This window comes from Drouetiella sp. (genome assembly GCF_059504425.1).
In genome coordinates, this window is the sequence record NZ_JCACIN010000013.1 from 1 (window position 1) to 57,671 (window position 57,671).

The following is a 57,671-nucleotide window of genomic DNA, read 5'->3' on the forward strand; positions in this document are numbered from 1 at the left end:
GCGTTGATGCTGCCTTTAAAGAGTGTCCTAACGTATGTGCGTAGCGCTATACCTCCCTAAACCAGCTACAGAGTCACCAATTTATCCCGATTTAAACGAATTTGTGGGCACATCGAACTTCAGAAGGGGCTTGGCATTGCCAAGCCCGTACCGGGATCTGTCGTGGTTCCAATTCAAATTGGTATTAATCTCGTCAAGGGTCAATTCCTCGCCCCTTGGGGCGTAAGCATAAGCAAAAAAAGTTGGCTGTGCATACTCCGTCTGCTTGCAGAGGAGTTCTTGATTACAACTTCAACCCTGCTAGGGCTGGTGACCGTTCCGGTGATCTTTACCCGCGTCGATTCGTTTCAGAAGTTTGTTTTCGGTCGCTTGCTGAAAGGTGCAAACCCGCGTCAGCAGGAAGATGTGAGAGGGCATGGATTGAAAGCACTATTCCTCATTCTCCTGCTCTGCCTGACTGACGCGCCGGAGCTTGATCACGTCACTCATCTTGCGGATTTGTGTAAATGTCCGCTCTAACTGAGCGTGATCGAGAATATCAATACCAAGACTAATGGTGGCAGTCTGTGCGGGGAAGGTTTTGACCTGGGCACTGCGAACGTTGATATTGTAGTCGCTGAGCCGAGACAAAATATCCTTAAGGACACCCACGCGATCGATCACCTCAATCTGCACCTGGACGGGGTAGGTCTGCGGACGGCGATCGCGGCTGTCGGCATCATTCCAGCTCACCGGGATCAGGCGATCGCCCGGTATGCTGTCGGTGTTGTGGCAGCCCTGACGGTGAATCGAGATACCTCGACTACCCAGCGTCACCACGCCAATAATGGCTTCACCCGGAACTGGGTTACAGCATCCAGCTAGATTATGCAGCAGCCCCTCGACCCCGGCGATCGGCGAGCCTTTAGTGCGCACCGAGGAATGACTGACAGAGGAATGGTTAACCGAGGGATGCAAAGGGAGCAGCAGCGTTTCATGGGTGGCCGGAGCGATCGGCTGCTTGGCTTTAACCGCCTCTCGGATGCGATTGACAACTAGATTCAGGGTAATTTCGCCATAGCCTAATGCCGCAATCAGGTCGTCAGGAGAAGCATAGTTGCAGCGTTCCGCTACGGTCTGCATCGGGTCAGACTTAAGCAGCGCATCTAAGCCGCTTTTGCCCAACTCTTTTTCCAGCATTTCTCGCCCCCGCAGCATATTCTCATCGCGGTTCGATCGCTTGTACCATTGCCGAATCCGGTTGCGCGCGCCCGTTGTCACCGCAAAGTTCAGCCAGTCCAAGCTCGGATGGGCGTTTTTCTGCGTAATGATTTCTACAATATCGCCGTTCTTCAAACGAGTATCTAGTGTCACCATGCGCTCGTTCACCCTGGCTCCGGCACAGCGGTTTCCCACCTCGGTATGGATGCGGTAGGCAAAATCTACCGGAGTTGCACCTTGGTTCAACCCCACCACATCGCCACCCGGCGTAAACACATAGACATCATCTGCAAACAGATTGTCTTTAACGCTTTCTAGATATTCTTGGGCATCCTTTAGGTCACTCTGCCATTCCAACAGCTGCCGCAGCCAGGTAAACTTTTCGTCATCAGTCGAGAGCTTAGCGTTGGAATTGCCCGACTCTTTATACTTCCAGTGGGCAGCAATGCCATATTCGGCAATGTGGTGCATTTCTAGGGTGCGAATCTGTACCTCGATCGGTCTGCCCGTTGTACCAATCACGACCGTATGTAGCGATTGATAGCGATTGGGTTTGGGCAACCCAATGTAATCTTTGAAGCGACCAGGAATGGGGCGAAAAGCATCATGCACTACGGCTAGGGCACGATAGCATTCATCATTGGTCTGAACAATGACGCGAATTGCCGCGATGTCGTAGATTTCTTGGAACTGCTTTTGCTGCCGCTGCATCTTGTGATAGATGCCGTAGAGATGCTTGGGGCGACCGCTGATTTCTGAGCAGTGAATGCCGAGCTGCTGGAGGCGATCGCGTAGGGTATCCGCCACCTGCGTTAGCCGGGTTTCGCGATCGATCCGCTTATCGGCAACCAGCTCCTGCATCTCCCGGTAGGCTTCTGGCTCCAGATATTTGAAAGCAATGTCTTCTAGCTCCCACTTAAAGCGACCAATCCCTAGACGATTTGCCAGCGGCGCAAAAATCTCGCGGGTTTCTAGGGCAATGCGGCGGCGCTTGTCATCTGGCAGATGCTCCAGAGTGCGCATATTGTGGAGGCGATCGGCAAGCTTGACCACAATCACCCGAATATCCTGCGCCATTGCCAAAAACATCCGGCGAAAGTTTTCAGCCTGCCGCTCGGTTTTGCTGGAAAAATTAAATTTAGAGAGCTTGGTCACGCCTTCTACTAGCAGCCGGACTTCTACCCCAAAGCGGCTTTCTATTTCTTCGCCCGTCACATCCGTATCTTCAATAATGTCATGCAGGAAACCCGCCGCAATCATGGCACCGCTGCCGCCCAGATCGCGCAATAGCCCAGCAACCGCTACCGGATGAGCAATGTAGGGTTCTCCAGAGGCGCGTTTCTGCCCTTGATGCAGGCAGTAGGCAAACTCAAAGGCCTGACAGAGCAGCGTTGTTTCCGAGGCTAAAGGACTGCCATCACAGGTGAGAGGCGATCGCTGCTCAATAATACATCCCTGAAGCCACTCAGGTAGGGTAATGTCGGTGGGAAGATCTGCTGCTACGTTCATGCTGGACAGCCTAGAGCGGGTGCTGATGATTATGTGCGAGAAGGGGCTAAAGTCGCTTATCTCCGTATTATAAGGATCTGTTGCATTATGTTACGCATGAACTTCTTAATCCCGACGTAATTTAGAAATAATTTTTAGACAATCTTCAGGATTTGTCTATTAGAGCTAATGTCTATTAGAGCTTTTATTAGAGCTAGGACTTACGCATTTTTGTTGTGTGTGGTGGGCGCAGCCCACCACACACAACAAAAATGCACTACAGCTAGAGGGCTTGCGTAAGGCCTGAGAGCTAATGGTTGAGCCGTGCGTCAGCCTCATCAATTGAGCTGAAGTGCATCTTTGTCGCACGAGTCGGGCAGGGCAACCTGAAGGGCGACAAAGATGCTATGGCGTAGCCACCCGTTCCAAAGAACAGCCACTTCCTGGGTTCGACCTTGCAATATAGCGCTACGCGCTTAGATCCAATGAGTTATTTTTTGAGAGCCGCACTCCGCGCGGCTCTCAAAAAATAACTCGCCCTAACTCAATTACGTAGGGCTATATTGCTCTATGTGCTGGCCAGATTGATCAATTAGCCCATACTCTCTGCCGACCTTGAGCAAAGAGTATAGGCTAAGCCATCACCATGATATCGAGGCTAAGCCATCACCATGATATCGGAGCAGGATAGGTGAAGAGCCGCTCTGACTGAATCCAAAGCTGCCGATCGCTGACAAAGACCTCGTAGGGCAGTCAGTTTGAGAGCAAAGTTGAGATCAGTACGTTATTTAACGGTAAAAACCGGGTTCCGAAATGTAAGAAATCAGCAAAATCTCTCAAATCTTCTGAGGCAATTGCTGTTTAGATTATGACTTTCTTGATGCAAGGCAACCTGACTCATCTTTTGCACCTGACATAAGACTGGACTAGCTTTTGCGCAATGCTTTGAGCAGAGTATGCAAAGAAGCTCTAGAGGGGTTATTGAGATAGGCGGTAAGGCGATCGGCGACTCCAATCCCGTTTATCTCTACATCCGCAGCACCGCTTATGCTCATTACAACATTCACCAGCCGAATGAGCAGTTGCTGACTAGAAATATCTCCGACAAGAACCACTACTGAGCCTCGTTGGCTAAGGCGCAACCCGCCGATCTCATCAGGCTCAAAAGTGCGGCTTAGGGTCAGAGAAACCCGCTTTGCTAAACCATTGTGATCGTACTCTCCGCTCAATCCTACCCTTTCCGGTGGAATGGCTCTAAACAGTGAAGTTGAGGTAGTCTGCCCCATTGTCATTCTGCCAACCTGATTCAAGAAATTCAGCTTTTACCCGCACTCTCTACAAACACTGCACTCACGTCCACTAAGCCTACCTTCACCGTTTGCGGATATCTTGCTAGTAAAAATTTCGATGAAGGTTTTTGAATCTTTCGTAATATAGCTGTGAAGATGTAACCAATTTACCACACAAAAAAGTTTTTGATACCAGTAAAAATACTCACTACGTAAACTTGCTGAGAGCTACATTCGTAAATTCACGCCCCATCACGTCTTTCTGACACCCAAAAGCTTGACCTATTTGCAACTCAGGAGCCTAAGCAAGTCCAAAAAAGCGAGATAAATTAGAAAGTGTTGCCCTAAGCAGTTTGCCGTTCAGTTAAAAAAGATACTGACTACCTCCCAGAATTTAAGTATAGATTCAGAATCATGAGCCAAATTTCTAACTCACGCAAGTCGCAAGAAGCTCATGTCTGTCAAAGAGGCTATTGTAATGTGGAGCTAATGCGGGGCTGATGTAGGCTCACCACTTCTTATAGGGCAAAAATTTACCGTTGAGGGTAACTTTGACGCGATCGCCCCGAGGATCTTCCTCTTTCTCAATGTCTAGAGTGAAATCGATCGCGCTCATGATGCCATCCCCAAATTTTTCTTGAATAATCTCTTTGATAGGCATCCCATACACCTGCATGATCTCGTAAAAGCGGTAGATCAGTGGATCGGTAGGTACGATAGGTCCCAATCCTTTAACCGGATAAGACATCAGCCCTGAAACCCACTCATGACCTAGCCCTAGGGCATCCAGCAGCTTTTCAGCCTCTTCCTTTGAGGCGCTGGCTTGACCGTAAAATAAGGCTGCGATCCAAACTTCATTAAGACCTAGAACGCTCTCTAAGTCTGAAAAGCTCAAGCCTTTAGCCGCCTTAGCGACCAGTAAAGTCTGAGTGAGTTCTGACATAAATCTATGGATGCGATAATTATGAATGGCGGTACAGCAAATTATGAACCATTGCTCAACACAGACAGTATCGTCTTACTCTGTTTTCAGCAAATGCCAGAAATCGGGAAAGTCCGTAGCGACTTTTGAAGTTACTGCAAAGCAGGGCGACCTATCAGCACGGTTTACTGCTAACTGAGTCTACTATGTCTCAGGTAGACTCAAGTTCAGAGATATAGCTGTCGCCAGTTTACTTAGAACCTTCTAACCGCCTTGGCGGTTGCCATATCTACCGCGTCGTAAATTCTCCCACAGATTAAGGCAGATTAAGGAAGCGAATAGGAGTAGTAAATATCCCAGGATTAGACTGAATCTCGCAGTTAACTTGCGTTAGCCTTGAGGGAATTGCCTGAGCGTTAGCCTCTGAGTTTGGGCATTCTGAGAGAGTTACACCAGATCCAAAATTGTGGCTCCATCGTGTAATCTATGCGGAGGTTGGTGCAGAAGTTGATGGGAATCAACTCAGAATTATCTGTGAATTGTCTGTTCATCAGCTGCTCAGCATAAAATAACTCGGTAGAGCACAGAGAAGGCTTTTCTGTTGGGAGTTGAGGAAGTTCCTAAATGCTCGTTTGTCCTCAGTGTCAGTTTGAAAACCCCGATACCCACAAATTTTGTCAAAAATGTGGCGAATCACTGCTTGAGCAAAAGTGTCCTACCTGCAAGGCTACAGCGGTATTTGATGCAGATTATTGTCTGCAGTGCGGTACCGCCATTGGCACCTTTTGGAAAGCGCTGCTTATTTTCACTCAAGAGCATGATGGACAGAATGGCTCCTTACAGCCGCTCAGGTTGGATCGACTCTTAGTCTCAGGGGGTTCCGTAAGCACTGCTGCTGCGGACGAGGTTGCCTCAGCCCATCAGATGAGCTATGTCTTACCCAACGGAAAATACTTAGACATTCAGCAGCGTTACCAGATACTTGCGCCTTTGCCAGAGAAGGTAGACGGCACAGAAGCAGAGATAAAAGTTTTGGACTGTCAGCCTCTACAGGTTTCGCCCTTCAGAGGTCAGGATTGGCATCTGAGCCGATCGCTCCCAGAAATTTCTTCTCCCTTATCCGCTTTAACGGCAATTCCGACGATCGCCCAGCCTTACCTAGAGTTGCAAGAACGCTACCCAGCCTTACCGTTACCCCAATTGCATGATGCTTGGGAGCAGGAAGGTCTTCAAGTTTTACTCTTAGAAGATCGCTCAAGCTTGCCCCTCTTGCTCGACTTCTGGCGAGATGAACAGGTGCTGCCGATACAGCTTTTGCACTGGCTGCATGAAATGATTGAGCTGTGGGCAGCTTTGCAGTCTGGGAACTGTTGTCAGAGCCTTTTGGTGCTAGATAACCTGCGGGTTGATGAGGATTCGCTGCTGTGCTTACAGAGGCTGTACGCCGATCGCCCCGAACAGCCCCCACAGCTACGAGACTTGGGGCGCCTATGGCAAAGCCTCTTCCAGCGATCGCAGCGCACCCAGCGCGGAGACTTGGCACAGCTCTACAGTGATTTAGAGCTAGGGATTGTCAACTCTTTAGAGCAATTGCGATCGCGTATCGGAGAGATCGCGACGACGCTTCAAGTCAATTTTCCCCCAGCTACCGTTTCTTTAAGTCCCCCTGAACCCCTCAATCCCTTTATGATTGACGACGCAACTCTCAATGGCGAAGCGCTGTTTAGTGGCAGCCCAAATGTGGCACGACAAGCTCTTCCGACGAATCTGCCTTCCAAGGAAAGCTCTGAATCTCCGGGTTCAGAATTTTCAGGTTCTGAACCGCATAATCTTGAGGATGATCTTGAGGCTCAACCAACGGTTCCTAATGAGGATGTGCCGGAGGCTGACGACTCTCCCACCATTGTGCTGCCCATGCGACTGGCTAGTTTAGACGATGCAGGTCTGACAGACATTGGTCGGCAGCGTGATCACAACGAGGACTGCTTCAGCATTCAAACTGAAGTTAAAAAAATAGAGAGTTCTAAAGGGCGATCGCTCCAAGCAAAAGGGCTGTACATTCTCTGCGATGGCATGGGCGGACATGCCAGCGGTGAAGTGGCTAGCGCCTTGGCGGTGGAAACGCTTCAGAAATATTTTGCTGAACATTGGCAAGACAAGTTGCCCAGCCAGGAGAGCATCCGCGAAGCTATTCACCAGGCAAATCAGGCAATTTATGATCTGAATCAGCAAAATTCTCGATCGGGCAGTGGACGTATGGGCACAACGCTAGTCTTAGTGCTGGTACAGGATACAGAAGCCGCGATCGCCCATGTGGGAGACAGCCGCCTCTACCGCTTTAGCCGTCGTCAAGGTCTGGAAACGGTCACAGTTGATCATGAGGTAGGGCAAAGAGAAATTCAGCGCGGTGTGGAGCCTGCAATTGCCTATGCGCGACCGGATGCTTACCAACTGACTCAGGCTCTGGGGCCGCGCGACGAAAACTTTGTCATTCCGGATATTCGCTTCCTGGAGCTGAATGAGGATATGTTGCTGTTGCTCTGCTCGGATGGACTGACCGACAACAATCTCTTGGAAACCCATTGGCAGAGCCATGTGGAGCCATTGCTGAGTTCACAGAGCAATTTGGAGCAGGGAGTTCATCAGCTCATTGAGTTGGCAAATCAGCAGAATGGGCATGACAATATCACTGCGATCGCTATTCGAGCTAAAGTCCGCCCTGACCTGCACCAATTTGGTCACTAAGTCTGGTTAGCCACTAGGTCTGGGCTTAATCCAAGCCTTAATCGCTGTCTTCCCAGGTTTCCACATCTAGCAAATCGCTAATCGAGTCCTGCATGGTAAATTCAAAGTCCTCTAACTCCTTCTTCCAATAGCTCCAATCATCCCCATAGAGCAGGGCAATTTTCCAAAGCCTGTCCGTGGGTTTAATTACTTTAGATTGGATGAGCGATCGCACCTGACGCTGGAATTTCTCCATCGGGTGAGCAACCTGTTGGTTCATAGCACCTTCAGCCTTTTTTGAAATGAGTTGGGTTGTAAAAATTTCGTTTAGACGCAGTTTCTACGTGAAGCTCTACGTATCGACGCAGCAGAACTCGCATGAGCCTTCTAATGCTGCAATGTCTATGCCGAAAGAATATCTGCCAGAGAACAATGCTAGCATAAACAACTGGCAGAGTAATGATGTAATCTAATTTGCAGATCATTTACCTGCCAACCATCGCTAAAGCCAACCATCGCTAAAACTGATGGAAGTCACACTAATAGTTAAATCTAATTGATAGAATCTTTAAGGTTCAGATTATATCGACTAAGATAATAACTTTGGGCAAGTTTTTGTAGAGAGGAAGTTAGATGTCGCGATATCGAGGTCCTCGCCTCAGAATTGTGCGCCGCTTGGGTGAATTACCCGGTCTGACGCGCAAGACTGCAAGGCGGGAATATCCCCCTGGTCAACATGGTCAAGCTCGCAAGAAGCGATCAGAGTATGCCGTTCGTCTAGAAGAGAAGCAAAAGCTTCGCTTCAACTACGGCGTATCTGAGAAACAGCTGCTTCGCTACGTGCGCAGAGCAAGGCGGGCGGCAGGTTCTACAGGTCAAGTTTTGCTACAGCTTTTGGAAATGCGGTTGGATAACACCATTTTCCGTATGGGAATGGCTCCTACCATTCCGGGAGCACGTCAGTTGGTCAACCATGGTCACCTTACGGTTAACGGTCGTGTGGTTGATATTCCCAGCTACCAATGCCGTCCGGGAGATGTGATTGGCGTCCGGGATACCGATCGCTCTCGTAAGCTGGTAGAGGCAAATCTGCAATTTCCGGGTTTGGCTCACCTGCCTAGCCATCTGGAATTTGAAAAGAGCAAGCTGACGGGCAAGGTCAATGGCGTAGTTGAGCGCGAGTGGATTGCGTTGCAAGTCAATGAACTGCTGGTGGTTGAGTATTACTCTCGCCAAGCTTAAATCTTTTTGGATGCAAGCCTTCTGGCTTGCAGCTTCTAAATTTACGGTCTTAAATTTACAATCCCAAGTTGCATTTGCGCGGCTGCGATGCGACATCTAAAAATTCATTAAGTTCCTTGAAAATCAAATCAGGGAGCTTATTTTTATGGTTATGGCAACCGTCAAGGCGGTTAGGACAGCGACATTTTGGGTGGCGCGCTTCGTGCGCCACCCAAAATGTCCTAGGCAAACTGGCGAAAGATATACTTCTGGGCGCCCCTCCTATCTAGCCCCCAATCTGAGACATCGTTCTAGCATAAGCTTCACCACTTGCGCCAGATTCTCGCTGCTTATAGTTAATTTCGGGTTTGAGGGCAAGCAGCTCTTGAACTTGGTGACGGATTTCTAGGGTAGATATGCCCGATCGCAGCGCCGTTTTCAGATCGAGTTGTCCAATTTCGTTTAGCAAGCAGGGACGCAGCCAGCCGTCTGCTGAGAGCCTCATGCGATTGCAGCGATCGCAAAAGCACTCAGACATTTGGCTAATAAATCCCAGAGTACCTTTCGCTCCAGGAATTTGAAACACGTCAGCTGGCCCATTGCCGCGCACCTGGGATTCAGTCAGCCCCCACTGGCTGCGAATCTGTTGCCGCAAATCTTCTGAGTCAATCCAGCCCTTGTCGCCAAATAGCTCTGCATTGCCGATTGGCATAAACTCAATGAAGCGCACATGCCACTGGCGATCGATACTGAGCGCCGCCAGATTGAGAATTTCGTGGTCGTTTACGCCAGGGATTACGACTACGTTTAGCTTGAGCGGATCAAAACCGACGCGATGAGCGGCTTGAATGCCTGCCCAGACTTGCTGCCAGCGCGATCGTCCTCGGTTGCCGATGATCCGATCGAAGGTTTCGGGTTCCAGCGAATCCAGGCTGATGTTAATGCGGCGCAGTCCGGCAGTGTAAAGATCCTGCGCTAAGTCTGCCAGCTTAAAGGCGTTAGTGGTCATGGACAGATCCTGCGTTTCGGGAAAGGCAGCGATCGTTCTCACCAAATCTACCACCTTCGGATGCAGCAACGGTTCGCCTCCTGTTAGCCGAAAGCGAGTAAAGCCTGTAGGGATAAATACCTCTCGCAGCAGCAGTAGCAGCTCTTCATGCGTCAACACGTCTTGCTGCTGCAAATACTCTAGCTCTGCGCCTTCGGGCATACAGTACTGACACCGAAAATTGCAGCGATCGATCAAGCTAATCCGAAGATAGTCAACGACAGGGTTCACGGCGGTAAGAATCGAAGATTTGACTTGATCTTAGCGAGATAGCGTGAGATTAGCCCCGAAAGGAATTCGATAGAATAATCTACATGACTCTTCCTTACCCTCTAATGGCGATCCCCAAAGCCTATGACTGCCGTTTCCCAACCCAACATCACCTACCCAGATAGCGACGGTCAGCCTATGTCGGATAACACCAAACAATTCCGATGGATCGTCACCATTAAGGAAAACCTAGAGCTGCTGTTTGCCGATCGCCCCGATGTTTTTGTGGCGGGTGATTTGCTTTGGTACCCGGTTCAAGGCAGTAACACCATCTGCCAAGCGCCCGATGCTATGGTGGTTTTGGGTAGAGGGAAGGGCGATCGCGGTTCCTACAAGCAATGGGAAGAGGGCAATGTTGCCCCCCAAGTCGTTTTTGAAATTCTCTCTCCGGGCAATCGCCTTGCCGAAATGGTGAAAAAGTTTAAGTTCTATGAGCGCTATGGCGTTCAGGAATATTACGTCTATGATCCAGATGATGTTGAGCTAACGGGGTGGTTTCGCCCTGGAACTGAGGCTGGCGGAGATTCAGAAGGGATTGAGTTTGAGGGAATTGAAAACCCGCTGAATTGGGTCAGCCCTCTGCTGAGAATTCGGTTTTTAATTGGACAAGAGGAATTGGAAATCTACCGCCCAGATGGACAAAAATTTCTCACTTTCCTGGAATTGGGTCAGAGAGCTGAGGCAGAACGCCAGAGAGCTGAGGCAGAACGCCAGAGAGCTGAAGCGGCAGAAGCTCTGTTAGAATGGTACCGATCGCAGTTCGGTGAATTACCGTGACGCTTTCCTCAAATCCGTCTCCTCGTGCGGGATATACGCTGCCTGTATTCGCCTGCGCGGCGGCGATCGCTGCCCTCTATCATCTTCACCAAGAGTTACCCATAGGACTGAACAGTGTCTCTATTGATCTCCTAGAGCCATCTGAGACCGTAGACATTGCGATCGAACAAGTTGCCAGACTCAGCCCTAACTCAGCGCTTGCCATTACCCGCAGCGATCCAGGCGACAATCTGGATTTGACGCGACACACCCCCATTTGGGCGTTAGTAGCACTGAATGTGGCTGGGCAAGAGGAGTCGATCGCCATTCAGGGCGGCGAAGGTTTGGGGCAGCATAATGACCAGCCCGCCATCTATGCCTATGCCCGACGGCTATTGCAAGAAAATTTGGGGCGACACCTGCGATCGGGAGAAACCTTGCAGGTGACAATCATTCTGCCCGAAGGGAAGGCTTTAGCAGAGCGCACGTCAAACGCTGCCTTTGGAGTAGTCGAAGGTCTTTCGCTGCTGGGCACTTCAGGCATTGCCCAGCCCCTCAGCGCACCAGGGCAACTGGAGATTTTTCGGCAGGATCTGCAAAACAAAGCAAAGCACGAATGCCTAGTTTTTTGTATTGGCGAGAATGGTCTGGATTTGTCTCGAAAACTGGGCATTCGGCCCGATCGTCTCGTGAAAACGGCAAATTGGCTGGGGCCGCTGCTCGTGGAAGCTGGAATGCAGGGCGTTCCGTCAGTGCTGCTATTTGGCTATCACGGCAAGCTGATTAAGCTAGCGGGTGGCATCTTTCACACCCATCATCATGTTGCAGATGGACGGCAAGAAATCCTGGCGGCGCACTGCGCTAATCTGGGATTACCTACGGCAGAAGTGCAGCTCATCCTGGCTAGCCCGACCACAGAAGCGGCATTGAAACATTTGCGTGAATTGAATAGCGCTTGGGTTGAGTGGGTCTATGGTGCGATCGCTCAGCAAATTGATCAGCGTGCAGCCGCCTACATTAAAGTTCACAGCGATCGCGCAGTCGCAGTAGGTTCGATTCTATTTGACCGCGATCGCCAAATTATTGTTCGTAGTCCAATAGGGGATTCGCTTTTCCCTAAAGTTTGTTAATCTCTCTCCAGGTTTGCTAGTCTAAGTAGAATATCTAAATTTCGTTACATTTGATTGCTTCTTTTAATCTTTTAGCATCCAGATTTTTGATATGTTTATTCATCCCTTTAGAACTCACATCAGGACTCAGCGGTGACTCTCCAAACTGAAACCCCCCCGCAGACTTCATCTACCCCCAGGCTCGATCGCCAGATGATCGTCATCTTGGACTTTGGTTCTCAATATTCTGAGCTGATAGCCCGTCGAATTCGTGAAACCCAGGTTTACTCAGAAGTTCTGTCCTATCGCACGTCGATCGAACAACTGCGGCAATTGAGTCCCAAAGGCATTATTCTTTCGGGTGGCCCTAGCTCTGTCTATGACCCTGGCGCCCCTCAGTGCGATCCGGGAATTTGGAACCTCGGTATCCCCGTGCTAGGCGTTTGCTATGGGATGCAGGTTATGGTGCAGCAGTTGGGTGGCGGCGTAGAACGGGCAGAGCGCGGCGAATATGGAAAGGCTTCACTGCACATCAATGATGCTACTGATCTACTCACGTCTGTAGAGAATGATGCTGTGATGTGGATGAGTCATGGAGACTCTGTGACCCACCTGCCTGAAGGCTTTGAGCTATTGGCTCATACTGACAACACGCCCCAAGCTGCCATTGCCGATCATGCCCGTAAGCTCTACGGCGTTCAGTTTCATCCAGAAGTCGTGCATTCTCTGGGGGGTCAGGCTTTAATTCGCAATTTTGTGTATCACATCTGCGAGTGTGAGCCGACCTGGACAACTGATGCTTTTGTCGAAGAGGCGGTAAGAGAAATCCGGGCGCGGGTGGGCGACAAGCGAGTGCTGCTAGCGCTTTCGGGCGGAGTAGATTCCTCGACGCTAGCTTTTTTGCTGCATCGGGCGATCGGCGACCAGCTAACCTGTATGTTTATCGACCAAGGCTTCATGCGCAAGGGCGAGCCAGAGCGGCTAGTAAAGCTGTTCCGGGAGCAGTTTCACATTCCTGTAGAGTACGTCATGGCGCGCGATCGCTTCCTGGCGCAAGTCGTTGGAGTCACCGATCCTGAAGTGAAGCGGAAGCGCATCGGCCATGAGTTTATCAGCGTCTTTGAGGAAGAATCAAAGCGGTTAGGCCCCTTTGACTATCTGGCACAGGGAACACTCTACCCGGACGTGATTGAATCTGCTGATACCAACGCAGATAGCAAAACGGGCGAACGGGTGGCAGTCAAGATCAAGAGCCATCACAACGTGGGTGGACTGCCTAAAGATCTGCGGTTTAAGCTAATCGAGCCTCTACGCAAGCTGTTTAAAGACGAAGTGCGTAATGTGGGGCGATCGATCGGCTTACCTGACGAGATCGTGCGTCGTCAGCCTTTTCCAGGCCCTGGCTTAGCCATCCGGATCATTGGTGAAATCACGGTCGAGCGCCTCAATATTTTGCGGGATGCTGACCTTATCGTCCGCCAGGAGATCAACCGCAGCGGAATGTATCATGAGCTTTGGCAAGCTTTTGCGGTGCTATTGCCTATTCGCAGTGTTGGGGTAATGGGTGATCAGCGTACCTATGCCTATCCGATCGTCCTGCGGTTTGTAACGAGCGAAGATGGCATGACGGCAGATTGGGCAAGAGTGCCCTACGATTTACTAGAAACTGTGGCGAATCGCATTGTCAACGAGGTGCGTGGCGTGAACCGGGTTGTGTATGACATCACTTCTAAGCCGCCCGGAACGATCGAATGGGAATGAAGAGGCGAGAGATCGTTGCTTAAATCTCTGGTATCGCAACCTCCAAGGCAGTGAGGACAGGGACATTTGGGGTGGGGCACTTTGCGCCCCACCCCAAATGTCTTAAGCAGGCTCACGACAGCTATAGTTAAGAATTTAAGAGTTTTCCACAGGTTTTCCACAGGTCTTCTCTAGACAGGGCAACATCTTGTGAAAAATTTGCCCAAAGCCTGTGGAAAACTTTGGGTCGCCTGTGGAAAGCTCTAGATAGCTTGACTGAATGAGCTAACGTCCCATCTGACGTTTGAGCCGTTCTAGCTCTTCTTCGGTTTCCCATTGCTTAAACTTTTGCTCAAGGGGATCAGCGCTTGAACCATCGAATCGGTAGTTCTGATTCCATCCTGAAGTTTGCCACTTTTGCTCAACTTGCTCAGTTGCCTGAGAAGCGGCTGCTTGAGATGCCGAAGCTTTTGCCGCCTGAGCCTGAGCTTGAGCCTCAACTATCTTCGTTTTAACTTCCTGCTTGCGAGCCTGGATTTGCTGATGTAGTTCTGCCGCCTGTTTAATCCGACCTTTCACGACCTCCATTTGCCCCCATAGCTGGTTGCCTTGACGCAATAAAGCCGCCTCTCGTTCTTCTGCTGGCTTCAGCAAATCTAGCCGCTGTGCTGTTTTGGCTTTTTCAATTCGCACATGCCAACGTTGGACTTCCTGGGCTGTCGCCAGAATCTCGTCTTGAATTTTCTTTTCTCGTAGACGCAAGTCCGCCAACAGACGAATTGTTTCTTCTTCCTGTTCCCTCAGCTTTTCCTCTAGCGCCATTAGCTCCAGATCAGGATTGCTACGAAGAAACTCCTCTAGCCGCATCTCTAAAAATGTGCTGAAATCCTCAAACAACCCCATAGCGGCTACTCCCGTTGAAAAATCTATGTTTTTATCGTACACAAGGGACTAAACTCTATCATTCGATCGTCGGATATGTAGCTGTATTCACGGAAGTTAGGACGGGAGCATTTTTGAGGGCGCGCTCAGCGCGCCCTCAAAAATGCCCTCAGCCCGGTGATTACGGATACATCAGCGATTAAACAACCCTCTTAATAGAGAGCCGATCGCTTTCAGCTTATTCCTGCGTTCAACAGGCGGCTTAGGGGGTGGTGGCTTAAGCTCCTGCTGGCATTTAGCGATGCGTAGATTACACTTTTCCTGAAAATCTGTATCACCCGTCATGGTTTTAGCAAGAGAGTAGGTGTCGATCGCCTCCTCAAACTGCCTTAGCCTTTGTAAATAAGAAGCCCGACGAAAATACAGGTGCGGCTTTTCCTTTGAGTGTTCGATGAAGGGCAGGCTTGCCGCTTTGTCTAAAAGCGTCAGCGCAGTGTGCTGATCACCCTGATGGACAAAATAGTCTGCTTGACCCATGAAACTCCGCACGACTTGGTTGTCTGCACAGCCAGCTAATTCTTCAACTTGTTCATACAACAGCTTTGCTTCTTCCCATAGCCCAACCCGTTTGCACTGATGCGCCAAAGGCAGCAGGTGGTTGGGATCTTGAGTCTGCTGGCAAGCCGGAATTAGATCTTTAAGGACGGCAACAATTTCTTGATCTTTGCCTTGCTCTTTCAGCGCCACCGTCAGCCGATGACAAGCAGCAACGCGAAGTCTGGGGGATAACAACAGATCTTTTGACAATGGGGACAGCAGAAGCTCTGCTCCCTGAAAATCTCTTGCAATTTGCCGATCGCAGCCCGCGAGATACTGCTGCACCGCAACTGGCAGCCACTGTTCATGATAAGGCTGCGAAAACTCTCCTTGCTTTCGTAAAAAGAAAGCGATGCTAGTAATCACAATGTCTCGGCTGTAGAGGGCAATGGCGTGGCGTGGCGCTCTGAGGGGTTCCGGAGCATTCTCAGGTGAAGGACTGGCGGTATAGTCGATCGAGTCGAGCAGGTCAAGACCTCGGATTAAAGGATCAGCGCCAGTCATCCAGCGATCGAGCCAATGTTGATCGGTAAACAGCATATTAGGCTCGTAGCTGTGCTGCTGAGTGGGATTATATTCTGTGGTCAGGGCAGCAATACCCCCTGGTTTCAAGACGCGATGAATCTCCTGAAATACTTTGTGCAGCTCTTGAAAGTTATTGACATGCTCAATAGAGCAGCAGCTCCACACAAAGTCAAAGCTTGCGTCTGGGTACTCTACCTGAGTCATGTCCATATGCTGAACGACTAGCCGATCGCGCTGATAGGGAAACGGGTTAGCTTCATACACTGCATCGGTAGATAGGGCAGCGGTAGACCAGTTCTGGGATTTGTATAGATCTGTGGCAACTACCTTCTGGCAAACGTTAGTAAAGGCGTAAATCAGCGACTCTGTGCCAACACCTAAACCTAAGGCAATTGATTCTCCATTGAGTAGCCCCAACTGCTGTAGCCCAGTATAAACTTGCAGATATTCCCAGGTTTTACGGTTGCGATCTTCTAATGCCAGCAAAGCCTCTGCTGCTTCAAAGTCAGGATGCTGATAGTCAATAATGTCTGCAACCTTGCAAAATTTCATGGTCTTCCGGCGCTTTGCGCTTGGTTAAGGGGGGTTATGCAACTGAAGATTGCTTTAAGTTTGCTCTTCAACCAAGGTTGCTTCCGCTGAATCTACTTCCGCTGAATCTACTTCCGCTGAATCTAATGGTCTCCTAAAACTTTTGCCCCACGTAAATCGATCGCACTTCGCCATTTCGCCGCACGATCGCCTCCTGATTTTTGATGGAAACTAGCGTCCAGCCGCTACCCCCAATCGATTCGCCGATTTGAATTCTCTGGGGCGCACCATCAATTTCAAATAAGGCTGCGGAGCGATCGCCCAATTCCAACACGCCGATCAAAACACGGGTTGCAGCCGATGTGATGTTTGGGGTTGTCGCAGGGGCAGTAGTCACTTGAGGCGCAGTTGGGGAGCCGATTTGAGGAATCTGAGGAAGCGCCTGAGGAAGGGTTTGCGGAACAGCAGGTAGCGCTGGACTGGCGGCAACAGGCGACTGGTAGATGGGAATGTAAACTCGCTCTAGCACTGTAGAGGGGCTAGGGCTGGGGGAAGGAGCAGCAGCGGCGATCGTTGCGGCTTGACGCTGAGCTTTGGCATCTCGCTCTAGGCGATCGAGCGATCGGCTCACGTAGTCCAGAAACTCCTGGTCTTTTTGCGACTGAATCTGAGTTGCCGAAGGCGGCACAACGGTAACGGCAGGAGTCAGGCGATTGCGGAAGTAAAACCACGCCCCACCTACCGCCACCAGTGCAACCACCACTAGGCTCAGCAGCAGCTTGTCGTAGGAGCGATTCTGAGGTGCCTCCTCAACCTCTGCCATCAGCTCTGCTAGGTCGGACAGCTCCTCCTTAGTTTCAGCCTGCTCTAAGAGCGATGGGCGTGGAGAAAGCTTGGGCGATATTACCAGACTTTGCGGCTCAGCAGACTGAAAGGAAGCTGTGTCCGCTTGGAGAGAGGGCGACTGTACAGATGGCTCAGGCAAAAGATCAATATCTCGATCGAGCATCCGATCGACATCGGCAAAGAGCTTATCCATCAGGCGATCGGCTACCGACTCAAAATCGCCTTCATCTTCAGGCATGACGGAATTTAGATCAGAGTTAGCGTCCGGCATCTGGCTTGTTGAAGAGGTGACTTTCGGGGTGTCAAGGACAGGGGCTTGGGAGGAGCTAGTTTGAGACATACGCGATCGCCTGGTCAGTAAGAGGAGTAAGTTCAAACTGATTGTGGCAATCTGCCGCCTCGTTTGGAACTTTAGGGCAGAATCATAACACAACTCTAGAAAATGGAATCCTGAATTTTAGCGTCAAAATTCTGAAGCCGGAATCTAGCTTTTAATCCTCCAATTCCTATCAGGACGTAACCGTTTGCCGAGGGGTTTCAGGACGCGATCGAATCTCCAAATAAAGCAGCAGCGCATTTACATCCGCCGGATTCACGCCTCCAATTCGGGCGGCTTGTCCGATCGTCAAAGGCTGAATCTTAGACAGCTTCTCCCGCGACTCCATGGAAAGAGTGCCGATCGCCATATAGTCCAGGTCAGGGGGCAGCGATCGGTGGGCTTGCCGAATGATCTGATCGATCTGGTTCTGCTGCCGCTGAATATAGCCGGAGTATTTGATGTCAATTTCTGCCCCATCCCGTTCGGCAGGAGTCAGATCAGAATTGCCGAGCTGGTAGCGATCGAGATCGACATAGTGAATGCCGGGACGACGCAGCAAGTCGGCTAGGGTGACAGAACCTTTGATGGCTTGTTGGGTATCCGCGAAAATCTGCTGTCCGATCGGCTCATGCTCTTTAATGCGAGTAGAGTACAGTCGCTCTTTCTCGGCAGTAATGTTTTCCTGCTTGCGGCTAAACATCTGCCAACGGCGATCGTCAATCAGCCCAATTTCGCGCCCCAAAGGCGTGAGGCGCTGGTCGGCATTGTCCGATCGCAGCAGCAGCCGATATTCCGATCGCGAGGTCAGCATGCGGTATGGCTCTCGCAGATCTTTGGTGCAGAGGTCATCTAGCAAGGTGCCAATGTAGCTGTGTTCACGGGGGAAGACGATCATCTCCTGTCCGCGACAGAGCCGAGCCGCGTTGAGTCCGGCAACTAGACCTTGGGCGGCAGCTTCTTCATAGCCCGTAGTGCCGTTAATTTGCCCCGCGCAAAACAGCCCCTCGACTTTTTTGGTCATCATCGTCGGGTAGCACTGGGTTGCCGGGAGGTAGTCATAATCCACGGCGTACGCCGGACGCAGCATCGTGCAGTTTCCCAGACCGGGGAGCGATCGCAATAACTGCACCTGAAGGCTTTCTGGCAGTCCGGTTGAGAAGCCCTGGATGTATAGTTCCGGGATATCTCGTCCTTCGGGTTCAATAAAAATCTGATGAGATTCCTTATCAGCGAACCGAACGATCTTGTCCTCAATGCTGGGGCAGTAGCGCGGACCTTTGGAATCCACCCAGCCGCCGTAGACAGGAGATAGGTGCAGATTTTCGCGAATGAGCCGATGGGTTTCGGGGGTGGTGCGGGTCAGGTGGCAGGGCATTTGCTCCCGCTCAACCCAAACTTCTGGATCAAAGCTGAACCAGCGCACCTCAGCATCTCCCGGCTGAAGCTCCATTTGGCTGTAGTCCACCGATCGCCGATCGACCCTTGCCGGGGTACCTGTTTTCAGCCGTCCTGTCTCAAAGCCCAGTCGATTAAGGGTTTCCGTTAGCCCGATCGCCGCAAATTCCCCGGCGCGTCCGGCTGCCATGGACTTGTTGCCCACCCAAATCACGCCGCCCAGAAAAGTTCCGGTCGTCAGCACTACCGCCTTGCATTCAAACGCCACGCCAAAGTAGGTCTCAACGCCCACAACCTCCTGATTCTTGCCCAGGACTAGATCTGTAACCATGCTCTCGCGCACGAACAGGTTTTCCTGATTTTCGATCAGGGTTTTCATCACCGCCGCATATTCTCGCTTGTCCGTTTGTGCCCGTAGCGCCCAGACTGCTGGCCCTCGCGAGATATTCAGCACCCGTTTTTGCAGATAGGTGCGATCGGCGATTTTGCCGATTTCGCCGCCCAGAGCGTCTACTTCGTGAGTCAACTGCGATTTTGCTGGCCCCCCCACGGCAGGGTTACAGGGCTGCCAAGCGATTTTGTCGAGGTTGAGGGTGAGCAGCAGCGTCCGGCAGCCCAGCCGCGCAGAGGCGAGAGCCGCTTCACAGCCTGCGTGTCCGGCTCCAACGACGATGACATCAAAGGAGTCTTGAAATTCGATAGGGGAGTCGAGAGACATGGAGCGATCGCAAAAGGTATTCCAATTCTAACGGATGCCTACTCTGGAAGAAGCAAGCGACCTCCCCCATGGAACCACTGACCATAGAGCGATAGAATTAGCAAGATGTGAGAAAATCACCTCTGATCAAGTTACCCTCGATCGACAGAACACAGGCGGCGCAATGCGGATCTCTTTAAACTGGCTACAGGAACTGGTAGACTTCACCCTCACTCCTGAGGAGCTGGCAAATACATTGACCATGGCAGGGTTTGAGGTGGAAGAGATTGAAGATCGCCGCACTTGGGCGGATGGCGTAGTGATTGGCAAAGTCCTGACGCGCGAACCTCACCCCAATGCTGATAAGCTCAGCGTCTGCACAGTGGACATTGGGGCGGCAGAACCTTCGACGATCGTCTGTGGAGCCGCAAATGTCCGTGCCGATATCTTTGTGCCTGTGGCGACGTTGGGCACCTACCTGCCCAAAATCGACCTGAAGATTAAGCCCCGTAAGCTGCGAGACGTGCCCTCAGAAGGGATGATTTGTTCCCTGGCTGAAGTAGGCTTGGCCAAGGAATCTGAAGGCATTCATATTTTTTTGCAGCCCGACCTGAAGCCTGGACATGATGCCCGACCCTATTTAGGGCTGGATGATGTCGTGCTGGATCTGACCTCGACGGCAAACCGAGCCGATGCCCTAAGCATGGTGGGTATTGCCCGCGAAGTTGCCGCGCTAACGGGCGGAGCGCTGAAACTGCCAGATGTGCCCGAAATTCCGGTAGCTCAAGGCGACACCCTCACCGTCAAAGTCTCTGAGCCGATCGCCTGTCTGATTTATATGGGTACCGCGATCGCCGGACTCAAAATCGCTCCTTCCCCCCTCTGGCTGCAACGCAAGCTGCTGGCTGCTGGAACCCGACCGATCAACAACGTCGTGGATGTCACTAATTTTGTGCTGCTGGAATGGGGACAGCCGCTTCATGCCTTTGATTACGATCGCCTTTCTGGAGTGGGGACAAGTGGAGTTACAACAGGTGAAAATCTGGCGATCGGCGTGCGTTTTGCCCGTTCCGGCGAAACCTTAACTACCCTCGACAGCCAGGTGAGAACGCTGCAAGACCAGGCATTGCTAATTACCGCCAATGACCATCCCGTAGCCCTAGCAGGTGTTATGGGTGGCGAAGAAACGGAGGTTTCTGCTAGCACGCAAAATATCCTACTGGAAGCCGCGATCTTTGATACCGTGGCAATCCGGCGATCGGCTCGTTCTCAAGGGCTGCGCACTGAAGCTTCTGCCCGCTATGAGCGGGGTGTTAATCCAGCGGCGCTAGAAACGGCAGGTCGGCGAGCGCTCCAGCTAATTACAGAACTGGCAGGCGGTACAGTTGGCATCCAGGCAGTAGACGATGCCCGTCTAGCAAAAGAACCTAGGGCGATCGAGCTGCGATTAGAGCGCGTCAATCAGGTCTTAGGTCTGGTGATTCTCAACCCATCGGTCAAAGCCGACGAGCTAACCGAAGAAGACATTGGCGAATTAACTGCTGCCGACGTAGAACGAACCCTGACAGCATTGGGTTGTCAGCTGGCTCCTGTCCGTGAAGGCGTTTGGACGGTGACGGTTCCACCCTACCGCTACCGCGATCTGGAACGCGAGATTGACCTGATCGAAGAAGTGGCGCGGCTCTACGGCTACAACAATTTTTGCGACACCTTGCCCGATAAGAGTGAAGCAGGATACTTGCCCGATGAGGCGGCGGCTCTGCGCAAAATTCATGCCGCGTTCCGGGCGGCGGGTCTGACGGAAGTGCTGCACTATTCTCTGGTGAAAGCCGAAGCCGACAATCAGGTTTCCCTAGCAAATCCGCTGTTTGTGGAATATTCTGCCCTGCGTACCGAGCTGCTTTCGGCGCTCATTGATGCCTTCCAGTACAACCTGGAGCAGGGCAACGGCGCGCTAAATGCCTTTGAGATCGGGCGAGTATTTTGGCGCGAGGAAGACGGGCTAGACGAAACGGATCTAGTGTCGGGCATTATGGGCGGTGATCCTGTTCAGGAGCGCTGGGTGCAGAGTGGCAAAGAGCAGCCGCTCACCTGGTTTGAAGCAAAGGGCATCCTAGAAAGCGCGTTCAAACGGCTGAAGCTAGATGTGGAATATCAGCCCGATCGCCGCAATGCGCTTCTGCACCCTGGACGCACAGCATCTCTGTGGATTAACGGCAACCGCTTGGGCACATTAGGTCAGCTCCATCCCCAGATTCGCCAAGAGCGCGGCTTACCTGATGCGGTCTATGTGTTTGAGCTAAGTCTGGAAGCCATCGTCAATCACATGGTGCGAGATGAGGTGCTGGTGCCGCTGTTTCATTCCTACTCTACCTATCCGGCTGCCGATCGCGACATTGCCTTCTTTGCGCCCACCCAGTTCTCGGTTGCCGAGATCGAGCGTGCCCTTAAACATGCGGGAGGCAAGCTGCTGGAATCTGTAGCGCTATTTGATGAATATAAGGGTGAAAATGTGCCAGAGGGCAAGCGGAGTCTGGCGTTTCGGTTGGTCTACCGGACGGACGATCGCACCCTGACTGACCAAGATGTTGACCCGATTCAGCAGAAGGTGCGGGAAGTGCTGGAGGAGAAATTCCAGGCGGAGTTGAGAAGCTGAGGCGATTTTATCGCTGTATTTACAGCGGTTAGGGCAGGGACATTTTTGAGCGCGCGCGGAGAGCGCCCTCAAAAATGTCCTAAGCCCGATGATTACGGTTATATATCTTGAATTACTTTAATTTTATAGAGACCTATGCCTAAATATGTGCTTTGGGGTAGTTACTGCAACAATGTTCTAGAAAAACGCGCTCCTTACCGTCAGGCTCACCTCGATCGCCTAACTGAGCTAAAGACAGCAGGTTCTTTGGTGACGATCGGACCAACCCAAGATTTGACTCGCGTGTTTGGTGTATACGAAGCTGCCGATGAAACCGCTGCACGTCAGTTGGTGGAAGCTGACCCCTACTGGCAAAACGGCATCTGGACAGAATACGAAGTCATGGAGTGGATTCAGGCGTTCTAGGATGCTCTGAGGTGGGCAAGCTGCTGAATATCGGCATTGCCGCCGCTGATGATTACGCCAATGCGGCGATCGGGCGCGCTGACAATTCCTTCTAGCAGGGCAGCAGTTGCCAGTGCTCCTGTTGGTTCTACGATCAGCTTCATCCGCTCCCAGAGAAAGAACATCGATCGCAGCAATGCCTGATCCGAAACTGTCACCATGTCTTGCACATAGCGCAAAACCAGCGGCAAAGTTAGCTCGCCGGGACGGAGCGTTCTTGCCCCATCCGCGATCGTTTTAGGGTGGCTCACCGATTGCAGTGTGCGGGTTTGAAACGATCGCGTCATGTCATCTCCGGCTTCCGGCTCTACGCCAATGACGCGGCATCCCGGCGAGAGGGCATCTGCAGCAATAGCACAGCCCGACAGCAAGCCTCCGCCCCCACAGCACACTAGCAGCAGATCGATCGCGCCCACTGCTTGAATCAGCTCTTGAGCAGCTGTACCCTGTCCAGCAATCACGTCTACATGATCAAATGGTGGAATGATGACAGCACCACGCTCTTGGGCAAGCTGCCGACACAAATCCTCTCGTTGGCCGCTGGCGCGATCGTAGAAAATAATTTCAGCCCCGTAGCCCCGCGTTGCCTCCTGCTTCACCAACGGCGCATCTTGAGGCATGACGATCGCCGTAGGAATTCCCAGCAACTTGCCAGAAAGGGCGATCGCCTGGGCATGATTGCCAGAGGAATAGGTGACAACGCCACACTGCCTTTGCGCTGGGGACAGGTTGGATAGAGCGCTGTAGGCTCCCCGAAACTTAAATGATCCGGTTCTCTGAAAGTTCTCGCACTTAAAAAACACCTGGCTGCGGGTGCGATCGTTCACCGTCCGAGAGGTGATCACGGGCGTTAGGTTTGCTTGCCCCTGTAATCGAGCGGCGGCAGCTTCGATATCTCGGTAAGTAACCAAATGAATGCCCAGTAATGAATGCTCAGACCGATCGAGCTTTTTCCCAGAAAGAAGCTTGACCTCACGCTCAGGATTAGCAAGATTAAAAGGATAATGCTGCCGATTTGCTGGGTTACGCCGACTCATCAAAACTTCCAATGCGGCCCTGAAAGTTTCCTGCCCGTTTCTGTGCTCGGAAAGATACCGCATCAACTCAGCAATTGTCAGGGCAGACTTGTCATGGCAGATAGATTTGGTGCCATAAAACTAACCCCCAGCTTTTGCCCTTGTCAATCCCCAAGGCAATCCCATTGCCCATATCTGCCTGAAATATAGATCGCCCTAAATTTTGGGTCGTAACGAAAAACTCATTAAAGCAGCCCAGACTCAATTTGGCTGAGGGGGACAAAACACTCTTTGGGCAATAGGATAGGCTTCTGTCCGAAGATTAGCTTACCGCGATGGTTGTTCCGATCGATCGCAATCCCAATCGGGCGGCGAACCTGTTCGGGATGAACTTCGTAATAGGTTCGGTAAATCTGGCGAGCGGTTTGGAGCAGCGAGGGATCAAGCAGCGATGAAAAATCCATCGGTTCAAGGGGGCTAATCATGGGATGCTCTGACGTTGAGGTGTATACCATTCTTGGAGTCCTACAGGTGTAGCTAGACTTTAATCGATTTATATTTTTGTGACAACAAAAAAACTGTTTTCACATCCAGACAAAACTTCGCTCTTAACTCTTAATCAAACAGTCAGAGAGCAAAATCATTCGAGCGTAAATAATATTCGCAGTGATGATACGTCTGCTGGAGCCTGACCCATTTCTTTTTTTACATTCTGTTACGTTGTTGAAATGAGTAAAATCAACCTTTGCCTCTGTAGCTATAGCTGTCGCCAGTTTGCTTAAAACATTTTTGGTGGGGCGCTGCGCCCCACCAAAAATGTCCCTGTCCTAACCGCCTTGGCGGTGCTATATCCCTAAGTTATTCCCATTTGTTTAAGCTCTCGACCTACGCAGAATTAATTTATCCATAACTTTGATCTGCAACGATCGAACATTCCACTGCCCTCTACTACCGCGATCGTCATGACTCCGCTCAAGCTCACTGCCTCACTGCTCGGACTGGTGCTGTTGGGATTGGCAGCCGCCACAGCCATTACCAATCCTGATCAGACTGCCTACGAAGAATTTGCAGCTCAAAAGCTGGGTGAATATTTGCAGGAAGACACCTGCTCCAAGGCAGGCATTGCCCTCCAAGCCCCCTGCAATTCTCTAGTTAAGTCCAATCAGTCTCAAATTCAGAACCTAGTTTCCGCCAATACTCAGCGCCAAAACTTCCTTTTCCTCAGCATTTACAAGACCGATCTAGTCCCTGGAGAACTCCTGCCCGATTTTTTGGGTGATTCGCTACCCAGCTATCACTTTGAAACGGCAGGGGTGCTGAGCAATTTTCATGTCTATAAGGTGGAAAAGCAGTAGAGCGACCGATAGAGCTATTGTCGATCGCCCATTATCTCGATCGCCCCTACCCCGATCGCCCCTACCCCGATCGCCCCAATTACCAGCAGCGGCATCAGCCAATCTCCCCGCTCTGCGTAAAGCGTACGAGTCTGGCGACGATAGATCGTATGAGCATGGGTTTCATAAGTGCGGAAGCCTGAGAGCCACTGGGTTTTGCCGTGGGGATCAACAATGCCCGAAAAGCCAGTATTGGTGGCTCGTACCGCCCAGCGATCGGTTTCAACAGCGCGCATTACGTCTTGGGCATGGTGCTGTGCCATCATTGCGGCACTGTAGGGATCGTTGTTGGAGGCAGTCAGGATGAACTGCCCGCCTGCGATCGCCTGTTGCCGAAAGATTTCAGGAAAAGCCGATTCATAGCAAATCCCGGCGATCGCCTGTCCAAACGGCGTATCTAAGGTTTGATGAGGATCTCCGGGCAGCATTGAGGCTCCTACGGGCGAGAGCCGACCAATGAAGCCCCCTAACGCCGCCTCAAACGGCACATATTCCCCCAAGGGCACCAGTTTCACCTTGTCATAGCGGCTAAAGATTTCCCCGGCTCCGGTGATGGTAAACAGCGTCTGGGTAATGTTGCTCTGGCGTATGCCAACTGTCCCTACCCAAGCCAGTACGCCCCGCGATCGAATCGCCTGATAGAGCGGATTCTGAGCCTGATTGGGTCGCCCAACCCACAGCCAGGGAAAGCTGCCTTCCGGCGTAAGGACGGCTTCTACGCCTTCATCTACTAGCTTGTTGTAGCCCTGAACATAGCGATCGATCGCCAGTTTTTCACCCTGTTCAAACAGCTTAATCCGCGTTGGCACATTGCCCTGAATGATGCCGACTTTCAGCGAAGCTTCGGGAGAATTGGCGATCGGCTGACGGTATAGCCCCCAGCCTATTAGGTGCAGGCTAACCAGGCTGAGCAGACTTGCCAGCAGCAGAACCCGCGCCTGAAAGATGTTTCTCAGCTTCAGGGAGATCCAGGCTTCGGCGAGGCAAGCATTCACCAGTACGATCGCTGCTGTGACCGCCGACTCTCCCGAAAGCTGTCCTAGATGCAGAATCAGCAGATTGTGAGGGCTTTGCGTGTAGGACAGCGATGTCCAGTACAAGATTCCCTGACTCCAAAACGCTTCTACAGCGCACCATAGGGCAGTGCCAATCAGGATACGACTGAAGGGCGATTGCCTCTTTGTACTCTGCTGGCTCCAACTCAGCCAAAGGCTAACGCCTGCTGCCCAAGTCACGGCGATCGCCGCACCCCAAAGCGTCACGATGATCCAGCAAGCGATCGTAATGGCTATGCTTGCCAGCCAGGGTACGCCCATCCAAGTCAGCGGGTGCAGTCCGGTAATCCAAGACAGTGCCAGCCCATGGTAGCCAATCCCCCAAACCAGAGCATAGCTGCAAGAGCGCCTCAACCTGACCTTTTCAGTTCCCATCACCAATATCCACAAGGGAGCCAACGCTACCCAAGCAAGCATCCATAGATTAGCTGGAGCAGGGGTTAGACCCATGAGGATGCCACTGCTCAGAGCCACTAGAAGCCGCCATTCTGTTGTAAAGCGGCGATATAGAGGGGAAGCATTAGTTTTTTGAGGCTGCGTTGGAATCACTCTGCTGCGTTGAAATCACTATACATTGGAGACATTAGAGCTATGGCAACCGCCGAGGCGGTTAGGACGGAGACGTTTAGGGTAGGGCACTTAGCGCCCCACCCTAAACGTCCTAAGCAAACTAGCGACAGCTATACTTTTCAGGAGTTACTTACAGGTGCGGTCGTTAGGCTTATTCATTCACCATAAAGACAGGATTACGTCATGGGCGATCGCCTGAAAAAGCGGATCAAGGTTAAGAGTTTGACGATCGCCATTCTTCTTACATTATCTCTTGTGGTCACATTAGCTCTGACAGGTTGCATGGGTCAGGAGACTATAGAAAGGGCGATTGTACCTTTACAAACCTGGTCGGCAGCTCGGACTCAGGGCAAGCTCCAGCCTTTTCCGCCCAAGGTGACGCGTCGGTTGCAGCGGTTGCTTGACCAGAGCGTTGGCGATGATGAGCTACCCGGCGTAGTGCTGCATATTGCCACGTCCGACGGCGTATGGATGGGGGCTGCTGGAGTCAGCGATCGCAAGTCAGATATCTCGCTCAAGCCCACCGATCGCTTTCGTATTGGTAACTTGACTGAGCTATTTATTGCAGTCATTTGCCTTCAGCTGACTGCAAGTGACAGCCTGGATCTGGATGGGCAAATTAGCGCCTATTTGCCCAAAGCCGTTATGGCTCAGCTAGAAAACAGCAGGTCTGTCACGGTGCGACAGTTGCTCAACCACACGAGTAGTCTAGCAGAACCCGATCCGCAGGCTTTTAAGCAGGCGGTGCTGACGAATCCCAAGCGTGAGTGGACGGCTCAAAAAGTTCTGGAGTTTCTACCCCAGCGAGAATTGGCAGTCCCTAAAGATGTCTACTTTCATTCTTCTACTAACTATTTGCTGCTGCAAATCATCATAGAGCAGGTGACGGGTCAACCTCTGGCAAAGGTGTTGCGCGATCGCATCTCTAAGCCATTGAAGCTGACCAACACTTTTTTAGAGCGACATGATCCGATTCCGGGCGGATTTGCCCAGGGCTATGACGATTGGGACGGCGATGGCAAGCTAGAGAACGTCACCCAGCCCTTAATTAATATGGGCTTGGGGTTGGGTGACAGCGGCATTGTTTCTAACACGCCCGACCTCACACGCTTTCTTCAGGCGCTCTTTATAGAAAACCCAAGGATAGAGAATTCAGGCTCAAACAATGCCCTGCTTTACCCCAACGCACTGCGGCAAATGTTGACCCTTGAGGATGGCAAGGGCGGCTATGGGTTTGGCATCCGGCATCTGCTGATGTCTTGGGGAGAAGCTTGGGGGCAAACGGGCAACACTACAGGCTTTTCCTCAATTTTGCTCTACCTGCCTGTGCATGATCTGACGATCGCCATTTGGACGAATGAAGGCGGTCGCCAGATCATCAATAGCCCCTATGAGATTGCAGCCGAGAGTCTGGATATTATTCTGTCAGAGGCTCGATAATATCGGCTTCTCCTTCTTCCAGGACATCTTCTTCTGCAAGACCCTCTTCTGCGATTGCTTCTGCATCAGGCTCCCCATTAGGCTCTGTGCTAGACATCAGTTGATTTAGGATCTCGATCGCCGTTCCCTCTGTCCCTTCGACCGCTACGTCCACCGTAGTCTCCTCCCCTGAAGGCGGCACCAAAGCGATGCCAACAATCGCGTCATCTTCATCCAATCGCTGTACCCGCACCCCGGTTGCCGCCCGTGACTGGCAGGAAATCGCGTTGACGGTTTGGCGAATAATGATGCCTCGACTGGTGACGATGATGATTTCGTCATTTTCATTCACGACCTGTAGGGCAGCTAGGCGATCGCCCGGTTTGCGGAATTTAATAGCGCGTAGCCCTAGTCCAGCTCGTCTTTGCAGCCGGAATTGCCCCACCGGAACCCGCTTACCCAAGCCTCCCATGGTGATTACCAACGCCCAAGGGCCTTGGCTCCGTTCATCCACTTCTAGCTCTTCAGAGTCAGCCTCGACCTCGGCATCCTCGCTTTCGGCAATGCTGGCAACCACCTGACTCGGTAGGATGTCCATACTGATCAGCTCATCCCCTTTGCGAAGCGCCATTGATTTCACCCCGCGTGTAGGTCTGCCTAGAGGACGCAACTGCTCATGATTTGAGCGGAAGTGAATCGTCATACCCTGCCGGGTGCCAATCATGACGCTATCCTCTGCCCTTGCCAGACGCACCCAGCGAAGCTGATCTTCTTCCTCTAAGGAAATGGCGATCAGACCGTTGGCGCGAATATGGCTGAAGGCAGAAAGCTCGGTTTTTTTGATAAAGCCTTTCTGCGTCAGCATCACCAGATACTCGTCATCGGTAAACGCCGACACCGGAATGATGGAGGTGATTTTTTCCTGATGGGAAATCGGCAGCATCTGCACGATCGGCGTACCTTTTGCGGTTCGTGAAGCTGTAGGAATCTGGTAGGCTCTGAGGCAGTAGGAAATGCCGCGATCGCTGAAAAACAAGATGCTGTCGTGATCGTTGCAGGTTAAGAAGTGCTGAATCCCGTCATCTTCCTTCATGCGGGTGCCAGCTTTGCCGCGCGTAGCTCGACTCTGGGCTTCAAAGGTGCTGACAGGCATCCGCTTAATGTAGCCCTGCTCAGTCAGCAAGAGGATGGCTTGCTCATTGGCAATCAAGTCCATATCGCCCAGCTCACCATCTGCTGTTTCAATAATGGTGCGGCGTGGGGAAACGTGAGCCGCCCGAATCTCAGTCACCTCCGTGTGAATAATTTGCAGAATTCGCTCTCGCCGCGCCAGGATATCCTGCAAATCGGCAATTCTAAGCTGTAGATCCTCATGCTCCTTCTGGATCTTTTCAGCTTCTAGCGCCGTCAAACGCCGCAACTGCATTTGCAAAATGGCGTCAGCTTGAGTGTCCGACAGGCTGTAGGCTGCCATCAGCTCTTGACGTGCGGTGGCAGTATCTGCCGCATGGCGAATAATGCTAATCAGCTGATCTAGATTGGCTAGTGCTACCAGCAGACCTTGCAGGATGTGATCCCGATCTTCTGCCTTGCGGAGTTCGTACCGGGTGCGCCGAGTAATCGTTTCCACCCGGAAATCTAGGAAAACTTGCAGCGCCTGACGCAGGCTCAGAAGCTGCGGTTCGCTATTCACGAGCGCCAGCATATTCACGCCAAAGTTTGCCTGGACGGGGGTCTGTTTATAGAGATTATTCAACACGACTCTGGCGTAGGCATCGCGCCGCAGTTCGATGACGATGCGCATTCCATCGCGATCGCTCTCGTCCCGAATATCAGAAATACCCTCTAGCCGATGCTCGTTGACCATCTCGGCGATCTTTTCAATCAGCGATGCCTTGTTGGTCTGGTAGGGCAGCTCGGTGATGATGATGGCATCGCGATCGGGACGACCTCGCTGTTCCAGGGTTTCGATCGTCGCCACACCCCGCATGGTGATGGAGCCGCGTCCGGTTGTGTAGGCTTCCCGGATACCGCTGGTGCCTAGGATTTGACCGCCCGTCGGGAAGTCGGGGCCTGGAATGTATTCCATTAGCTCCAAGTCGGTAATCTCAGGGTTTTGGATCAGAGCTAGCAACCCATCCAGCAGCTCGCCTAAGTTGTGGGGGGGAATATTGGTTGCCATGCCCACGGCAATGCCCGACGAGCCGTTCAGCAAAAGCTGCGGAATTCGTGCCGGGAGCACTAAAGGCTCCTGCTGAGAGCCATCAAAGTTGTCGGTAAAGCCTACGGTTTCGGATTCAATATCTCGCAGCAGGGAGTTGACCGTCAGCGCATGGAGGCGACATTCGGTATATCGCATGGCGGCGGGCGGATCGTTGTCGATCGAACCAAAGTTGCCATGCCCCGAAATCAGCGGCATCCGCATAGAGAAGTCTTGCGCCATCCGCACCAGAGCGTCATAGATGGAGGTGTCGCCGTGGGGGTGATACTTACCCAGCACATCCCCCACTACGCGGGCGCACTTACGGAAAGGGCGATCGTGAGTCAACCCCAGCTCATGCATGGCGTACAAAATGCGTCGATGGACAGGCTTCAAGCCATCCCTCGCATCCGGTAGCGCACGCCCCACAATAACGCTCATGGCGTATTCCAGGTAAGATCGGGACATCTCATTCCGCAAATCTGTGGGAACAATCCGCTCTTGAGGGATACTCATAGTAATTTAAGAAACTCCAAAAGTTTGAGCTTTCAGCCGATGGTCTTGCGGAAATAACCCTGTAGGAAAGGCGCTTGGGTAGTTGCTAAATCCCATGACTCAGCCTTAAAGTTACCGCCACGAAGTTGCTTGCTCTTGACTGAAATTTTAACATATTTTTGCCTTCAAAAGGGCTAAAAGTTTGACGCTATACCGCTTCTGGTGTTTGGAATGCTGGGACTGCGATCGTCAAATCTTCACGAAACTTTTATGGTCGAACGATCGCCTTGCAACAAATCTTAAGCGTCAGCTTTGTTATGCTCGTCCTGGTGATGCAGGACGTGTGTTTGTCGTTAGTTGAGGAAAGCTCTTATGTTAGTCGCCTCCATGATAAACTCAGCCCTCTGCTCCATTGAGACTAGCGCTTGGCTTCCCGCAAAAGGATGGGTATCTAGCTGGGTGACACAGCCGTTTCTGGTGCTGCCCTTATTTTTAGTTTTGTTTCAAATACTGAGCTTCATTCCGCGTCGGTATGGTCGCCGCTGGCTGCAATCGCTGGTTTTTGCTTCAGCACTGGTCTACTTGATGGTGTTATTTCCCCCAGCAGTCCGGCTTGCCGAACGGGCTCTGGTGAAGCAAATTCCCCATGACTCTGGCAAGGCTGCTGACGCAGTCGTGGTTTTGGGGCGCGGAGAATCGCTGAATCCTTCGCGGGTTGAGGCGGCGGCTAAGCTCTGGGAAGAGAAAAGAGCGCCGCTGATTTTTGCTAGCGGCATTCAGGATGCGCCTAAAATTGTTGAGCAACTGCATAACAAAGGAATTCCTGAGCAAGATCTGACGGGAGAAGGTTGTTCTCGCACGACCTATGAGAACGCTAAGTTCACGGCAGAAGTGCTGAAGCCGCAGGGCGTCAAGCGAATTTTGCTGGTCACAGATGCGCCCCATATGCTGCGATCGCAGCTCACCTTCCAAAATTTCGGCTTTACCGTCATTCCGGTTCCGAGTTCTGGTTCGCCAGACCTAAGCCGAGGAGACAGAGCCAGACTGGTGATGTATGAGTATGCAGGTTTAGTGAGCTATGGGCTAATGGGCAGATTCTCTCCAAAGGAAGCGCTCAAGATGAGCCTCCTGCCCGTTTTGGAAAGTGTTGAGAAATTAGGAAAGCAATGAGTCGATTTTAGATTTTGGATTTTGGCTGTCGCCAGTTTGCTTAGGACATTTTGGTAGGACGCTTCGCGCCCCACCAAAATGTCCCCGCCCTAACCGCCTTGGCGGTTGCCATAAATCTAGAATCTAGAACGCGCTTGTATCGATCGCTAACTTCTCACCTAGCGCTAGGAACTCTGCCTGAGATTGCAGCGATTCTTGGCGGTGCCACTGGCTGAGGTATAGCTCCTGAGTGCGATCGAGCGCCAATGGCAGATGTAGCCGCTCTCCTAGTTCAATCAATCGCTTGACCCAGTCCAGATGATCCAGGGCATCTAGTTCAGCGTCAGACAAGATTGACCAGAGCGATCGCCAGATCAGCCGCTCCAGGATTTGCTTAATTTGCGGCATTTTAATTTGGCAGTGCAGATGATCGGCTTCGTGGGCGATCGCCTCTAGCTCTGCTAAGTGGCTGTGGCAAAGCTGTGGATCGTTGAACGGAAAATCGCTAGTCTCCCGCTCCAAAATCTGCAAAGAGTCAATGGCGCGGTGGCTGATGGCAATCTCTGCCGCCACCTGTAGTTCCTGGGGCACTTCTAGCCCATCTCGATGAAATGCCATGAGAATGCCGTAGTTATCTCGGTAGACCTGAGTGTAGAGCTGGTCGAGCCGGGTCAGGGTTTCCTGGCTGAGCAGATGCATCATCCGATGGCGCTCCTCAGCAAATAGATCTTGCAGACTGAAAGATTGACTGCCAAAAATCCGGCTCATGGTCAGAATAGTTTGGGCAGCGCTGGCTTGCCCTAAAGCATTAAATACACTTTCTTTGGCTTGGCTATACGCCCGTCTACCCGTAAAAGACTGAACACAGCAGTGAAAGTCCCAGCCGCCTAGATGCAGCACCGCAAATGCCATCTGGCTAGTTTCTCGCGTCATCTCAGAGGTAAGCTGAATCTGACCGATCGCCAAAGTCAGCGCTCCTAGCCTCTGCATCTGATAATCTAATGCGTGAACGCCGTAGCAGTAGACATGCTGATCGCGGGTGCCCAGGAGAGACAGGATGGCATAGTGAGCTGCCACTTGCTCCAGGCTGACTTGGGACGGCAGCACCAGCTGACGATAAACATCTGCACCGTTTTGAAACAACTCCGTCACGTTGCTAGGAGCCAGGGAAAGTCTTTTAATGAAGCCCTTCTCCAGCTGAATGCCCGACACGTCTCCTGCCAGCTCGATCGCCCTTGCCGCATAGCGCAAAATTTGGGTGCCCTCAGGACGAGAGAGTTCGTCAAAGAACCAGCCACAGCTCGTATACATAAGCTGTACATGACGCTGCATTTCTAACAGCCGCAAGGCATCCACCCGTTCGGCAACGCTGAGTCTGTGGGTTTGATGCTGTGATAAAAAACGGCTGGTGACGCTGGGCGTGCGATCGAGGATTACCTGAATATATTCGTCTCGCGCCTTCCAGGGGTCTCGAAACAGCTTCTTGCCGCTTTCTTCATAGACCTTGACGAGCTGCTCCCGCAGCCAGTCTAGGCTTTCCCGGAGCGGCTTTCGCCATTTCTGGTGCCAGTTGCCGCCGCCGCCACAGCCGCAGTTATCCTGCCAGCGATCGACCCCGTGGGAACAGCTCCAGGATGTGACAGGCTTTAGCTTTACTTCCCAGGTAGGCGGGTTAAGGCTGAGGTAGTGAGCAAAGTTTGTCACCGTCCAACGGCGATCGGGAAACTCTTGAGTAAAGGCATAAGCCAGGGCTTTTTCAGTGCCGCCTCGGTGATGCCCAAAGGTTTCGCCATCAGTGGCGACTGAAATGAGCTGCGCTGAAGGGCGATCTTGACGGACAGCCTCACCGACTCTCTCTGCGAGCTGATGGGAACTGCTCAGCACATCGTTGAACCCCATGTCTCGCGAGATGGGGCCGTCGTAGAAAAAGATGTCAATGTATTCTGCCGCCTCAGGCAAGTAACAGCGGTAGGGCTGAGTCGGGTCAATTTGGTTATCCGCAGCTTCTAGCCAAGCAGGATCAGGATGCTCAGCCGTAGATAGAGGGCGGCAGCGCTGAGCTTGGGAAGGAGCCAAAATAATAAACTTAATTCCTTCAGCTACTAAAGCCGTTAGGGTAGGATAGTCAACCGCCGTTTCTGCCAGCCACATCCCTTCTGGATCTCGCCCAAACCGCAATCGAAAATCAGCTTTCCCCCAGCGAATTTGCGTGTACTTATCTCGTTCGCTCGCCAGCGGCAGGATGATGTGGTTATAGACCTGAGCGATCGCATTGCCATGACCGCCCAGCCTTGCCGCGCTAAGGCGATCGGCTTCCAAAATTCGCTGATAGACCTCTAGATCGTGACGCTCCAGCCAGCTCATGAGCGTCGCGCCAATGTTAAAGCTGAGGTATTCATAATTATTGACGATGCCCAACAGCTCTCCTCGACTATTCACCACCCGCGCAAATGCATTAGGACGGTAGCATTCCTGGTGAATTCGCTCATTCCAGTCGTGAAAGGGGGCGGCGCTGGGCTGACGCTCGATCGCATTCAAGTAAGGGTTCTCACGGGGGGGTTGGTAGAAATGCCCATGTACCGTTACATAAATCGCTGCATTGCCCGACTTGTCTGACGCGTCGAATTTAGCGCCTCGATTGCTTTTAATCTGCTTTTCAGTCTGGCGTTCGAGGTGAGAAGTGAGGGACTCTAGATTGTGTGAGGACATGCAGTATTTTGCTGAGGTGCGATCGAATTATTCGCACTTTAAACCAATTCACTGCTATGTCTTGAGAGCCTATGACCTATGCCATAGCTGAAAATGCTTTACGGAGTGGGGCATTCAGCAGCAGAGATCTAAATTTTCAGGATGGATAGTTTTAATAATTTCTTAAACAACAAGGGCTGTTTCTAGCGATCCCCACTTGGACTTGAGAAAATTAGCCCCTAAAGAACTAAGGTGGGGGCAATTGCCCCCACCTTAGTTACCCGACATCGTCAACAACTAGCATCACAACCTAGGGAAACACGGTCTTTATCTTTACTTGGCTTCGGTCAAAGCCTCTAGCTCTTTCTGAAGCTGAAGGGTGAGGTGACGATCGCCCTTGGCTCTGGCAATTGCCATCCGTCGCTGCAAAGATTGCAGCTGCTGCCGACGGTGCAGTTGGTTTGCCCCCCGTGAGGTAGTCGGCGAAGACAATCTTGAGTGAACAGGAACAGGCTTGATCGGTCGATTGTTCGCGGATTGCGTTGCCTCGGTCGCCTCAAGTGCCTCGTTCAGGGTCGTGCGATAGGCAATGCCGTGATACACCAAACCCATTACAGGCTGAACAAATGAGCTGTCGCCTTCACCTGTATAAATTTGTCCTCCATACTGAATAGGGCGATCGCTCTTAGATTCTGGAGAGGAGGTCGGTTCGAGACTGTAATCAGCGCCGTGATATTTGAAAGTAGTCGTCATACTAGGCTCCTGAACTCGTTACTTGTTGAGTAAGCGCGTTCCTTCGGGAGTATTCCCCTAATTCCGTCTCCATCAGAACCTCTCTGGATTTTAGAAAAGTTGCTAAAAGAGATGAACGATTGCTTTATATTCTGTATTTTAAGCTACTTTTTTGAGGCAGGGCGACCGAATTTACGAAATTTAGTATTCCTTTAGCCTGATTCCTAGAAATCAGGCTACGTACAAACTTGCGCAAAAAAAGTGCGCACACTGTGCGCACTTTTTCTTCAAGCTTCAAGATTTTGCCGAAAGCTGCAAATCAGCAGTCTTACCTTCTAGTAGTTGTGCAGATTAGCAGTCATAATACAGCTCAAACTCGTAAGGATGCGGCAACTTGCTGAGGGGTCTTACCTCATCATCCATCTTCATCTTGACCCAGTTGTAAATAAAGTCTTCAGGGAAAACGCCTCCTGCGGTCAAGAATTCGTGATCGCTTTCCAGGTTTGCCAATGCTTCACCCAAGTTTGCCGGAGCCTTGGGCACCTTTGCCAGCTCTTCAGGAGACATTTCGTAAATGTCTACATCTAAGGGTTCGCCGGGATCAATTTGGTTCTTAATGCCATCCAATCCGGCGCAAAGCATAGAAGCAAAAGTGAGGTAAGGATTGCTAGAAGCATCAGGACAGCGAAACTCTAGGCGCTTTGCCTTGGGATTGGTGCCAGAGAGGGGAATCCGAATGGATGCCGAGCGGTTTCCGGCAGAATAGGCCAGGTTAACCGGAGCCTCAAATCCTGGAACTAGCCGCTTGTAGGAGTTGACCGTAGGGTTGGTGAATGCCAGCAGCGACTTAGCGTGTTTGATTAGACCGCCGATGAACCAGAGTGCCGTTTGGCTCAGTCCCGCATACTTGTCGCCTGCAAACAAGGGCTGTCCATCCTTCCAGATCGACATATGGGAGTGCATCCCGGTGCCGTTGTCATCATGGATGGGCTTGGGCATGAAAGTAGCAGTTTTGCCATACTTGCGCGCCACGTTTTTGACCACGTACTTATAGGTCATAACGTAATCGGCGGCATGAACCAAGTCTGAGAAGCGAATTCCCAGCTCACACTGACCGCCCCCAGCCACTTCATGGTGATGCTTTTCGATCGGCACACCACATCTCGCCATGGTCAGCAGCATCTCTGTACGGATGTCTTGCAGCATATCGGAAGGCGCAACGGGGAAATAGCCACGCTTCTTGCCGATCTTGTAACCCAAGCTCCCCTCTTTGCCAGAGTTCCAGTTTCCTTCATCTGAGTCGATGAAGAAGTAGCTCTCGTGCCCCGACTGCCCGTATTCGATGCTGTCAAATATAAAGAATTCTGGCTCAGGACCGCAGTAGACCTTATCGCCAATTCCGGTAGAGATGAGATAATCGATCGCCTTTTGAGCAATCGATCGCGGATCGCGCTCATAGAGCTGACCCGTGCGCGGATCGACGATCGTACACACCATGCTGAGGGTGGGTTCTACCATGAAGGGATCCATCCAGGCAGTGGTAGGATCGGGCACCATCGCCATGTCTGAGTTTTGAATGGACTTCCAGCCTTTGATGCTGGAACCATCGAAAGCGACACCGCCAGAGTTCACAAAAGAATCTGCGTCGATCAGGCTTTTGTGAAATGTGCAGTGCTGCCAAATGCCAAGCAGGTCAACGAACTTGAGATCAATCAGTTCAATGCCCTGCTCGTCAATCATTGTCAAGATTTCTTGTGCAGTTTCAGGCATTCTTTACTCCTTAACTAGTTGCGGCGCTTCTTGGACAGGGGAAGAGATAAAGGAAGGTCGAATGGTAACTGCGATCTAAAGCTAGATCTCTAGGAGTAGATCAGGCAATTACTACGGGCAACCCGGATCTTTCAAAAGCCTTTGCTGAAAAGGTCTATTGGCTTAGTAAGCCGCCTTACAAAGCTGAGGCTTAAGTTAGGCTGAACAATCATATGTACAGCTTCAATCTGGATTTTGTATATATGGCTACTAAATTTGAGGCGATCGCGCCAAACTTAACTCTAGGCTCAAAAATTAAACGTCACTTATAAAGCCACCTCATTAATTTAAATTGATGAGGTGGCAGATGATTTTCGAGAGCCGCGCGGAGCGCGGCTCTCGAAAATCATCTGCCCTGCTTGGGGCTTAAATTGGTATGAGAAGATATCGTTCACAGTGCCCTACCTTCCAGGATCGATCGCGCTTGGTGAGGACAAAGTGCTTAATAAATCCTGACAAGCAGAGCCGTTTACTAGGGTCAAATTGGGTAAGGGCATCGTGATAAACTGAAGAGCAACGCTGTAAGACAGAAAATACTTAGAATTCACACATTAGTAAGCTGTTGGGAGATTAGATTTCATGCGGGATGCGGTGACCAGTCTGATTAAGAACTACGACAGCACAGGTCGATACCTCGATCGAAACGCCATGGATGACCTGAAATCCTACTTCAACTCAGGGCTGGCAAGGGTGAAGGCGGCAGGCGTAATTAACGGCAACGCGGCGGCGATCGTCAAACAGGCGGGTCTCCAGCTCTTTGAAGATGTTCCTGAACTGATTCGTCCAGGCGGCAATGCCTACACCACTCGGCGCTATGCCGCCTGTCTGCGAGATATGGACTATTATCTTCGCTACGCTAGCTACGCGCTGGTGGCGGGCAACATGGATGTGCTGAACGAGCGCGTTCTGCAAGGCTTGCGAGAAACCTATAACTCATTGGGCGTACCGATCGGGCCTACGGTCATGGGCATCCAGATCATGAAAGACATTGTCAAAGAGCAGGTTGCAGCCGCAGGAATTAGCGATACAACCATGGTGGATCAGCCTTTTGACTACATCACGCGAGAACTCAGCGAACAAGACGTGTAAGACTCGCTCGTTCATAGGTTAAAAAAGGGCGCATCTCGGATGCGCCCTTTTTTAGGCAAACTGGAACTCTTTTACAGGCAATAGCGCACCGTTGTCACCACGCGACTTTTCTTCGATCGCAGCCCAGTCTTAGAAAAACTGAGGTTTGGTTATGCAAAAAGCTCTCCCACCAGTTTCGGGTAATGAAGCCCCGAATAATGATGGTAGAGAAAATGCCGGGATGACGCGCCTCATAATCTTGGATGAAGTCCAGCAGCGGCTCTGCTAGCGATCGATAGGGCGAATCTAAGATCACCCGCGGGATATCTGCTTCAAGCTGCTGCCAGCGCTGCTGAAGACTGGCATGATCTATCGTGCTCGTATCAATCGACATGCACAGCAACAATTTCATCGGCAATCAGCAGATTCTTTAGTCCAGAACAAAGGGACATTGACGATGCACCTAAAAGTAGAGAACAGCGTTATACAAAGTGATCTTCAACGATCATAGAGGGATATTTAGGACAAGCCCTAGAAGTTGTGCTAGAACATCTGCTCTAATGATTCCCAAACTTGATGATTCTAAAGCTTAATGATTCCAACTATCACCGCTCTGCCTCTGCTTCAGCTCGCCTCTGGCGATCGCCTTTCCTTACAAATCTATAAATTTGTGGGTGAAAAGCCGGGACGAAAAGTCTACTTGCAGTCAAATCTCCATGGCTCAGAGCTGACGGGTAATGCCGTTATCCATCAGCTTATTCAATGGTTGTCTGAGCTAGAGTTGGCTCAGCTTGTTGGGGAGATTTGGTTAGTGCCGCTCTGCAATCCCTTAGGCACCAACGAGCGCAGCCATCACTTTTCTCCAGGGCGGTTTGATCCCTACAGCGGCGAAAATTGGAATCGTATCTTTTGGGAATATCAGCCGAGCGCAGAGGAATTGACGGCATTTGCCCAATCGCAGATGGAGTGCGATCGCCTCACCATTGAACAGAATTACCGCGATCGGATTCAGACCAGCTTTGGTAAACTCGCCGCGCCCTTACAGGCTCCCAGCAGTAAGCCCTTCTCCGATCACTACCGCTTTTTGCTCCAGTCGCTCTGTTTAGATGCCCACTACGTCATCGACCTACATACCTCTTCGGATCAGGGTTTGACTTATTTTTACTATTTCCAGAACCGTCAAACTAGCGCCCGTCTGTTTATGCTGCCGATCGGCATTTTGCTAGACGAGTATGCAGGCGGAGCCTTCGATGAGGCGTTCATGAAGCCTTGGCTGGCGCTTGAAGACTGTTTTGCCAAGCTGGGGCGCAAAATTCAGTTTGACATTGAAGCTTGGACACTGGAGCTAGGCTCGGCGATGCAGATCGATACGGCAACCGTCGATCGCGGCGTTCAGGCGGTAAAAAATTATTTGCTGCAAAAGGGAATTCTGCGAGTTCCGGCTGCCCCTGCGCCTATGCCCTCGATTGCCGCCATGAAGCTGGTTTCCAGCAGCCAAATGAAGAAATACTATGCGCCCGTTGGCGGCATGGTCCAGTCTCGTGTAGCGCTAGGGAAAACCGTCGAAGCCGGACAGCGGCTCTATCAGATCCTCAGCTTCAATAAAAGCTCTGGTGAGGGTTTTAGCCCAGAAATGCCGACGATTTTGGATATCTGTGCAGAGCAATCGGGCATTGTGTACGACGTATCGATTAATCATGCTGTCAACCAAGGGGAATATGTGTTGGGTATCCTATAGGAACTGGCGATTAGAGACTGGCGACTAGATGCTGGCGATCGATCGTAAGATTGACATTCAGGTTAGATTCCCATTGCATCTGTAGTTCATGAATTTCGACTACGCAGAAAACACGCTGATTCCGATCGCCCCACCGGGCTTCAAATCCGGCTTTGTGGGCATCATCGGTCGTCCTAACGTCGGCAAATCAACGCTGATGAACTACTTGGTGGGGCAAAAGATTGCCATTACCTCGCCCGTTGCCCAGACCACGCGGAATCGTCTGCGGGGCATTCTCACCACGCCAGAAGCCCAAATTATCTTGGTCGATACGCCGGGAATTCATAAGCCGCACCATCAACTGGGGCAGGTATTAGTCAAAAACGCCCGTCTTGCCATCAGCTCGGTAGACGTGCTGCTGTTTGTGGTAGATGGCACTGTAGAGGCGGGCGGTGGCGATCGCTTTATTGTCGAACTGCTGACCCGTACCGACGTTCCGATTATCCTAGGCATTAACAAAATCGATCGGCAGCCTGGAGATTCTCCTTGGATCGATCAGAGCTATCTCCATCTCGCCAACGAGCAAAGCTGGAAAACGGTAAAATTTTCGGCGTTGACGGGGGATGGACTCGAAGACCTGCAAACTCAATTAATTGATCGCCTAGAGCCAGGACCTTACTACTACCCGCCTGACCTGGTGACGGATCAGCCAGAGCGGTTCATCATGGGTGAGCTAATTCGAGAACAAATTCTGCTGCTCACCCACGAGGAAGTGCCGCATTCAGTGGCGATCGCCATTGACCAGGTAGAGGAAGATCCAGACATTACCCGTATCCTTGCCACGATTCACGTCGAGCGAGATTCCCAGAAGGGAATTGTGATTGGCAAAGGCGGCAGTATGTTGAAGGCAATTGGCACAGAAGCCCGCCAGCAGATTAGCAAGCTGGTCATGGGCAAGGTCTATCTTGAGCTTTTTGTTAAAGTCCAGCCTAAATGGCGACAGTCTCGGACTCGCCTGAGCGAGTTGGGCTATCGCGTAGAAGAGTAAGGTTATTTAGGAGCGCCAAATAAAGTATCGGCGCGATCGCGAATAGCAGACAAGTTAGTAACCAAGCCACTCTTGAGTCGGTTCTCAATTAAGCTCACAGGCATGGTTCGAGGCGGCAGCACTACAATCATGTAGCAAAGTTCTGTACAAAAGCCTGCCCCGGCAGCTACGGGCTGAAGCGTCCAGCTCCCCGAAAACTGCTTGAAATCACCTTCCACCATGCAGAAATCAAGCTGGTGCGGAAACTGTTCCACCATGTCTAGCACAACACGGGCGCAAAACTTGAGCTTCAGCAGCGACTGTGTTCCAACTTGCTCAATCCGAATGCCGCCCTGAGGATGGTCAATTTGGCAGCTCTTTGCCAGATTGGGAATGAAGTCTGCCAGCCGATCGTAGTCTGTCAAAATCTGCCAAACTTGCTCGATCGAGTAGGGAATCCGAATCTTGGCAGAGATCTGGCGCTGTCTACCCTCAGCGCGATCGGTCTGAACTTCTACGCCCTGCGACTCAGATAACCAGAAGTCAGGTGACGGCAGATCAAAAGCTTCGGCGATTTCATCGTCGTTTTCCGCTCTTTTGCCTTGAGTCATCCATTGATCGAGTTCGGTATTCATACTCACCTAGCCTACAAATCTTTGAGCAAGTCAGTCAAGCAAGTCATTCAGGCAAGTTGCCTAGACAATCCCTTCAGGAGATTGGGGCAGCGTCAGGGTAAAACAGGTTTCCCAGAGAGAGCCAACGGTTTGAGGCTGACTGGTGACGGCGATCGTTCCGTTCAGATGCTCCACCAATCCTTTGACGAGTGCTAGCCCCAACCCCGTTCCCTGGATGGCGCGTTGTGTCACCCCATCACCCCGCCGAAACTTGTCGAAAATGTGGGGCAACACCTCTGGCAAAATGCCATCGCCCCTATTGCACAGACTCAAAACCGCCTGACGCGAACGGCTGTCGTACGCTAGATTTAGCTCAACCGTACTGCCGGGTTCCGAGTATTTCCTAGCATTGCTCAGTAGCTCCAGCAGAATTCGATTGAGGCTATCTGGATCGGTGTAGATCGTCACGGCATCTTCGGGTAAATTGAGCGACAAATTTAAATTGCGATCGCTCCAGCTTGCCTCGACAGACTGAGCTGCGCCCTGGATCAGATAGCGGATATCCACTTTCTGAAGTGAACTATGAGTCGGATTCGCCTCTAGCTTGCGCAATGCCAGCAGATCGTTGATCAGATTTGTTTCCTGAGCGCACTGTTGCTCCAAGATATCCAGGTACTTGCTCTGGCGATCGGCAGGCAAGTTTGCCTCGCGCAGCATCCGAATCGCTAATGTCATGCTGGTCAGGGGGGTGCGCAGCTCATGGCTAATTGTGCTGAGGAATTCTTCTCGCTCTGCGTTGAGCCGCCGCAGCTGCTCGACCTGCTGCCGACTTTTTTCATAAAGCCTTGCCTGAACCTCCAGACTGCGCTGAAGCTGAGAAGTGCGCTCCTGCACCACAGACTGAATTTGCTTCAGGGTGAGGGTTTGAATAATGGCTGTGCTGATCTGCGCTGCTGCCAGCTTTACAAACGATAGCTCCTGAGCCGACCACTGGCGCGGGCGCGCTTGCTGTAGCACCAGACAGCCCAGTACCGTACCCTGATTTTCTAAAGGCACAAGCAGCAGCGCATCAGAGGGTTGCAGATTGAATATGGGGGCGATCGCTTGACCCGTATCGGGTATGCCTGCATTCCCAGCCTCCAGCGTTTCACCTGCCGGAATGATCACCGGATTGAGCTTGCTGGTTAGCACCTGTTGGCAGATGTAGCAGTCAGATGCCCAGAAGGGACTGTTGAGCGGGGTAGCCGTATTAGCATTCTCTAGTCGAGACCACTCCGCCGAGACGTTAGCTTTAGTTTTGGGAACGCCCTCCAATTTACGGCTTTTGTGCAGCGGGTCAGCATATTTAAAAAGCAGCAGCATCCCGCGATTTGCCTCTAGAGCTGAAGCTGTGCCTTCAACCGCCAGCCTGAAAATTTCCTCTAGATCCCACTCATTGCGGATAGCGTTGGTGAGTTGGTCAATCAGCGCCTGATAGTTAACCTGCTGCTGAAGCTGATGCTCCAAATGAGCCTGGGAGATGGCGATCGCTACTTGGGGAGCCACGGATTGAATCATCGCTACATCGGCTTCTGTCCAAACATAGGGCTGCGACTGCACGAGGGCAATCACGCCATTCACCTGACCCTGAAATTGCGTGCTGACAATGAGAATAGATTTCGATCGCAGGTCAGGCTGAAGGTCATAGCCCGGAGCGATGGCTTGTAGATTGGCGATCGCTAGAAACTCTTGATCGATCCAGTCTGTTTCGTTGACTAGATGCGCCAGCAAATCCAGTAAGTGATCGCGAAGCTGTCCGTCTCTGAAGCCGCTAGCCAGCCAGTAGGGGAAGGTCGTGGAGCTACTGGGCTGAGGCAAGATCACGCACCCCTCAGCATGGAAAGTTTTGCCGATCGTCTCAGATAAACTCACCAAAGCGGCTTGAGAACTCTTGCTAGTCGAAATAGCCTGAGTCAAGTGCTGCTCCAAATTGGGTCTAATTTGAGCCACTTTTTGCTGCATCGGAGAAGTTTCTAGAGAGAATGGGCGTGAATTGGGAGAATAACCCAGTGGCGATGTTCCTCCGATGGAACCTCTTGTGCCTGAACCGACAGGCTTGCTCCCTGAAGGTCTTGCTTGGACTAGGTGATTGGCTTCCATTTCTCGTGACATGGCGGACTGACGCGTAAAAAACTGTGACGAATTGGGGATTAATCCCTATGATTGTGGGGTTAGTGCATTCGTTCTGCTGCTCTGACCCAACTGGCTACAGATTACACGCTCTAGAAATCGAACAGTATCCGTGAATTCTCTACGTTTACTTTGAACTTTGCTTAGTCTTGGCTTGGTTTTCAGTAGTGTCAACATCGCTCACTCAGCAGTTCAATACGAATTCTTTACCTTTAGATAAATTTAGATACAGCTTTCGGATATCCTTCCGCAGATTAGCCCTTTTGGCAAATTTGCATTTTGGCAGACACACTTCAATTGATACAGTTGAGACATATGACACCCGCCTTCATTTCTCCAGCTTCTCCCTGTACAATCGGCACGGTAAAAGGGCCAGGAGAGAATGGCAACCAATATGTGTTCATCACGGCAGACAATCGCCATGTCAAGATTGGCGAGTTTGTCTACTACGAAATCCGAGGCACTGAAACGCTGAAAATTTTGGGCAAGATTTCGGCGCGTTGCCTGATTGAGCATCTGCCTGACCGCATTTTCGCCGACACCGAGATTAGCCCAGAGACGATCGCAGCGCTGGTAGGATTTGCCCATCCCAATCCAGAAATCTACGAGGTTGCCGTCGATGTAATTGGCTACTTTGACCCTGGCTTGGGATTCATGAACCCCCGGAAAACGCCTGATCCCGGTGCGAAGGTTTACCTTGCCGATGATAGTATGTTGCGGCTAATTCTCAATAAGAAGCAGCCCGGTCAGGTCGGGTCGGCGCATATTGGGGCTTTGCTGCTGCGAGATCCTGGAGCCGTGCCGATCGCCCTAGACGTGAAAGAGCTAGTTAGCACCCACATGGCGATTCTGGCCGGGACAGGTTCTGGAAAATCTTATACGGCAGGGGTACTGGTGGAGGAACTGATGCTGCCCCACAACCGCGCCGCCGTACTGATTTTTGACCCCCACGGCGAGTACGGCACCTTGACCGATATGCGAGGGCATCCAGACTTTAAGGCGGCAGACGGCTATGCACCCAAGGTAAAAATTCTTAAACCAGAAGATATTCGGATTCGCGTCTCATCCTTAGACTATGCCGATATTTTGACGCTGCTGCCCGACATGAGCGATCGCCAGCAGTCTATTCTCAACAAAGCCTATCGCTTGCTTCAGCGACACAAGCGCGGCTCCTATCGCTGGGGCATTCAAGATCTAATCTCAGCGGTACGCGAAGCGGACACCCAAAGCGATGATGATGGCAACGAAAAGCTTGGCTCCTCGGCTCCAGCGCTGGAGTGGAAGCTGGAAAGGCTAGAGCGATCGGACTATTTCCACCAGATTGAACACACGGTTTCCCCTCGCGACCTGTTTGAGCCGGGGCAGGTCACGGTGCTGCAAATGAACGAAATCAGCCAGGAAGAGCAGCAGGTGATCTGTGCGGCGGTATTGCGGCAGTCTAACCAGGCACGGATGAACACCCATCGAGAGTTAGTCGATGCAGGAGACAGCGAAAACTATTTGCCTTACCCGGTCTTTATCCTGCTGGAAGAGGCACACCGTTTTGCACCTGCCCATGAACCCTCTCGCTGTAAAGCCGTGATTCGGACAATCTTGAGCGAAGGGCGTAAGTTTGGGCTGGGCATGGGGCTAATTACGCAGCGACCTGGAAAGATTGACTCAGACGTACTGTCGCAGTGCATGAGCCAGTTCATCATGCGGATCGTTAACCCAGTGGATCAGGATAGCCTGAAGTATGGCGTTGAGGCGGCAGGGCGAGATTTGCTTAAGGAACTGCCTGCCCTCACCAAAGGGCAAATTATTGTGGCGGGTGTCTGCGTGAATACGCCTGTGCTTTGCAAAGTTCGCAAGCGGCTCACCCAGCATGGTGGCGAAACTCTGGATGCGCCTGCCATGTGGCAAAAGCATTTTCAAGCCCATCAGGTTGCTGCTCGAAAAATTGAGGAAGCGCCGCTAGTCGGTCGCGCCAGACCTAAAACCGTTCGTGGCGTGAGTATTGAGTAGCGCCAAAGTTCTTAAATTGAAACTAAACAACCGATCGCTCAGCCTCGATCGCCAAACCCAAGCTAAAATCAAGGCTATTCTCTGAATCCGGATAACTTTTCGGCAATGGGCAACCCACTCCGACGGCTTTCTAGACTGCCTTGGATCTCTCTCATGATCACGGCTGTTCTGACCAGCATCTGGATCTTTGTCATGGAGTTTTTTATAGGATTTGGTCTAGCCCGCAGTCCTCTCGTGCAGCAGGTTCTGATCACGCTGCTTTCACCGCCCTTGGGGCTGATTGTTACCTTGGCGATCGGCGTAGGCGTGGGCGCTTTAGGGCTTTATCTGCTGGAAATTGTCTATGCCAATCTGCGAATTGATACGGGCATCATGTGGGCACTGATCTTGTGCTTAATTGTAGCGATCGCCCTCAAGGTCACAGTTCTGGCAGAAGCTCTGCCGCTAACTCTGGTAAGTCTTAGCCAAACGCAGATGATTGGCGTGGTTCTGGGGGTTTTCTGGAAAGGCAAACGCTACTGGCGCTAAAAGATTAAGGGATGGCGCTGGCAGGCATTCCGCTGGCAGATATTCCGCTGGCAGACATTGCACCAGCACAAATCTTGCCGAAAAAATCAACTTTCACGATCTGAGACAGAACGTTACTTTCTGTTATGAAACATAAAGCATAGTTATAGAGATGACAAGAAGATTCAAAGTTAGACTTATCAGTTTCCTGATATATTTTGGAATAACCCAACGAAACAGGGGACAGTCTTAAGATAAGCTAAAGAATGCCAGTCAGACTGTTGCTCTGGCTCCTACGGACTTAAATGCCAGTTGTAAGTTGCCGTCCAAGGCGGCTCTTTCCTGCCTAACCATTTTGGTTGCGGGCAGGACAGGGTTTCTATGTTCGGTTCTCGCTGATTCACAGGAAGGGAAATCCATGTCTTATTCGCAAACAAAGACCCAGACCAAAGCTGGGTATCAGGCTGGGGTTCAAGACTACCGCCTGACGTACTACACGCCCGATTACACGCCCAAAGATACCGACATTCTGGCAGCCTTCCGAGTGACTCCTCAGCCCGGAGTTCCGCCCGAAGAAGCGGCGGCAGCCGTTGCCGCTGAGTCTTCGACCGGAACCTGGACGACCGTTTGGACGGACTTGCTGACGGATCTCGATCGCTACAAGGGTCGCTGCTACGATATCGAACCCGTTCCCGGTGAAGACAACCAGTTCATCTGCTTCATTGCTTATCCTTTGGATTTGTTTGAAGAAGGTTCTGTCACCAACATGCTGACCTCGATCGTCGGCAACGTGTTTGGTTTCAAAGCTCTGAAAGCTCTGCGTCTGGAAGATCTGCGGATTCCCGTAGCCTACCTGAAGACGTTCCAAGGCCCTCCCCACGGGATTCAGGTTGAGCGCGACTTGATCAACAAGTACGGTCGTCCGCTGCTGGGCTGCACCATCAAGCCCAAGCTGGGGTTGTCTGCGAAGAACTATGGTCGTGCAGTTTATGAGTGTCTGCGCGGCGGTCTAGACTTCACCAAAGATGATGAAAACATCAACTCCCAGCCGTTCCAGCGCTGGCGCGATCGCTTCACCTTTGTTGCTGATGCTATCCACAAGGCGCAAGCTGAAACAGGCGAAGTGAAGGGTCACTACCTCAACTGTACGGCTGGAACCTGCGAAGAGATGATCAAGCGGGCTGAGTATGCGAAAGAACTCAAGATGCCCATCATCATGCATGACTTCTTGACCGCAGGCTTCACCGCCAACACCACGCTGTCTCACTGGTGCCGCGACAACGGCGTTCTGCTGCACATTCACCGCGCTATGCACGCCGTGATTGACCGTCAGAAAAACCACGGGATGCACTTCCGGGTTCTGGCAAAGTGCTTGCGGATGTCGGGTGGCGACCATATTCACACGGGTACCGTTGTGGGCAAGCTGGAAGGCGACAAGGCTGTCACCTTGGGCTTTGTAGACCTGCTGCGGGAAAACTACGTTGAGCAAGATCGCTCTAAGGGCATCTACTTCACCCAAGACTGGGCTTCTATGCCGGGTGTGATGGCGGTTGCTTCGGGTGGTATTCACGTTTGGCATATGCCTGCGCTGGTAGAAATCTTTGGCGACGACTCTGTGCTGCAATTTGGTGGCGGCACCTTGGGTCACCCCTGGGGTAATGCTCCGGGCGCAACGGCTAACCGCGTGGCTCTGGAAGCCTGCGTTCAGGCTCGTAACGAAGGTCGTGACTTGATGCGTGAGGGAGGCGACATCCTGCGTGAAGCTTGCCGCTGGTCTCCTGAGCTGGCAACGGCTTGTGAACTGTGGAAAGAAATCAAGTTTGAATTCGAGGCACAGGACACCATCTAGGCGCAGCTTTACTCGAATTGCAATTTTGCAAACAGCTTTGGACTTTGGATTTTGGATTTCCACCCATCCAAAATCCAAAATCTAAAATCTAAAATTCAAAATTGCCCATGGATCTGAAGCAGATTGCGAAAGATACGTCTAAGACGCTGATCAGCTATTTGACGTATCAGGCGTTACGGGTTGTGATGGCGCAGCTGGATGAAACAGAGCCGAAGCGATCGTACTGGCTACGGAAGTTCACAGAGCGGGAAAGCATTCAGAACGGGGAGGCTTACTTGCAGGCTCTCTTTAAAGAGGAGCAGCGCCTCGCCTTTCGGATTTTGACCGTGCGTGAACATATTGCCGAGCAGGTGGCGGACTACCTGCCAGAGATGCTTCGTACAGGCGTTCAGCAAGCGAATATGCAGCAGCGCGCTCAGCAATTGGAGCGGATGACGCAAGTTGATCCAGCTTCTGATTCAGGTTTAGGTGATTTGCATCCGGAGTCGAATGAGCTAGAAGGCGATCGCTGACTTTCTCAGGATTTAAGATTCAGGCTCTAAGAATCCCAAACAAGACTCCAAAATCTAAAATTTACAACGCATAGAGGCATCCATGAAGACTTTACCCAAAGAGCGGCGGTACGAAACCTTTTCCTATTTGCCTCCCCTGACCGATGCGCAAATTGCGCGTCAGATCCAATACACGATCGATCAAGGGTATTTCCCCTGCATCGAGTTCAACGAAGATGCGGCAGCTCAAATCTACTACTGGACGATGTGGAAGCTGCCCATGTTCAATTGCAAAGCTCCCCAAGAGGTACTGAGCGAAGTGCAGCAGTGCCGCACTGATTACCCCAACTGCTACATTCGCGTGGTTGCCTTCGACAACGTGAAGCAGTGTCAGGTGATGAGCTTTATCGTTCACAAGCCCGGTACCAACACTGGTTACCGCTACTAAGTGATGACTACTGAGCGATAAATCTTGCGGGTCTTGATTTTTTGGACTCGTTGATTTGAATCCCTTGGGAACTAGGAGGTAGGATATCCTGCCTCCTTTTTGTTTTTTAACCGCACCTTTTTCCTATGAGCTTCTACATTTCCCCTCGCTTCCTCAACAAGCTGGCGATTCACATCACGAAAAACTACCTTGATTTGCCCAACGTGAAGGTGCCTCTGCTCTTGGGCGTGCATGGTCGCAAGGGAGAGGGCAAAACTTTCCAGTGCCAGCTGGCATTCGATCGCATGGGTGTCGAAGTCGTACATATGTCTGCCGGAGAGCTGGAAAGCCCCGACGCAGGAGATCCGGCACGTCTAGTGCGGCTCCGCTATCGAGAGGCAGCCGACCTAGTGAAAGTGCGCGGCAAGATGGCGGTGTTGATGATTAATGACATTGATGCGGGGGCAGGGCGCGTTGATCAGTATACGCAGTACACGATCAACACACAGTTGGTAAACGGTACGCTGATGAATATCGCCGATAATCCGACGAACGTGCAGCTTCCGGGCAGCTACGACTCTTCACCAATTCAGCGAATTCCCATCATCGTTACGGGCAATGACCTCTCGACCCTATATGCGCCGCTGATTCGAGATGGACGCATGGATAAATTTTTCTGGGAACCCAACCGCGACGATCGCATTGGTATCGTCAGCGGTATTTTCCAGGTGAACGAGGTGGCTCATGCCGATATTGAAAGACTGGTTGACACGTTTCCTGAGCAGTCAATCGATTTTTATGGAGCATTGCGATCGCGCCTCTATGACGAGCAGGTGCAAAGGTTGGTCGATGAGGTGGGGATCGATCGCATCTCTCTACGGGTGGTCAACAGCGCCGAAGCGCCGCCAGAATTTCGATCGCCTGATTTTAGCTTGCGGCACCTGATCGAGGTCGGGCAACAAATGGTGGAGGAGCAAAGGCGGGTTCAGGATATGCGCCTTGCCGAGGAATACAATAAGGCTCTCTACTTCAATCGCAAGCTGGGAGAAACTACTGAGTCTCGTCCCGAACCTGTAAATGGTTCCGCTGCTCCTGCCACTTCGCCACCGGGACAGCCTTCCAGCACTCAGCTTACGGCTGAAATGGTGACGCAGGTCAATCAAATCCTTGGGCAGGGGCATCGCCTAGGAATTGAGTATGTCGATCAGCGCCGCTTTCGCACCAACTCTTGGAACTGCTACGGCATGTTTGAAGGCAACGGTGCAGAAGCCATTGCCGCTCTGGAAGCTTGCTTGAGCGAACATCCTGAAAACTATATTCGAGTGGTGGGCATTAGTCTGAGCGATCGCCGTCGCCTACTAGAGCAGGTGATCCAACGCCCCGGATAGACCATAAGTAGTGGTATTCAGATACAGCTGCCGCCAGTTTGCTTAGGACATTTAGGGTGGGGTGCTTCGCGCCCCACCCTAAATGTCCCCGCTCTAACCGCTAAGACGGTTGCCATAACAATTTTTTGAGGACTACCAAACAATAAAAAGCCCCTGGTTTAAGCCAGGGGCAAGTAATCAGGGTGCATCTACCTCTTTTTTATACGCAGATAAATTTACCGCAACCGGAAAACTTTGGGGAGTTTAGTGCGCTTCACTAAAGCTTAAAAATTGTCATTAGAATCATCTGATCGATTCATAGGTGGAAAAGACCAGGAATACGTCTCTTTATCAGGGCATTGTTCTGATCCGTCGGTAATGCCATAAGGATGCATGGCACAAACCAGCATCGTGCCACTGTAAACTTGACCATGATAGTGCCGACAGCCAACGCAAAGCGGATGCTGATTAATCAGCGGCTCTACGGTATGAGTAATCGGCTCAGCTGCGCGATCGAGCGTCGCCTCAAAGCCCAGAATCATTTGCAGCAGCGGATCAAACCATTCGGTGAGCTGGTCATCCAGGCGATCGATATTGGGAGCTACCGTTTCCTCAAAGGGGGCAAGGGTTTGCTCTATCTCTTCGGCAACTTTTTCGGTAAATTCCAAGAGCACATCGGCCGCCTCATCAACGCCTTTGCCGACGTCCTGAAAAAATTGATCGATGCCTTCTGTCACAGCTTCCAATGCCTTCATCCAGTCTTGCTGCCAACCGTCCATAGCTTTGATTTTAGATTTTAGATTTCGGATTTTAGATTTTGAGGTGAAGCGATCGCGGTTTTAGTTACTTAGTCTCGTTTTAGCCGCCGCAGTTCTTCCTGAAGCTTGGCAACTTGATCGCGCAGACTGTCAGCTTGAGGAGATCCGGCAACTCGGCTTTCAGCTTGTGAATCTTCAGCTTGTGAATCTACTGAAACTTCATCGTCTAGGATCTCAATGCGTCGAGGTTCAGGTGTGGCAGCCGCATTCCCTGAAACCGCATCTTTCTGCGCCCGACTAACCATTTCGTCAACCATGTGCTTAGCTTCGTCGGCAGTCATTTCGCCTCTAGCCACCATTTCATCTGCAATCTTCTGGGCTTGCGATCGCAGCTCTCCCAGAGTAGTCCCTGCTTTCTCAGCAGCGTAGGATGCAACGCCTACACCTAGGTAAAAAGCTTTTTGTACTAAATCTCCAAAGTTAGCCATCTTAACTCAGACTCCTTCATGTCAGAGTGCCATAGCCTTCAGCATAGGAGCAATTTGGGCGATTGCCTATGTAGAATTCCACACTTGCTGTAGCGAGAATTCCGCAGAGGCTGGGGCGATGGCTTAAAAGCAAAAGACCCGGAGTTTACGCCTATTACAAGCATCCCGTATTGCTGCTACCTTCCGGTCCTGACAAAGTTTGGGCGTTGCAATCGCATAAATCCGAGTCCTTACCCAAGATAGCATAACGAGCAGGTTTAGTTGCAGCTACCTCATCACAGAGCTATTAAACGCCAAAGATTAAGAAGCTGAGCAATATTAAGAAGATTTAATGTTTACGCTAATCATTTTTCAGAAAATGTAAAGGAATGGAGGCTAATTTTGTTCCTCAGGATGCATTCTGATTTTCGATCAGCAGGGTATTCTGGGCTTAGAGGGGGTACGAGACAGAAGAATTCTCTACCTGTAGAACTGTAACTTTATTTGTAAAATGATGTTACGATTATGAGAGATATGCCTGTCTCGTGAGAAATGGGGTTGCTGAAAGACTAAGACTCTCACTTCATTAGAAGGATTTACCCGTCAAGTGCAGGGTAAATACGAAGAGATGTGTTGCCCCTTCAAGCCCACTGTCCGTTACATACACTGCTAGGTTGCAATATCGCCATATCATAGTACATTTGTTCTAAATCAGTTCCTCCACAGCTAGAGACGCGCTATGAAGACTACCTCAACCTCTGCTGACCTAGTACGCGCCTATCTCCGAGAGATTGGTCGGGTGCCGCTACTAACCCATGAGCAGGAGATTCTTTACGGTAAGCAGGTGCGCCGCTTGGCACAGCTTCACGAATGGAAAGAAGTTTTAGAAGATAAGATGGGTCGCGTTGCTACGCTGCAAGAGTGGGCAGAGTTTGCAACCCTCCCGACTGGGGAGCTAGAGAAGCTCATTGTTGAAGGTGAACATGCTAAGCGCAAAATGGTGGAAGCCAACCTGCGTCTGGTAGTTTCTGTGGCTAAAAAGTACATTAAGAGAAATGTCGATCTTCTTGACCTGATTCAAGAAGGCACGATCGGGATGCAGCGCGGTGTTGAGAAGTTTGATCCCACCAAGGGATATCGCTTTTCGACTTATGCCTATTGGTGGATTCGGCAGGCAATCACAAGGGCGATCGCCGAAAAGGGTCGCACGATTCGTCTTCCAATCCACATTACAGAGAAGCTAAACAAAATTAAGAAAGCTCAGCGATTGCTCTCTCAACAGTATGGGCGAGCTGCAACTGCGGCGGAGCTTGCGGCGGAGCTGGAGTTAACCCCTAAACAGGTACGCGAATACTTGGAGCGGGCACGCTTGCCTTTGTCGCTAGATTTACGGGTCGGCGACAATCAGGATACAGAGCTGGGAGAGCTGTTGGAAGACACAGGACCATCGCCAGAGGAGTTTGCGGCTCAATCGGCTCTGCGTTCTGAGCTAGAGCAAATTATGGCGGATTTAACGCCTCAGCAGCGAGAGGTTCTGTCTCTGCGGTTTGGCTTAGAGGATGGTCAGGCTTTGACTTTAGCGAAGATCGGCGATCGCCTCAATATCAGCCGCGAACGAGTACGGCAGATTGAGCGGGAGGCGTTGACTAAGCTGCGTAAGCGTAGAGCGGATATTCGTGAGTATTTGGCGAGCTGATGCTCATTTAAGACTCGAACGAGGCAGGTGGTTTTTGAGGATTGCATGGAGGGTAACGCTCAAAAACTACCTCTCCCTTTATCGAATGGTAGTGGTGTTTAGGCAAGGGTTTTTAGTGGCGTGGACTTTGCCCACGCCACTAAAAACCCTTGCCTCTTAAGGAACACCCATCAAATTGAACTGGCAGGAGTCCTTGAGGTGTGGGTGAGAACCAAACAGCTTTGAGGGTTTCCCCCAAACCCCTAGCAGGGGACGGGCACGTCCCCCACACCCCCTCTGCATGAGGCGTTTTGTGGGAGGAAGGGATCGCTTTGCATCGGTGAGGCGATCGGGCGTTTCTATTCGATGAAGCGGATGACTTGAACTTGCGGTTGAGGTAAATTGTGAAACTGAATTGCTTTGCTCTCGATTTCGTCTAGCTGCCCTAACGCTAGACCGCATGGATAGCCATATTTGGCTTTGACGCGATCGCTGGCAATCTGTAATGCAGTGCGCGATCGTGTTACGAAGTCTTCTAGCGGGTAGCTTTGTTCGGGCGTGAAATACTCCTTGACTATGAGCGAGGGCGAATAGCAGGTTTCTTGGGAGCCGTCGGGCCATTGGATTTGGAAACGAATTTCGGGCATAGTCGGTTTTGGGTATGGTTGGTTTTGGGTTTTGAGCTAGTGGTTTTGCGATACTTCTAGTAGCTGACGATAGGCTTTTATATGCATTTTGGCAGAGCTTTTCCACGTGTAGCTGTCACAAAGGGTTTGACTTTCAGCAATTAAAGCGTTTGCTAACTCAGGCTGCATCACCTGGATCATGGCTTGGGCGATCGCGCCTACATCTTCTGGGTTGACCATGAGTGCTTGCTGCTCTGACAAAAACTCGGTGAAGGGGGGCTGCCGTGAGGTAATGACGGGTAAGCCTGAGGCGATCGATTCCATCACGACTAACCCCCAGCCTTCTTTAAGCGAAGGAAATACAAAGGCATCGGCGGCATGGTACAGCAGCGGTAGGTCAGCTTCGGCAACTACTCCTGGCAACACGAGAGATTTGCTGACCCCCAGCCAATCGACTTCGGCGAAGAAGCGATCGCGGTAGTCTTGATAGTCAAATAGCGTTGCACCACCTGCAATTACAAGCTGCGCTTGGGGAAAGTGGTTCAGGGTTTGGGCGAAGGCTTGCAGCAGGGCGATCGAGTTTTTGCGGGGTTCGATGCCGCCTACGGTCAGATATATTGGGCTTCCGGATAGGCTGAGCTGCTGTTTCAGAGTAAGCAGAGCCTCTATGTTCTGAGGGGTGAGATGGCTTGGCGTAAAGCGATCGGTGTCTACGCCGTTGATTACTCGATGGGCATCAATGCCACGTTGAAGCAGTTGAGTTTGCCAGTAGGCACTGACGCAAAGGCATAGGTTGGGTTCGGCGATCGATTTTTCTTGGCAAGCCTGTAAGTAAGGGCTGTTGAACTCGTCAATATGGTGGACAGTCCGGATGAAGTGCGGAATTTGCCCCTGCTGCCGCAGTTGTAGCAAAGCATTGGCGCTAATACAGTCCTGCGCGTGATAGCAGTCGTAGGGTGAAGGCTCATAAGTCAGAAAATCAACGAATTCTTGAATCCGCTGTTGGATAAGGCGATCGATATCTCCACTGACAGGAGCAGTCGGAATGAGCTGTACTTTGCAGGAGAGAGGGCGATCGAAGCCTCTGTTTTTTCCGTCATCCGCTTTATCTAAAGCATAAATACAAACGTCATGTCCTAGATGATGCAGGGCTTCCGCCAATTCCAGCGTATGCACAACGCTGCCTCTGGGCTTTGTGGCGTAGGTGAGTAGCGCAATTCGAAGTCTGTCGCTCATCGTTGCGCCTTTGGAGGTATTTCGGGCGAAAAGCCTGTTAATGGCTCCTGCTGCAAGTCCCAAAAGAGCTGAGTTTCGCCCTGTAGTCGCAAGTTGAGCTTTCTCCCTGGCTGAATTTGTCCGACGATCGCGCAAGTCAAGTCTCGCTGATGAAACTTTTCCTGCACGGCAGTAACCTGCTCAGGACGAATGCTGAGCAAAAAGCCATAGCTCGGAAAACAGGTAAGCCACCGTTCCAGAGGCATATCTGGATGGGGAATTGCGTCTAAATCTAGCACTGCTCCACAGCCAGAAGTTTCTAGCAGCATCAGTAATGTGCCCACCACACCCCCCATGCTGATATCTTTCCCGGCATCGCACAGCCCCGACTCTGCCAAAGCAGGCAGAATCGCTAAATCTTGTCGCAGCTCTGCGGGGTCAGCCTCTGTGGCCGCATTCCAAAAAGGATGCTGAGGGTGGGCTTTGCCGCGTAGATCAATCGCCATCAGCAAGCAATCGCCCGCCCTGGCACCAAAACTGCTGATGAGCCGCTGCGATCGCCCCAAAATCGCCACAGACAGAGCGTTATAAACGCTATGGCAGTTGGTATGTCCACCGACAATCGGCACTTGATAGGTCTGAGAAGCTGCCCGCATTCCTGCCAGCAAAGCCTGACTCTGGGAAAGCGACTGGCTCCAGATGGTGTCTACGACGGCGATCGGTCGTCCGCCCATCGCATAAATATCGCTGACGTTTACCATGACGGCACACCACCCGGCAAACCAGGGTTCTGTCTCTACCAGCATCGGCAAAATCCCCTCGGCGGCTAAGAGCAGATAGCCGTCTCCGTCGGGAATGGCCGCACAGTCATCTCCAAGCTGAGCAGCAGACAGGTCTTGCCGGGATGCAGCCTCAGAGATGACCTGAGATATAACCTGAATGTCCTGCTTCTGCAAGATGCCCAAAGCTTGCCGTAGATTTGTGATGAGCTGACTTAACACGCTTGCGCCTCGTGCCGTTCGGCTTGCCAAAGAGGAAGGGCTGGGCGAGGTTCTGCATCAGGCAAAGAGAGAGGCTGATAATGGTCAAGATCAGCTTCCATCAGATGATGCAGCCGATCGCAGAAAGTTTTTTCCTGAAGCGATCGCCAATGCAGCCGCTGAAAAAAGCGCACGTTTTGCATCTGCACAGTTGCTAAAAACTGGTTACAGCCCCAAGTATTTGCCGTGGTGACAGCCTTTTCGATTAAGCCTTTGCCAATTCGCCAGCCTTTACGGTACTCCGGATGGGTGCCTAGCCTGCCACCATACCAAAGCCCCGGCTCCATTTCATAGATGCGGACAACGCCCACAACTTTTTGCTGCTCAGGCTGCTGCGAGTCCGGCGGCTGCAAAACAGTTGCAACAGCAATAATAGGATAGGCGATCGCATCCCACTCATCTAGATCATTTCCCTGAAAAATCTGCTGCTCTTCAGCAAAGATGGCTTGGCGGAGAGCAAAGTAGGCGGCAATTTCTGCTGGAGTTACCGCAAGCTTGAATTGATAGGAACAGCTGGACATGGAAGAAAATAGAGTAGGAACTTAGAGATTCAGGGCTTTTGTGGGTGTCGGCTGCTCAAAGGTCGACAGCGCCGAACAGGCACCACACTTGCCACATCCCGCTTTCATGGCTGCTGAAGACATGCCTGCCCGATTGAGCAAAGCGCTGACCTGCTGATAGAGGCTGTACATAAACTCGCTGCTAGGAGCAGGTTGGGCAGCAAGCGGCGTGCCGCTGATGGGCACAAAAGGCACTACAAACGGATAGACCCCAATTTGAATCAAGCGATCGCTAGCTTCCACCAACGTTTCTAAACTATCTCCCAAGCCTGCCAGCAGGTAGGTGCTAACTTGCCCCCAGCCAAAGACCTGCACGGCAGCTTCAAATGCTTGAAAGTAAAACTCTACGGGAACAGTCGCTTTCCCCGGCATAATCCGATCGCGTACCGCTGGATCAACGGCCTCCAAATGCATCCCCAAGCTGTCTACTCCAGCAGCTTTGAGACGATCGAACCAGATAAAATCATCGGGCGGCTCACACTGAACCTGAATTGGCAGGTCTACCCGCTGCTTGACGACGCGCACACACTCGGTGAGATAAGCTGCTCCGCGATCGGTGGTATTGGGCGTACCCGTCGTCATAATCATGTGCTTCACGCCGTCTAGCCGCACGGCAGCTTCAGCCACCTCGGCAAGCTGGGCGGGCAATTTACGCGCGATCGTTCGTCCTGCCTCCAACGACTGACCAATGGCGCAAAATTGACAGGCGCTTTCGGTATCGATGTAGCGCATACAGGTTTGCAACACCGTGGTCGCTAGGACATCCTGGCTGTGGAGTAACGCAATCTTCCAATAAGGAATTCCCTCTGCTGTGGCTAGACCATAGAACTTCGGCTGCTGCGGAAAGCTGATAGGGGCGATCGCCTCTTCCTGCAAGTGCAAAGTCTGTGAACCTGCACCAGAA

47 protein-coding genes, 1 other RNA gene and 1 riboswitch (1 of these 49 running past the window's edge) are annotated in these 57,671 nt (G+C 51.5%); of the genes, 21 read left to right on the top strand and 27 right to left on the bottom strand.

Features of this window, described 5'->3' with window-relative positions; genetic code table 11:
* Window positions 1-429: 429 nt before the first annotated feature.
* The 3 genes from AC5JMP_RS02605 to cynS form a co-directional block, all read right to left on the bottom strand.
* Complete coding sequence (locus AC5JMP_RS02605; RefSeq protein WP_495849868.1) at window positions 430-2,709, bottom strand: RelA/SpoT family protein; 2,280 nt, start codon at window positions 2,707-2,709, stop codon at window positions 430-432.
* 905 nt (window positions 2,710-3,614) lie between these two features.
* Window positions 3,615-3,974 (bottom strand): hypothetical protein, encoded by a 360-nt coding sequence (locus tag AC5JMP_RS02610; protein WP_495849869.1) that lies wholly within the window; start codon window positions 3,972-3,974, stop codon window positions 3,615-3,617.
* Between the two features lie 511 nt (window positions 3,975-4,485).
* On the bottom strand, window positions 4,486-4,920 hold the full coding sequence (cynS, locus tag AC5JMP_RS02615) for a cyanase (protein WP_495849870.1): 435 nt from the start codon (window positions 4,918-4,920) through the stop codon (window positions 4,486-4,488).
* A 6-nt stretch (window positions 4,921-4,926) separates the two neighbouring features.
* Here cynS and AC5JMP_RS02620 point away from each other — a divergent pair, with 6 nt between their 5' ends.
* Window positions 4,927-5,049: a hypothetical protein gene (locus tag AC5JMP_RS02620; protein ID WP_495849871.1), complete on the top strand. Its 123-nt coding sequence runs from the start codon at window positions 4,927-4,929 to the stop codon at window positions 5,047-5,049.
* 474 nt (window positions 5,050-5,523) lie between these two features.
* Window positions 5,524-7,644 (top strand): serine/threonine phosphatase, encoded by a 2,121-nt coding sequence (locus AC5JMP_RS02625; protein WP_495849872.1) that lies wholly within the window; start codon window positions 5,524-5,526, stop codon window positions 7,642-7,644.
* A gap of 37 nt (window positions 7,645-7,681) precedes the next feature.
* On the opposite strand, the gene AC5JMP_RS02630 is transcribed toward AC5JMP_RS02625, so the two are convergent.
* On the bottom strand, window positions 7,682-7,903 hold the full coding sequence (locus AC5JMP_RS02630; protein WP_495849873.1) for a DUF4327 family protein: 222 nt from the start codon (window positions 7,901-7,903) through the stop codon (window positions 7,682-7,684).
* Between the two features lie 353 nt (window positions 7,904-8,256).
* On the opposite strand from AC5JMP_RS02630, the gene rpsD reads away from it, so the two are divergent.
* Window positions 8,257-8,865: a 30S ribosomal protein S4 gene (gene rpsD, locus AC5JMP_RS02635; protein WP_495849874.1), complete on the top strand. Its 609-nt coding sequence runs from the start codon at window positions 8,257-8,259 to the stop codon at window positions 8,863-8,865.
* Between the two features lie 265 nt (window positions 8,866-9,130).
* Here the strand turns inward: rpsD and moaA are convergent, their stop codons facing one another.
* Window positions 9,131-10,123, bottom strand: coding sequence for a GTP 3',8-cyclase MoaA (gene moaA, locus AC5JMP_RS02640; RefSeq protein WP_495849875.1), 993 nt, complete (start codon window positions 10,121-10,123; stop codon window positions 9,131-9,133).
* A 123-nt stretch (window positions 10,124-10,246) separates the two neighbouring features.
* Between moaA and AC5JMP_RS02645 the strand changes: the two genes are divergently transcribed.
* From AC5JMP_RS02645 to guaA, 3 genes are all read left to right on the top strand, one after another.
* Window positions 10,247-10,939 (top strand): Uma2 family endonuclease, encoded by a 693-nt coding sequence (locus AC5JMP_RS02645; protein WP_495849876.1) that lies wholly within the window; start codon window positions 10,247-10,249, stop codon window positions 10,937-10,939.
* Complete coding sequence (cbiD, locus tag AC5JMP_RS02650; protein WP_495849877.1) at window positions 10,936-12,048, top strand: cobalt-precorrin-5B (C(1))-methyltransferase CbiD; 1,113 nt, start codon at window positions 10,936-10,938, stop codon at window positions 12,046-12,048. The genes AC5JMP_RS02645 and cbiD overlap by 4 nt, the downstream gene beginning before the upstream one ends.
* Window positions 12,049-12,240: 192 nt before the next feature.
* Window positions 12,241-13,788, top strand: a complete 1,548-nt coding sequence (gene guaA / locus AC5JMP_RS02655) for a glutamine-hydrolyzing GMP synthase (RefSeq protein ID WP_495849930.1) — start codon at window positions 12,241-12,243, stop codon at window positions 13,786-13,788.
* A gap of 264 nt (window positions 13,789-14,052) precedes the next feature.
* Here the strand turns inward: guaA and AC5JMP_RS02660 are convergent, their stop codons facing one another.
* From AC5JMP_RS02660 to mnmG, 4 genes are all read right to left on the bottom strand, one after another.
* Window positions 14,053-14,670, bottom strand: a complete 618-nt coding sequence (locus AC5JMP_RS02660; protein WP_495849878.1) for a TIGR04376 family protein — start codon at window positions 14,668-14,670, stop codon at window positions 14,053-14,055.
* A gap of 171 nt (window positions 14,671-14,841) precedes the next feature.
* Window positions 14,842-16,323: a methyltransferase domain-containing protein gene (locus AC5JMP_RS02665; protein ID WP_495849879.1), complete on the bottom strand. Its 1,482-nt coding sequence runs from the start codon at window positions 16,321-16,323 to the stop codon at window positions 14,842-14,844.
* Between the two features lie 133 nt (window positions 16,324-16,456).
* Window positions 16,457-17,488 carry a hypothetical protein gene (locus tag AC5JMP_RS02670; RefSeq protein ID WP_495849880.1) on the bottom strand — a complete coding sequence of 344 codons (1,032 nt, stop codon included), beginning with the start codon at window positions 17,486-17,488 and terminating at the stop codon, window positions 16,457-16,459.
* Window positions 17,489-17,657: 169 nt separating this feature from the next.
* Window positions 17,658-19,580, bottom strand: coding sequence for a tRNA uridine-5-carboxymethylaminomethyl(34) synthesis enzyme MnmG (mnmG, locus tag AC5JMP_RS02675; protein WP_495849881.1), 1,923 nt, complete (start codon window positions 19,578-19,580; stop codon window positions 17,658-17,660).
* A gap of 163 nt (window positions 19,581-19,743) precedes the next feature.
* Here mnmG and pheT point away from each other — a divergent pair, with 163 nt between their 5' ends.
* Both pheT and AC5JMP_RS02685 read left to right on the top strand, forming a co-directional pair.
* The gene (gene pheT / locus AC5JMP_RS02680; protein ID WP_495849931.1) at window positions 19,744-22,215 is read left to right on the top strand and encodes a phenylalanine--tRNA ligase subunit beta; all 2,472 of its coding nucleotides are present in this window, start codon (window positions 19,744-19,746) and stop codon (window positions 22,213-22,215) included.
* A 135-nt stretch (window positions 22,216-22,350) separates the two neighbouring features.
* Complete coding sequence (locus tag AC5JMP_RS02685) at window positions 22,351-22,620, top strand: YciI family protein (RefSeq protein ID WP_495849882.1); 270 nt, start codon at window positions 22,351-22,353, stop codon at window positions 22,618-22,620.
* On the opposite strand, the gene AC5JMP_RS02690 is transcribed toward AC5JMP_RS02685, so the two are convergent.
* On the bottom strand, window positions 22,617-23,798 hold the full coding sequence (locus AC5JMP_RS02690) for a threo-3-hydroxy-L-aspartate ammonia-lyase (RefSeq protein ID WP_495849932.1): 1,182 nt from the start codon (window positions 23,796-23,798) through the stop codon (window positions 22,617-22,619). The two genes, AC5JMP_RS02685 and AC5JMP_RS02690, sit on opposite strands and share 4 nt — an antisense overlap.
* A 122-nt stretch (window positions 23,799-23,920) precedes the next feature.
* A complete protein-coding gene (locus AC5JMP_RS02695) occupies window positions 23,921-24,190 on the bottom strand; it encodes a hypothetical protein (RefSeq protein ID WP_495849883.1) in 270 nt (89 codons plus the stop codon).
* Between the two features lie 447 nt (window positions 24,191-24,637).
* Here AC5JMP_RS02695 and AC5JMP_RS02700 point away from each other — a divergent pair, with 447 nt between their 5' ends.
* Entirely contained in the window at window positions 24,638-25,030 is a 393-nt protein-coding gene (locus tag AC5JMP_RS02700) for a DUF4359 domain-containing protein (RefSeq protein WP_495849884.1), read from the top strand.
* Between the two features lie 14 nt (window positions 25,031-25,044).
* Here AC5JMP_RS02700 and lnt read toward each other — a convergent pair whose 3' ends face one another.
* Window positions 25,045-26,673, bottom strand: a complete 1,629-nt coding sequence (gene lnt, locus AC5JMP_RS02705) for an apolipoprotein N-acyltransferase (RefSeq protein WP_495849885.1) — start codon at window positions 26,671-26,673, stop codon at window positions 25,045-25,047.
* 204 nt (window positions 26,674-26,877) lie between these two features.
* Between lnt and AC5JMP_RS02710 the strand changes: the two genes are divergently transcribed.
* Window positions 26,878-28,134 carry a serine hydrolase domain-containing protein gene (locus tag AC5JMP_RS02710; RefSeq protein ID WP_495849886.1) on the top strand — a complete coding sequence of 419 codons (1,257 nt, stop codon included), beginning with the start codon at window positions 26,878-26,880 and terminating at the stop codon, window positions 28,132-28,134.
* Here the strand turns inward: AC5JMP_RS02710 and gyrA are convergent.
* On the bottom strand, window positions 28,112-30,829 hold the full coding sequence (gyrA, locus tag AC5JMP_RS02715) for a DNA topoisomerase (ATP-hydrolyzing) subunit A (RefSeq protein ID WP_495849887.1): 2,718 nt from the start codon (window positions 30,827-30,829) through the stop codon (window positions 28,112-28,114). The two genes, AC5JMP_RS02710 and gyrA, sit on opposite strands and share 23 nt — an antisense overlap.
* A gap of 366 nt (window positions 30,830-31,195) precedes the next feature.
* On the opposite strand from gyrA, the gene AC5JMP_RS02720 reads away from it, so the two are divergent.
* The gene (locus AC5JMP_RS02720) at window positions 31,196-31,978 is read left to right on the top strand and encodes a YdcF family protein (protein WP_495849888.1); all 783 of its coding nucleotides are present in this window, start codon (window positions 31,196-31,198) and stop codon (window positions 31,976-31,978) included.
* 123 nt (window positions 31,979-32,101) lie between these two features.
* Here AC5JMP_RS02720 and AC5JMP_RS02725 read toward each other — a convergent pair whose 3' ends face one another.
* The 3 genes from AC5JMP_RS02725 to glnA form a co-directional block, all read right to left on the bottom strand.
* On the bottom strand, window positions 32,102-34,666 hold the full coding sequence (locus AC5JMP_RS02725) for a DUF3536 domain-containing protein (RefSeq protein ID WP_495849889.1): 2,565 nt from the start codon (window positions 34,664-34,666) through the stop codon (window positions 32,102-32,104).
* A 312-nt stretch (window positions 34,667-34,978) separates the two neighbouring features.
* Window positions 34,979-35,398 carry a hypothetical protein gene (locus AC5JMP_RS02730; protein WP_495849890.1) on the bottom strand — a complete coding sequence of 140 codons (420 nt, stop codon included), beginning with the start codon at window positions 35,396-35,398 and terminating at the stop codon, window positions 34,979-34,981.
* A gap of 32 nt (window positions 35,399-35,430) precedes the next feature.
* Window positions 35,431-35,518: riboswitch (Glutamine riboswitch) on the bottom strand.
* 210 nt (window positions 35,519-35,728) lie between these two features.
* Window positions 35,729-37,147, bottom strand: coding sequence for a type I glutamate--ammonia ligase (glnA, locus tag AC5JMP_RS02735; protein ID WP_495849891.1), 1,419 nt, complete (start codon window positions 37,145-37,147; stop codon window positions 35,729-35,731).
* 618 nt (window positions 37,148-37,765) lie between these two features.
* Between glnA and apcB the strand changes: the two genes are divergently transcribed.
* Complete coding sequence (gene apcB, locus AC5JMP_RS02740) at window positions 37,766-38,275, top strand: allophycocyanin subunit beta (protein WP_495849892.1); 510 nt, start codon at window positions 37,766-37,768, stop codon at window positions 38,273-38,275.
* Between the two features lie 94 nt (window positions 38,276-38,369).
* Here apcB and AC5JMP_RS02745 read toward each other — a convergent pair whose 3' ends face one another.
* The gene (locus AC5JMP_RS02745; protein ID WP_495849893.1) at window positions 38,370-38,648 is read right to left on the bottom strand and encodes a hypothetical protein; all 279 of its coding nucleotides are present in this window, start codon (window positions 38,646-38,648) and stop codon (window positions 38,370-38,372) included.
* A 198-nt stretch (window positions 38,649-38,846) separates the two neighbouring features.
* Here AC5JMP_RS02745 and AC5JMP_RS02750 point away from each other — a divergent pair, with 198 nt between their 5' ends.
* Together AC5JMP_RS02750 and era are read left to right on the top strand one after the other, a co-directional pair.
* Entirely contained in the window at window positions 38,847-39,992 is a 1,146-nt protein-coding gene (locus AC5JMP_RS02750) for a M14 family metallopeptidase (protein ID WP_495849894.1), read from the top strand.
* Between the two features lie 88 nt (window positions 39,993-40,080).
* On the top strand, window positions 40,081-41,019 hold the full coding sequence (gene era, locus AC5JMP_RS02755; protein WP_495849895.1) for a GTPase Era: 939 nt from the start codon (window positions 40,081-40,083) through the stop codon (window positions 41,017-41,019).
* 2 nt (window positions 41,020-41,021) lie between these two features.
* Here the strand turns inward: era and AC5JMP_RS02760 are convergent, their stop codons facing one another.
* Window positions 41,022-41,633 (bottom strand): SRPBCC family protein, encoded by a 612-nt coding sequence (locus tag AC5JMP_RS02760; RefSeq protein ID WP_495849896.1) that lies wholly within the window; start codon window positions 41,631-41,633, stop codon window positions 41,022-41,024.
* Between the two features lie 60 nt (window positions 41,634-41,693).
* Window positions 41,694-43,763, bottom strand: coding sequence for a sensor histidine kinase (locus tag AC5JMP_RS02765; RefSeq protein ID WP_495849897.1), 2,070 nt, complete (start codon window positions 43,761-43,763; stop codon window positions 41,694-41,696).
* 333 nt (window positions 43,764-44,096) lie between these two features.
* Between AC5JMP_RS02765 and AC5JMP_RS02770 the strand changes: the two genes are divergently transcribed.
* From AC5JMP_RS02770 to AC5JMP_RS02795, 6 genes are all read left to right on the top strand, one after another.
* Complete coding sequence (locus tag AC5JMP_RS02770; protein ID WP_495849898.1) at window positions 44,097-45,785, top strand: ATP-binding protein; 1,689 nt, start codon at window positions 44,097-44,099, stop codon at window positions 45,783-45,785.
* A gap of 105 nt (window positions 45,786-45,890) precedes the next feature.
* The gene (locus AC5JMP_RS02775; protein WP_495849899.1) at window positions 45,891-46,313 is read left to right on the top strand and encodes a peptide chain release factor 1; all 423 of its coding nucleotides are present in this window, start codon (window positions 45,891-45,893) and stop codon (window positions 46,311-46,313) included.
* Window positions 46,314-46,710: 397 nt separating this feature from the next.
* Window positions 46,711-48,141 carry a form I ribulose bisphosphate carboxylase large subunit gene (locus AC5JMP_RS02780; RefSeq protein ID WP_495849900.1) on the top strand — a complete coding sequence of 477 codons (1,431 nt, stop codon included), beginning with the start codon at window positions 46,711-46,713 and terminating at the stop codon, window positions 48,139-48,141.
* A 107-nt stretch (window positions 48,142-48,248) separates the two neighbouring features.
* The gene (gene rcbX / locus AC5JMP_RS02785; RefSeq protein WP_495849901.1) at window positions 48,249-48,653 is read left to right on the top strand and encodes a RuBisCO chaperone RbcX; all 405 of its coding nucleotides are present in this window, start codon (window positions 48,249-48,251) and stop codon (window positions 48,651-48,653) included.
* 82 nt (window positions 48,654-48,735) lie between these two features.
* Window positions 48,736-49,080, top strand: coding sequence for a ribulose bisphosphate carboxylase small subunit (locus AC5JMP_RS02790; RefSeq protein ID WP_495849902.1), 345 nt, complete (start codon window positions 48,736-48,738; stop codon window positions 49,078-49,080).
* 125 nt (window positions 49,081-49,205) lie between these two features.
* Window positions 49,206-50,447 (top strand): RuBisCO small subunit-like domain-containing protein, encoded by a 1,242-nt coding sequence (locus AC5JMP_RS02795; RefSeq protein WP_495849903.1) that lies wholly within the window; start codon window positions 49,206-49,208, stop codon window positions 50,445-50,447.
* A gap of 263 nt (window positions 50,448-50,710) precedes the next feature.
* Here AC5JMP_RS02795 and AC5JMP_RS02800 read toward each other — a convergent pair whose 3' ends face one another.
* From AC5JMP_RS02800 to ffs, 3 genes are all read right to left on the bottom strand, one after another.
* Window positions 50,711-51,205 carry a hypothetical protein gene (locus AC5JMP_RS02800; protein WP_495849904.1) on the bottom strand — a complete coding sequence of 165 codons (495 nt, stop codon included), beginning with the start codon at window positions 51,203-51,205 and terminating at the stop codon, window positions 50,711-50,713.
* Window positions 51,206-51,273: 68 nt separating this feature from the next.
* A complete protein-coding gene (locus tag AC5JMP_RS02805) occupies window positions 51,274-51,672 on the bottom strand; it encodes a phasin family protein (RefSeq protein ID WP_495849905.1) in 399 nt (132 codons plus the stop codon).
* 132 nt (window positions 51,673-51,804) lie between these two features.
* An RNA gene (ffs, locus tag AC5JMP_RS02810) (signal recognition particle sRNA small type) lies at window positions 51,805-51,901 on the bottom strand.
* Window positions 51,902-52,390: 489 nt separating this feature from the next.
* On the opposite strand from ffs, the gene AC5JMP_RS02815 reads away from it, so the two are divergent.
* Entirely contained in the window at window positions 52,391-53,347 is a 957-nt protein-coding gene (locus AC5JMP_RS02815; RefSeq protein ID WP_495849906.1) for an RNA polymerase sigma factor, RpoD/SigA family, read from the top strand.
* A gap of 338 nt (window positions 53,348-53,685) precedes the next feature.
* Here the strand turns inward: AC5JMP_RS02815 and AC5JMP_RS02820 are convergent, their stop codons facing one another.
* The 5 genes in view from AC5JMP_RS02820 to AC5JMP_RS02840 are tightly spaced (at most 36 nt apart) and all read right to left on the bottom strand, a layout consistent with a single transcriptional unit that may run on beyond the window.
* Window positions 53,686-53,973 (bottom strand): MSMEG_0570 family nitrogen starvation response protein, encoded by a 288-nt coding sequence (locus tag AC5JMP_RS02820; protein ID WP_495849907.1) that lies wholly within the window; start codon window positions 53,971-53,973, stop codon window positions 53,686-53,688.
* Between the two features lie 36 nt (window positions 53,974-54,009).
* Complete coding sequence (locus tag AC5JMP_RS02825) at window positions 54,010-55,188, bottom strand: MSMEG_0565 family glycosyltransferase (protein WP_495849908.1); 1,179 nt, start codon at window positions 55,186-55,188, stop codon at window positions 54,010-54,012.
* The gene (locus AC5JMP_RS02830) at window positions 55,185-56,168 is read right to left on the bottom strand and encodes a sll0787 family AIR synthase-like protein (RefSeq protein WP_495849933.1); all 984 of its coding nucleotides are present in this window, start codon (window positions 56,166-56,168) and stop codon (window positions 55,185-55,187) included. Before AC5JMP_RS02830 ends, AC5JMP_RS02825 begins: the two co-directional genes overlap by 4 nt.
* The gene (locus tag AC5JMP_RS02835) at window positions 56,162-56,728 is read right to left on the bottom strand and encodes an MSMEG_0567/Sll0786 family nitrogen starvation N-acetyltransferase (RefSeq protein ID WP_495849909.1); all 567 of its coding nucleotides are present in this window, start codon (window positions 56,726-56,728) and stop codon (window positions 56,162-56,164) included. Before AC5JMP_RS02835 ends, AC5JMP_RS02830 begins: the two co-directional genes overlap by 7 nt.
* Before the next feature lie 21 nt (window positions 56,729-56,749).
* Window positions 56,750-57,671 carry the 3' portion of an MSMEG_0568 family radical SAM protein gene (locus AC5JMP_RS02840; RefSeq protein WP_495849910.1) on the bottom strand. 194 nt of this gene lie beyond the right edge of the window, so the window shows 922 of its 1,116 coding nt (coding positions 195-1,116); the start codon falls outside the window, past its right edge; the stop codon is at window positions 56,750-56,752.

Coding starts and splice junctions, on each gene's coding strand:
- AC5JMP_RS02605 (WP_495849868.1), bottom strand. CDS start 2,709: ATGAACGTAGCAGCAGATCTTCCCACCGACATTACCCTACCTGAGTGG.
- AC5JMP_RS02610 (WP_495849869.1), bottom strand. CDS start 3,974: ATGGGGCAGACTACCTCAACTTCACTGTTTAGAGCCATTCCACCGGAA.
- cynS (WP_495849870.1), bottom strand. CDS start 4,920: ATGTCAGAACTCACTCAGACTTTACTGGTCGCTAAGGCGGCTAAAGGC.
- AC5JMP_RS02620 (WP_495849871.1), top strand. CDS start 4,927: ATGGATGCGATAATTATGAATGGCGGTACAGCAAATTATGAACCATTG.
- AC5JMP_RS02625 (WP_495849872.1), top strand. CDS start 5,524: ATGCTCGTTTGTCCTCAGTGTCAGTTTGAAAACCCCGATACCCACAAA.
- AC5JMP_RS02630 (WP_495849873.1), bottom strand. CDS start 7,903: ATGAACCAACAGGTTGCTCACCCGATGGAGAAATTCCAGCGTCAGGTG.
- rpsD (WP_495849874.1), top strand. CDS start 8,257: ATGTCGCGATATCGAGGTCCTCGCCTCAGAATTGTGCGCCGCTTGGGT.
- AC5JMP_RS02645 (WP_495849876.1), top strand. CDS start 10,247: ATGACTGCCGTTTCCCAACCCAACATCACCTACCCAGATAGCGACGGT.
- guaA (WP_495849930.1), top strand. CDS start 12,241: ATGATCGTCATCTTGGACTTTGGTTCTCAATATTCTGAGCTGATAGCC.
- AC5JMP_RS02660 (WP_495849878.1), bottom strand. CDS start 14,670: ATGGGGTTGTTTGAGGATTTCAGCACATTTTTAGAGATGCGGCTAGAG.
- AC5JMP_RS02665 (WP_495849879.1), bottom strand. CDS start 16,323: ATGAAATTTTGCAAGGTTGCAGACATTATTGACTATCAGCATCCTGAC.
- AC5JMP_RS02670 (WP_495849880.1), bottom strand. CDS start 17,488: ATGTCTCAAACTAGCTCCTCCCAAGCCCCTGTCCTTGACACCCCGAAA.
- mnmG (WP_495849881.1), bottom strand. CDS start 19,580: ATGTCTCTCGACTCCCCTATCGAATTTCAAGACTCCTTTGATGTCATC.
- pheT (WP_495849931.1), top strand. CDS start 19,744: ATGCGGATCTCTTTAAACTGGCTACAGGAACTGGTAGACTTCACCCTC.
- AC5JMP_RS02685 (WP_495849882.1), top strand. CDS start 22,351: ATGCCTAAATATGTGCTTTGGGGTAGTTACTGCAACAATGTTCTAGAA.
- AC5JMP_RS02695 (WP_495849883.1), bottom strand. CDS start 24,190: ATGGTATACACCTCAACGTCAGAGCATCCCATGATTAGCCCCCTTGAA.
- AC5JMP_RS02700 (WP_495849884.1), top strand. CDS start 24,638: ATGACTCCGCTCAAGCTCACTGCCTCACTGCTCGGACTGGTGCTGTTG.
- AC5JMP_RS02710 (WP_495849886.1), top strand. CDS start 26,878: ATGGGCGATCGCCTGAAAAAGCGGATCAAGGTTAAGAGTTTGACGATC.
- gyrA (WP_495849887.1), bottom strand. CDS start 30,829: ATGAGTATCCCTCAAGAGCGGATTGTTCCCACAGATTTGCGGAATGAG.
- AC5JMP_RS02720 (WP_495849888.1), top strand. CDS start 31,196: ATGATAAACTCAGCCCTCTGCTCCATTGAGACTAGCGCTTGGCTTCCC.
- AC5JMP_RS02725 (WP_495849889.1), bottom strand. CDS start 34,666: ATGTCCTCACACAATCTAGAGTCCCTCACTTCTCACCTCGAACGCCAG.
- AC5JMP_RS02730 (WP_495849890.1), bottom strand. CDS start 35,398: ATGACGACTACTTTCAAATATCACGGCGCTGATTACAGTCTCGAACCG.
- glnA (WP_495849891.1), bottom strand. CDS start 37,147: ATGCCTGAAACTGCACAAGAAATCTTGACAATGATTGACGAGCAGGGC.
- apcB (WP_495849892.1), top strand. CDS start 37,766: ATGCGGGATGCGGTGACCAGTCTGATTAAGAACTACGACAGCACAGGT.
- AC5JMP_RS02745 (WP_495849893.1), bottom strand. CDS start 38,648: ATGTCGATTGATACGAGCACGATAGATCATGCCAGTCTTCAGCAGCGC.
- AC5JMP_RS02750 (WP_495849894.1), top strand. CDS start 38,847: ATGATTCCAACTATCACCGCTCTGCCTCTGCTTCAGCTCGCCTCTGGC.
- era (WP_495849895.1), top strand. CDS start 40,081: ATGAATTTCGACTACGCAGAAAACACGCTGATTCCGATCGCCCCACCG.
- AC5JMP_RS02760 (WP_495849896.1), bottom strand. CDS start 41,633: ATGAATACCGAACTCGATCAATGGATGACTCAAGGCAAAAGAGCGGAA.
- AC5JMP_RS02765 (WP_495849897.1), bottom strand. CDS start 43,763: ATGTCACGAGAAATGGAAGCCAATCACCTAGTCCAAGCAAGACCTTCA.
- AC5JMP_RS02770 (WP_495849898.1), top strand. CDS start 44,097: ATGACACCCGCCTTCATTTCTCCAGCTTCTCCCTGTACAATCGGCACG.
- AC5JMP_RS02775 (WP_495849899.1), top strand. CDS start 45,891: ATGGGCAACCCACTCCGACGGCTTTCTAGACTGCCTTGGATCTCTCTC.
- AC5JMP_RS02780 (WP_495849900.1), top strand. CDS start 46,711: ATGTCTTATTCGCAAACAAAGACCCAGACCAAAGCTGGGTATCAGGCT.
- rcbX (WP_495849901.1), top strand. CDS start 48,249: ATGGATCTGAAGCAGATTGCGAAAGATACGTCTAAGACGCTGATCAGC.
- AC5JMP_RS02790 (WP_495849902.1), top strand. CDS start 48,736: ATGAAGACTTTACCCAAAGAGCGGCGGTACGAAACCTTTTCCTATTTG.
- AC5JMP_RS02795 (WP_495849903.1), top strand. CDS start 49,206: ATGAGCTTCTACATTTCCCCTCGCTTCCTCAACAAGCTGGCGATTCAC.
- AC5JMP_RS02800 (WP_495849904.1), bottom strand. CDS start 51,205: ATGGACGGTTGGCAGCAAGACTGGATGAAGGCATTGGAAGCTGTGACA.
- AC5JMP_RS02805 (WP_495849905.1), bottom strand. CDS start 51,672: ATGGCTAACTTTGGAGATTTAGTACAAAAAGCTTTTTACCTAGGTGTA.
- AC5JMP_RS02815 (WP_495849906.1), top strand. CDS start 52,391: ATGAAGACTACCTCAACCTCTGCTGACCTAGTACGCGCCTATCTCCGA.
- AC5JMP_RS02820 (WP_495849907.1), bottom strand. CDS start 53,973: ATGCCCGAAATTCGTTTCCAAATCCAATGGCCCGACGGCTCCCAAGAA.
- AC5JMP_RS02825 (WP_495849908.1), bottom strand. CDS start 55,188: ATGAGCGACAGACTTCGAATTGCGCTACTCACCTACGCCACAAAGCCC.
- AC5JMP_RS02835 (WP_495849909.1), bottom strand. CDS start 56,728: ATGTCCAGCTGTTCCTATCAATTCAAGCTTGCGGTAACTCCAGCAGAA.